53 protein-coding genes and 1 tRNA gene (2 of these 54 cut by a window edge) are annotated in these 56395 nt (G+C 56.2%); 41 read left to right on the top strand and 13 right to left on the bottom strand.

Annotated features, from left to right (window positions below; translation table 11 throughout):
* Both SCARR_RS10815 and SCARR_RS10810 read right to left on the bottom strand, forming a co-directional pair.
* Nucleotides 1-85: the 5' portion of an acylphosphatase gene (locus tag SCARR_RS10815; protein ID WP_222846262.1), read on the bottom strand. 179 nt of this gene lie to the left of the window's left edge; only the first 85 of its 264 coding nucleotides appear in the window; its start codon is at nt 83-85; its stop codon lies off the left edge, out of view.
* 83 nt (nt 86-168) lie between these two features.
* Nucleotides 169-954, bottom strand: a complete 786-nt coding sequence (locus SCARR_RS10810) for a TrmH family RNA methyltransferase (protein ID WP_136061595.1) — start codon at nt 952-954, stop codon at nt 169-171.
* A 90-nt stretch (nt 955-1044) separates the two neighbouring features.
* Here SCARR_RS10810 and murB point away from each other — a divergent pair, with 90 nt between their 5' ends.
* From murB to recD2, 5 genes are all read left to right on the top strand, one after another.
* Complete coding sequence (murB, locus tag SCARR_RS10805) at nt 1045-1974, top strand: UDP-N-acetylmuramate dehydrogenase (protein WP_136061594.1); 930 nt, start codon at nt 1045-1047, stop codon at nt 1972-1974.
* Nucleotides 1974-2921, top strand: coding sequence for a YbgA family protein (locus SCARR_RS10800; RefSeq protein WP_136061593.1), 948 nt, complete (start codon nt 1974-1976; stop codon nt 2919-2921). Before murB ends, SCARR_RS10800 begins: the two co-directional genes overlap by 1 nt.
* Before the next feature lie 52 nt (nt 2922-2973).
* A complete protein-coding gene (locus SCARR_RS10795; RefSeq protein ID WP_136061592.1) occupies nt 2974-4074 on the top strand; it encodes a DUF998 domain-containing protein in 1101 nt (366 codons plus the stop codon).
* 62 nt (nt 4075-4136) lie between these two features.
* Nucleotides 4137-4388: an FmdB family zinc ribbon protein gene (locus SCARR_RS10790; protein ID WP_136061591.1), complete on the top strand. Its 252-nt coding sequence runs from the start codon at nt 4137-4139 to the stop codon at nt 4386-4388.
* A complete protein-coding gene (recD2, locus tag SCARR_RS10785; RefSeq protein WP_136061590.1) occupies nt 4389-6545 on the top strand; it encodes an SF1B family DNA helicase RecD2 in 2157 nt (718 codons plus the stop codon).
* Here recD2 and SCARR_RS10780 read toward each other — a convergent pair.
* The gene (locus tag SCARR_RS10780; RefSeq protein ID WP_136061589.1) at nt 6542-7045 is read right to left on the bottom strand and encodes an arsenate reductase/protein-tyrosine-phosphatase family protein; all 504 of its coding nucleotides are present in this window, start codon (nt 7043-7045) and stop codon (nt 6542-6544) included. The two genes, recD2 and SCARR_RS10780, sit on opposite strands and share 4 nt — an antisense overlap.
* Before the next feature lie 82 nt (nt 7046-7127).
* Here SCARR_RS10780 and SCARR_RS10775 point away from each other — a divergent pair, with 82 nt between their 5' ends.
* The 17 genes from SCARR_RS10775 (at nt 7128) to SCARR_RS10695 (ending at nt 22625) form a co-directional block, all read left to right on the top strand.
* Nucleotides 7128-7877: a 16S rRNA (uracil(1498)-N(3))-methyltransferase gene (locus SCARR_RS10775; protein WP_136061588.1), complete on the top strand. Its 750-nt coding sequence runs from the start codon at nt 7128-7130 to the stop codon at nt 7875-7877.
* Nucleotides 7878-7990: 113 nt separating this feature from the next.
* Complete coding sequence (locus SCARR_RS10770) at nt 7991-8482, top strand: helix-turn-helix domain-containing protein (protein WP_136061587.1); 492 nt, start codon at nt 7991-7993, stop codon at nt 8480-8482.
* A 17-nt stretch (nt 8483-8499) separates the two neighbouring features.
* The gene (locus SCARR_RS10765; RefSeq protein ID WP_136061586.1) at nt 8500-8949 is read left to right on the top strand and encodes a phosphatidylglycerophosphatase A family protein; all 450 of its coding nucleotides are present in this window, start codon (nt 8500-8502) and stop codon (nt 8947-8949) included.
* A gap of 9 nt (nt 8950-8958) precedes the next feature.
* Nucleotides 8959-10326, top strand: coding sequence for a tRNA uridine-5-carboxymethylaminomethyl(34) synthesis GTPase MnmE (mnmE, locus tag SCARR_RS10760; protein ID WP_136061585.1), 1368 nt, complete (start codon nt 8959-8961; stop codon nt 10324-10326).
* Nucleotides 10327-10388: 62 nt separating this feature from the next.
* Entirely contained in the window at nt 10389-11693 is a 1305-nt protein-coding gene (gene hisD, locus SCARR_RS10755) for a histidinol dehydrogenase (RefSeq protein WP_136061584.1), read from the top strand.
* Between the two features lie 78 nt (nt 11694-11771).
* Nucleotides 11772-12002: a hypothetical protein gene (locus SCARR_RS10750; protein ID WP_136061583.1), complete on the top strand. Its 231-nt coding sequence runs from the start codon at nt 11772-11774 to the stop codon at nt 12000-12002.
* Nucleotides 11992-12405 carry a PIN domain-containing protein gene (locus SCARR_RS10745; protein WP_168433232.1) on the top strand — a complete coding sequence of 138 codons (414 nt, stop codon included), beginning with the start codon at nt 11992-11994 and terminating at the stop codon, nt 12403-12405. Before SCARR_RS10750 ends, SCARR_RS10745 begins: the two co-directional genes overlap by 11 nt.
* Before the next feature lie 16 nt (nt 12406-12421).
* On the top strand, nt 12422-13474 hold the full coding sequence (gene hisC, locus SCARR_RS10740; protein ID WP_136061581.1) for a histidinol-phosphate transaminase: 1053 nt from the start codon (nt 12422-12424) through the stop codon (nt 13472-13474).
* A gap of 35 nt (nt 13475-13509) precedes the next feature.
* Nucleotides 13510-13893, top strand: a complete 384-nt coding sequence (locus SCARR_RS10735) for a four helix bundle protein (protein ID WP_136061580.1) — start codon at nt 13510-13512, stop codon at nt 13891-13893.
* 39 nt (nt 13894-13932) lie between these two features.
* Nucleotides 13933-14133, top strand: a complete 201-nt coding sequence (locus tag SCARR_RS10730; protein ID WP_136061579.1) for a DUF6485 family protein — start codon at nt 13933-13935, stop codon at nt 14131-14133.
* A gap of 92 nt (nt 14134-14225) precedes the next feature.
* Complete coding sequence (locus tag SCARR_RS10725) at nt 14226-15167, top strand: ABC transporter ATP-binding protein (RefSeq protein ID WP_136061578.1); 942 nt, start codon at nt 14226-14228, stop codon at nt 15165-15167.
* A complete protein-coding gene (locus SCARR_RS10720) occupies nt 15164-15916 on the top strand; it encodes an ABC transporter permease (RefSeq protein WP_136061577.1) in 753 nt (250 codons plus the stop codon). Before SCARR_RS10725 ends, SCARR_RS10720 begins: the two co-directional genes overlap by 4 nt.
* Nucleotides 15917-15956: 40 nt before the next feature.
* Nucleotides 15957-17390, top strand: coding sequence for a GldG family protein (locus SCARR_RS10715; RefSeq protein ID WP_136061576.1), 1434 nt, complete (start codon nt 15957-15959; stop codon nt 17388-17390).
* 12 nt (nt 17391-17402) lie between these two features.
* The gene (locus SCARR_RS10710) at nt 17403-19193 is read left to right on the top strand and encodes a DUF4340 domain-containing protein (RefSeq protein WP_136061575.1); all 1791 of its coding nucleotides are present in this window, start codon (nt 17403-17405) and stop codon (nt 19191-19193) included.
* Nucleotides 19194-21722 carry a hypothetical protein gene (locus tag SCARR_RS10705; RefSeq protein ID WP_136061574.1) on the top strand — a complete coding sequence of 843 codons (2529 nt, stop codon included), beginning with the start codon at nt 19194-19196 and terminating at the stop codon, nt 21720-21722.
* Between the two features lie 46 nt (nt 21723-21768).
* Nucleotides 21769-22215 (top strand): divergent PAP2 family protein, encoded by a 447-nt coding sequence (locus SCARR_RS10700; protein WP_136061573.1) that lies wholly within the window; start codon nt 21769-21771, stop codon nt 22213-22215.
* 95 nt (nt 22216-22310) lie between these two features.
* Nucleotides 22311-22625, top strand: coding sequence for a hypothetical protein (locus SCARR_RS10695; RefSeq protein WP_136061572.1), 315 nt, complete (start codon nt 22311-22313; stop codon nt 22623-22625).
* A 3-nt stretch (nt 22626-22628) separates the two neighbouring features.
* Here SCARR_RS10695 and rnr read toward each other — a convergent pair whose 3' ends face one another.
* Nucleotides 22629-24860, bottom strand: coding sequence for a ribonuclease R (gene rnr, locus SCARR_RS10690; RefSeq protein ID WP_136061571.1), 2232 nt, complete (start codon nt 24858-24860; stop codon nt 22629-22631).
* A 24-nt stretch (nt 24861-24884) separates the two neighbouring features.
* On the opposite strand from rnr, the gene glgA reads away from it, so the two are divergent.
* Both glgA and SCARR_RS10680 read left to right on the top strand, forming a co-directional pair.
* On the top strand, nt 24885-26339 hold the full coding sequence (gene glgA / locus SCARR_RS10685) for a glycogen synthase GlgA (protein WP_136061570.1): 1455 nt from the start codon (nt 24885-24887) through the stop codon (nt 26337-26339).
* Entirely contained in the window at nt 26323-26754 is a 432-nt protein-coding gene (locus SCARR_RS10680) for a YraN family protein (protein ID WP_168433231.1), read from the top strand. The genes glgA and SCARR_RS10680 overlap by 17 nt, the downstream gene beginning before the upstream one ends.
* Nucleotides 26755-26821: 67 nt before the next feature.
* Here SCARR_RS10680 and SCARR_RS10675 read toward each other — a convergent pair whose 3' ends face one another.
* From SCARR_RS10675 to SCARR_RS10645, 7 genes are all read right to left on the bottom strand, one after another.
* Nucleotides 26822-27262: a superoxide dismutase [Ni] gene (locus SCARR_RS10675; protein ID WP_136061568.1), complete on the bottom strand. Its 441-nt coding sequence runs from the start codon at nt 27260-27262 to the stop codon at nt 26822-26824.
* Nucleotides 27263-27292: 30 nt separating this feature from the next.
* Nucleotides 27293-27910, bottom strand: a complete 618-nt coding sequence (upp, locus tag SCARR_RS10670) for a uracil phosphoribosyltransferase (protein WP_136061567.1) — start codon at nt 27908-27910, stop codon at nt 27293-27295.
* 98 nt (nt 27911-28008) lie between these two features.
* On the bottom strand, nt 28009-29568 hold the full coding sequence (gene rny / locus SCARR_RS10665) for a ribonuclease Y (protein WP_136061566.1): 1560 nt from the start codon (nt 29566-29568) through the stop codon (nt 28009-28011).
* A gap of 129 nt (nt 29569-29697) precedes the next feature.
* The gene (locus SCARR_RS10660; RefSeq protein WP_136061565.1) at nt 29698-30270 is read right to left on the bottom strand and encodes a 5-formyltetrahydrofolate cyclo-ligase; all 573 of its coding nucleotides are present in this window, start codon (nt 30268-30270) and stop codon (nt 29698-29700) included.
* Between the two features lie 21 nt (nt 30271-30291).
* Nucleotides 30292-30675 (bottom strand): type II toxin-antitoxin system VapC family toxin, encoded by a 384-nt coding sequence (locus SCARR_RS10655; RefSeq protein ID WP_136061564.1) that lies wholly within the window; start codon nt 30673-30675, stop codon nt 30292-30294.
* A complete protein-coding gene (locus tag SCARR_RS10650) occupies nt 30672-30926 on the bottom strand; it encodes a hypothetical protein (RefSeq protein ID WP_136061563.1) in 255 nt (84 codons plus the stop codon). The genes SCARR_RS10655 and SCARR_RS10650 overlap by 4 nt, the downstream gene beginning before the upstream one ends.
* A 263-nt stretch (nt 30927-31189) precedes the next feature.
* Nucleotides 31190-32506 (bottom strand): replication-associated recombination protein A, encoded by a 1317-nt coding sequence (locus tag SCARR_RS10645; RefSeq protein ID WP_136061562.1) that lies wholly within the window; start codon nt 32504-32506, stop codon nt 31190-31192.
* Between the two features lie 415 nt (nt 32507-32921).
* Here SCARR_RS10645 and SCARR_RS10640 point away from each other — a divergent pair, with 415 nt between their 5' ends.
* Nucleotides 32922-33395: a GtrA family protein gene (locus SCARR_RS10640; RefSeq protein ID WP_168433229.1), complete on the top strand. Its 474-nt coding sequence runs from the start codon at nt 32922-32924 to the stop codon at nt 33393-33395.
* Nucleotides 33396-33492: 97 nt separating this feature from the next.
* Complete coding sequence (locus tag SCARR_RS10635; RefSeq protein WP_168433228.1) at nt 33493-34137, top strand: EF-hand domain-containing protein; 645 nt, start codon at nt 33493-33495, stop codon at nt 34135-34137.
* Nucleotides 34138-34273: 136 nt separating this feature from the next.
* Here SCARR_RS10635 and SCARR_RS10630 read toward each other — a convergent pair.
* A tRNA-Gly gene (locus SCARR_RS10630) sits at nt 34274-34348 on the bottom strand.
* 245 nt (nt 34349-34593) lie between these two features.
* On the opposite strand from SCARR_RS10630, the gene SCARR_RS10625 reads away from it, so the two are divergent.
* From SCARR_RS10625 to SCARR_RS10590, 8 genes are all read left to right on the top strand, one after another.
* Nucleotides 34594-35568, top strand: coding sequence for an exosortase/archaeosortase family protein (locus SCARR_RS10625; RefSeq protein WP_136061559.1), 975 nt, complete (start codon nt 34594-34596; stop codon nt 35566-35568).
* Nucleotides 35538-36332 carry an exosortase-associated EpsI family protein gene (locus tag SCARR_RS10620; RefSeq protein ID WP_136061558.1) on the top strand — a complete coding sequence of 265 codons (795 nt, stop codon included), beginning with the start codon at nt 35538-35540 and terminating at the stop codon, nt 36330-36332. The genes SCARR_RS10625 and SCARR_RS10620 overlap by 31 nt, the downstream gene beginning before the upstream one ends.
* Nucleotides 36333-36413: 81 nt before the next feature.
* Nucleotides 36414-36710, top strand: coding sequence for an Asp-tRNA(Asn)/Glu-tRNA(Gln) amidotransferase subunit GatC (gene gatC / locus SCARR_RS10615; protein ID WP_136061557.1), 297 nt, complete (start codon nt 36414-36416; stop codon nt 36708-36710).
* Between the two features lie 7 nt (nt 36711-36717).
* Nucleotides 36718-38181, top strand: a complete 1464-nt coding sequence (gene gatA, locus SCARR_RS10610; protein ID WP_136061556.1) for an Asp-tRNA(Asn)/Glu-tRNA(Gln) amidotransferase subunit GatA — start codon at nt 36718-36720, stop codon at nt 38179-38181.
* Between the two features lie 27 nt (nt 38182-38208).
* Nucleotides 38209-39633 carry an Asp-tRNA(Asn)/Glu-tRNA(Gln) amidotransferase subunit GatB gene (gene gatB / locus SCARR_RS10605; RefSeq protein ID WP_136061555.1) on the top strand — a complete coding sequence of 475 codons (1425 nt, stop codon included), beginning with the start codon at nt 38209-38211 and terminating at the stop codon, nt 39631-39633.
* Between the two features lie 158 nt (nt 39634-39791).
* Nucleotides 39792-40637: a PTS sugar transporter subunit IIA gene (locus SCARR_RS10600; RefSeq protein ID WP_136061554.1), complete on the top strand. Its 846-nt coding sequence runs from the start codon at nt 39792-39794 to the stop codon at nt 40635-40637.
* 67 nt (nt 40638-40704) lie between these two features.
* The gene (rlmN, locus tag SCARR_RS10595; RefSeq protein WP_136061553.1) at nt 40705-41745 is read left to right on the top strand and encodes a 23S rRNA (adenine(2503)-C(2))-methyltransferase RlmN; all 1041 of its coding nucleotides are present in this window, start codon (nt 40705-40707) and stop codon (nt 41743-41745) included.
* Entirely contained in the window at nt 41742-43574 is a 1833-nt protein-coding gene (locus SCARR_RS10590) for an amino acid permease (protein WP_136061552.1), read from the top strand. The genes rlmN and SCARR_RS10590 overlap by 4 nt, the downstream gene beginning before the upstream one ends.
* Nucleotides 43575-44090: 516 nt before the next feature.
* Here SCARR_RS10590 and SCARR_RS10580 read toward each other — a convergent pair.
* Complete coding sequence (locus SCARR_RS10580) at nt 44091-47609, bottom strand: autotransporter family protein (RefSeq protein WP_136061551.1); 3519 nt, start codon at nt 47607-47609, stop codon at nt 44091-44093.
* A 353-nt stretch (nt 47610-47962) separates the two neighbouring features.
* Here SCARR_RS10580 and ileS point away from each other — a divergent pair, with 353 nt between their 5' ends.
* The 7 genes from ileS to SCARR_RS10545 all read left to right on the top strand — a co-directional run.
* Complete coding sequence (ileS, locus tag SCARR_RS10575) at nt 47963-51094, top strand: isoleucine--tRNA ligase (protein ID WP_136061550.1); 3132 nt, start codon at nt 47963-47965, stop codon at nt 51092-51094.
* Nucleotides 51095-51192: 98 nt separating this feature from the next.
* Entirely contained in the window at nt 51193-51717 is a 525-nt protein-coding gene (locus SCARR_RS10570) for a TraR/DksA family transcriptional regulator (RefSeq protein ID WP_168433226.1), read from the top strand.
* Nucleotides 51718-51880: 163 nt separating this feature from the next.
* Nucleotides 51881-52360, top strand: a complete 480-nt coding sequence (gene lspA / locus SCARR_RS10565; protein WP_136061548.1) for a signal peptidase II — start codon at nt 51881-51883, stop codon at nt 52358-52360.
* On the top strand, nt 52353-53324 hold the full coding sequence (gene miaA / locus SCARR_RS10560) for a tRNA (adenosine(37)-N6)-dimethylallyltransferase MiaA (protein ID WP_136061547.1): 972 nt from the start codon (nt 52353-52355) through the stop codon (nt 53322-53324). The genes lspA and miaA overlap by 8 nt, the downstream gene beginning before the upstream one ends.
* A gap of 18 nt (nt 53325-53342) precedes the next feature.
* A complete protein-coding gene (hflX, locus tag SCARR_RS10555) occupies nt 53343-54620 on the top strand; it encodes a GTPase HflX (RefSeq protein WP_136061546.1) in 1278 nt (425 codons plus the stop codon).
* Nucleotides 54621-54716: 96 nt separating this feature from the next.
* Nucleotides 54717-55604: a 3-keto-disaccharide hydrolase gene (locus SCARR_RS10550; protein ID WP_187356365.1), complete on the top strand. Its 888-nt coding sequence runs from the start codon at nt 54717-54719 to the stop codon at nt 55602-55604.
* Nucleotides 55601-56395 carry the 5' portion of an alkaline phosphatase gene (locus SCARR_RS10545; RefSeq protein WP_136061545.1) on the top strand. The gene runs 582 nt beyond the window's last position, so 795 of the gene's 1377 nt are visible here — the first part of the coding sequence; its start codon is at nt 55601-55603; its stop codon lies off the right edge, out of view. The genes SCARR_RS10550 and SCARR_RS10545 overlap by 4 nt, the downstream gene beginning before the upstream one ends.

Below are 56395 nucleotides of genomic sequence, written 5' to 3'. Positions count from 1 at the left end.
CCGTCACCTGATACTTCCCGGCAATATGGCAAACCGTCCATCGAAAACCGACGCCCTGAACCCTTCCGGAAAACAAAACCAGCATTCGCTTTGTTGGATTAACCGGAACCATGCCGATGTTATAGACCAATTCAGACGGGCCGCAAAGTTCCAATGGAGGTAAAAAGACTACGCGGTGCGATGTGCACCGCATTTGATCTGGAACATGCAGATGCTGCCGGCAACGGCGGCGTTGAGCGACTCGCACTCGGTTTCCAGTGGAATCGTGATTTTCAGTGTCGCGCGCTGCATCAGTTTGTCCGACACGCCGTGGGCCTCAGAGCCGACAACAAGCACCGTCTTTTCGGGGAATGCAGTTTCGTACAAATTCTGGCCGCCAAGCCCGGTGGTCGCGCAAAGTGCGTAGCCGGTTTCGGCCATCCGGTCGAGACCGGCGTCGGAAACATTCCACAGCTGGGTAAAGGCCAGCGTGCCCATGGTGGAGCGGACCGTCTTGGGATTGAACGGTTCAACGCAGTCGCCGTAGAGCAGGATGCCGGCGAACCCCGCGCCGACGGCCGAACGGATCAGTGTGCCGAGGTTGCCGGGGTCGCGGATGTTGTCGAGCAACAGATAGTGCCCTGCATCGGGGTCAAATTTGAAGGGGGCGGGGAAGCGGCGGACAATGCCCAAGATTCCTTGGGCGTTGCGCACGTCGGAAACTTTTTCGAAAAGCGGCGCGGGCAGTGCAACGGTGTCGATGGCGTTGGGCAGGCGCGGATCGCTCTTCCATTCTTCGGAAACGACCAGCGTTTCCAACTGGTATTGCCGGGGTTCATGCTTCAGCAGCGTGTCGATGCCCCGCCAGCCTTCGATGATGAATTCGCCGCTTTCCTGGCGCGTCTTTTTGGACGTTCCGAGCGCGCGCAGGTGTTTGACGAATGGATTGGCGGCTGATGTGATTTCGCGGATCATGGCTTCCGATTTCCCAACTTCTTAATGACCGGTGCTTGGAAAGTAGCGGACGGATGATTAGCATAGCGAGAATTTTGCGGAAGAAACCCTATGGATATAAACGAACTCGTCAGCCTCCCTGCCCAAACCTCCATTGTACCCAACGCGTTGCTGCGCGACTACACCACCTTTCAACTCGGTGGCGCGTGCCCGGCGCTGATCGACTGTCCCGATGCGGATGCGCTGGCCTCCGCTGCTCAATGCTTAGTGGCGGAAGGGGTGGAGTTCATGGTGATCGGCCAAGGCTCCAATCTGCTGGTGTCGGACAAGGGATTGGATCTGGTCGTGCTGCGTTATTGCACGGAAGACCCTGCCGCTGAGTTCGACGGCCTGCGTGTGCGGGTTTCGGGAAGCACGCTGTTCGACGACTTGGCGAGGCTGGCCATCGAGCAGGGCGTGGGCGACCTTTCGTTTTGCAGTGGAATTCCCGGGACGGTCGGCGGTGCAATCGCCGGCAACGCCGGTGCATTTGGCCGGCAGATCGGCGATGTGGTTGAATCGGTCGATCTGCTCGCTCCCGACGGGTCACGCCATGAGGTTCAAGGGGCGGAACTGGGCTTTGAATACCGTTCTTCGGTTTTGAAGCAGACCGGGGCGGTCGTGCTTAATGCCGTATTGAAGCTGGAAACGTGTGATATCGAAACGATGACCGCCGAGCGCGAGCGCATCATGGAATTGCGCAGGACGAAGCACCCCAATTGGCGGGCTTCCCCCTGCGCGGGCAGCGTCTTCCGCAATGTGGAGCCGACCTCGGCCGCCGACCGCCGGCAGGCGGCGGGCTGGTTTCTGGAGGAGGCCGGTGCCAAGAATTTTCATGTTGGAGGCGCGAGGCTGTTCGAAAAGCACGCCAACATTATTGTGGCCGATCCCGAAGCGACGGCGCAGGATGTTTTTGCGCTGACCGAAAAGATGATTGCCGCCGTGCGTGAACGGTTTGGCTTTGAACTGGAGCGCGAAATCAAGCTGCTTGGAGAATTCTAATGGAAAAGATACGGATTGGCGTGAGCATGTGTTTGATGGGCGAGCCGGTGCGCTACGACGGACAGCACAAACATGACAGCTACATCACTGGAACGTTGTCGCAGTGGTTTGAGTTTGTGCCGGTCTGTCCGGAATACGAATTGGGGCTTGGCGTGCCGCGCGAATCGATGCGGCTGGAGGGCGCTCCCGAAAACCCGCGGCTGGTCACCAACAAAACCAAGCGCGACCTGACGGAGCCGATGCTGGCTTGGTGCTCGAAGCGCGTTGAGGAGCTGGTGTCGGAAAACCTGTGCGGCTTCATTTTCAAGAGCAAGTCGCCCAGCAGCGGTATGGAGCGGGTAAAGGTTTATCAAAAGAACGGCATGCCGGTGAACAAAGGGCGCGGCCTCTTTGCCAATGCGTTCATGGAGCGCTTTCCGCTGCTGCCGGTCGAGGAGGAGGGGCGCCTGCACGACCCCGGTCTGCGGATTAATTTTATCGAACGGGTTTTCACGCTGATGCGCTGGCGCGAAATGCTGGGTGGTGATTCCACGCGGGGCGGGTTGGTCAAGTTTCACGAACGGCATAAATATTTGATTATGGCGCACAGCATCCCGCACTACCGTGAACTGGGGCGCATTGCGGCTGAATTGAAAGGGCGCCGGCTGCCGCAGGTTCAGGCTGAATACTACGCCAAGCTAGTGGAGGCGCTGCGCCTGTCTGCGACGGTGAAGAAGCATGTGAATGTGCTGCAGCACATGGCCGGTTATTTCAAGAAGCAGCTTTCGGCGGATGAAAAGCAGGAGTTGCAGGAGCTCATCGGGCAGTACCACGACGGATTTGTGCCGCTGATTGTGCCGGTTACGCTCATTAATCATTTTGTCCGGAAATACGGCGAGGACTATCTGACCGGCCAATGTTATTTGCATCCGCATCCCGCCGAACTGCAGCTGCTCAATCATGTTTAGCAAGCGGTAGCGCTTGCAAGGCAAAGGCGACCAAGGTACTAGTCGATTCGTAATGACAGCCGATGTTCAGGAATCAGGAAAAAAGGAAGCGCCTTCCAAACCAAAATGGAAGGGCTCGGAAGTGCGTCCATTGACGACGGACGAGCGCGCGTCTTTCATTATTCTATCGCTATACATGGCCGTCTTCTGCATCTGCATGTTTGTCTATTGGGATTCGCTGGTGCTGAAAATCGCCGGCGTCACGGTGGGTTCGGCGGGGGTGTTTCTGTTCGTCGCCGCTTTTTTCAATACGGAGGCACCGGAAAAAAGCCATTCGATACATCCGGTGCGGTCGTATTTGTTCAGCTTTTTCTTTGTGCTCGCCAGCCTGTTCACCTTGCGTTTTCTGGGCGGGCTCATCACCAACTTCATTGCGTCGGTGGTGGTGCTCTATGCCGGGTTGCTGGCGTCGCTGATCCTTTTCCGCAAGGCGATGGTGCAGGTGGTCACGGCCATGCTGGCGATCGTCTTTCTGTTTGTCACGGTGCATAACTGGCATGACGTGCTCGGGGGGCGGTTTGGCTTCAAGGATGCGGTGCGCCAGTGCGGACAGGCCGTCTTCCGCATTGGACCCATCCAGGACGTCGCCAACATGCTTATTGCCGGAACCTACGTGACCTATCTCGGGCGGGTCGACTACCGCGACGAGCAGATCAATATTCTGGCGATACGGCAGGTGCTCAATTGCAGGGATGACGAGCTGCTCAAAACAAAGGCGCTGCTCGATTTCGTCAGCAACGAAATCCACTATGTTTCCGATCCGGACGACGGCTTTGAACACGCCAAGGACCCCATCAACACGCTCATCGCCGGCGGAGGCGACTGCGAAGACCAGACGCTCGTGCTCTGCTCGCTGCTCGAGTCTGTCGGCGTCAAAACCTACATCGCCTTTACCGACGAGCATGTGTTTGCCTTGGTCCGCTTTTCGGGGGATTATCCTAAATTGCCCGCCACGCCGCATGTGTTCATTGACGGACGGCCCTGCTACGCCCTCGATCCGGCGGATCCAGGCGCGGTAATTGGATTCAGCTCCGCGGCACCTGAACAAATCAAGCGCGTGTTTGACGTGCGGCGCAAGAGCATCGAGCGTTTTTCGTTGCAACCCAGCGAATAATCGCGTTTCCATGCCATGGAATTGATGCTAGAACGTCTCCAATCATTGGAAGGAACGAGATTATGCCCATACGTGAATACGCCGCAGTAGACCCCAAGAAATCCTGTCGCCATTGCAAAGAAGGCTTCGAAGAGGTTGAAAGCATGGAGGCGCCAGCGCGCGCAACCTGTCCGCGCTGTGGCGGCAAGGTGCAGCGCCAGCTCTCCGCGCCCAGCGTCGGGGGCTCCAAAAGCGGCCTGCACGACCGTGCAAAAAACGCGGGCTTCACCACCTATGAAAAACTCGGCAAAGGCGAGTACGAAAAAAAATATTAAATGGACAAGCTCGACGGTCAGATTGAACGGGTCGTTTTCCGCAACGAGGAAAACGGCTTTTGCGTTTTGCGCGTAAAGGTGCGTGGACACAAGGAGTTGATCACGGTCACCGGAACGGTGCCGACGGTCAATCCTGGCGAGTGGATGGCTGGCGACGGCGAGTGGTTCACCGACCCGCGCCACGGCCGGCAGTTCAAGGCCGAAAAAATGCGCATGTCCAAGCCCGATACACTCGAGGGCATCGAGAAATATCTCGCCTCCGATTTGGTGAAGGGCATCGGCAAGGAATACGCCAAGCGTCTCGTGCAAACCTTCGGACGCGACGTATTTGACGTCATCGAAAATTCTTCCGGCAAGCTGCTGAAGGTCGAGGGCATCGGCAAAGGGCGCAAGGACAACATTAAGAAGGCGTGGGATGAGCAGAAGAGCATTCGGCAGATTATGGCGTTCCTCTTCAGCCACGGCATCAGCACTGTACGCGCCTTCCGCATTCACAAGATCTATGGCGAGAAGGCCATCGAATTCGTCCAGCGCGATCCCTACTGCCTGGCGCGCGACATCCGCGGCATCGGCTTCTTGATTGCCGACCAGATTGCGATGAAGCTTGGCATCGCCAAAGATTCTGACCTGCGTGCCCGCGCCGGCCTCGAATTCTGCCTTGGCGAGATCACCTCCAACGGCCACTGCGCCTATGTCCGCAACGACCTGCTTTCGCGCACAGGTGAACTGCTGCAAATCGACCTCGAAATCATTGCGCGCGGGCTCGACTATTCCATCGAAGCCAAGCGCCTGATCCAACGCGCGGACTTCCAGGGGCGCGATCTGATTTATCTGCCCAAGCTCTACTTTGCAGAAATTGAGCTGGCCAAGCGGCTCCAGACTTTGGGCAAGGGCAAACACCCGTGCCCCGCGGTCGATTTTGAAAAAGCGCTCGCCTGGGTGCAGCAAAAGAGCGGCATCACGCTGGCCAACGCGCAGCGCAACGCGCTCAAAACGGCGGTGCAGTCAAAAGTGATGGTGATTACCGGCGGTCCCGGCGTGGGGAAGACCACGCTGGTCAACTCCGTGCTGATGGTGCTCAAGGCCAAAAAAATGCGCGTGGCGCTCTGCGCCCCGACCGGCCGTGCCGCCAAGCGCATGGCTGAAACCACCGGCATGGAAGCCAAAACCATCCACCGCCTGCTGCAGTTTAATCCTGGGACCGGCGGGTTCGTCCATTGCGCCGATAAGCCGTTGGAGTGCGACGTGCTCATCGTCGATGAATCGAGCATGATCGACGTGGTGCTGGCCTCGCAGTTGATGGACGCCGTTCCGCTGCACGCCGCCGTTGTGATCGTCGGCGACGCCGACCAGCTCCCATCGGTCGGCCCCGGTCGGGTGCTGCAGGACATCATCCGCTCCAAAACGATTCCAGTGGCACATCTTGACGAGGTTTTCCGTCAGGCAGCCACGAGCCGGATCATCACCAACGCCCACTTGATTAACCGCGGCAAAATGCCGGAGTTTCCGGAGGAGGGCGAAACGAGCGACTGCTATTTTGTCGAGGCCGACGACCCCGTCAAGGCGCTCGCGCTGGTGGGCAAAATGGTGAAGAAGTCCATTCCCCAAAAGTTTCATTTTAATCCGCTCGACGACATTCAGATTCTCACGCCGATGCAAAAGGGCGAGCTCGGCGCGCGCAACCTCAACGTTTCGCTCCAGCAGCTGCTGAATCCGCGGGGCGACGAAGTCGAACGCTTCGGCATCACCTACCGCACCGGCGACAAGGTGATGCAGACGGAAAACGACTACGACAAAGATGTCTACAACGGTGATATTGGCCGTATCGTTTCCATTAAAACCGAAGAGTCAGAACTCGTCGTTGATTTTGATGGGCGCAAGGTGGTCTACGATTTCCGCGAGCTTGACGAGCTGGTTTTATCCTATGCCATCACGATCCACAAAAGCCAGGGAAGCGAATATCCCTGCGTGTTGATTCCGATGCACACCCAGCACTATGTGCTCTTGCAGCGCAGCCTGATCTACACCGCGCTCACGCGCGCCAAAAAGCTCGTCATTGTGCTCGGAACCAAGAAGGCGCTCAATTTGGCCGTTACCCGCTCCGAATCGCGCGACCGCACCACTACGCTGTCCGAGCGCCTGAAGGAATACGCTTAAATAATTCCTTCTCGGCCCAGCTCGCGGAAGATGCGGTCGATTTCGGCGTGGGCAACTGCGATGAATTCTTCGTAGTCGGCCGTGTTCTGGCCGGTGGGGTCGGGAATGTCGCAAATGTCTTTAGTATCGCCGTGCCAGAGATATTCCGTCAGCAGGAAGGTTTTGTCTTTCGCCTTCGGGAAGTGTTCAAGCAAGGCGTCTTTCTGCCATTGCTCCATCAAAAGGATGACGTCCGCCTGTTTGACTAGTTTTTTGGAAAACGGATCGGAGTGGTGGCTTCGCAGGTTGAAGCCGTTGACCTTGGCCACGTGTTTGACCACTTGGCTAGCGGAACCTCCGCTGCGTGCCTTCACGCCGGCCGAAAGGATCCTGATTTTTTTGCGGGCGTAGGGGAGGTGCTCTTTAAGGTAGTGCTCCATATAGCCGTGCAGGTAGGCGCTCCGCGTAATATTCGCCTTGCACGCCACCACGATGGTAAACTTTTTATTGAATAATCCCATGCGAGCAATCTAAGAGCTTTGGTTCAGCATGGCAAAGCAAAGGTGCTCGCCATTTTATTCCAAACACGGGAAACTGCGTGTTATGAATTTAATCCTTTTGCAACCCAGCGATTTTGTTGACGACAGAATGGCTGAGCTTTTCGACGAGCGCGCGCAGCATATTCGCAAGGTGCTCAAGGCCGAGCCGGGGAAGCGGCTGCGGATCGGCCTGCTAAACGGTCCGCTGGGCGTCGGCACGGTTCTGGCGGTCGATAAGCACGGGGTGTGCATCAACTGCGCGATGGAGGAGAAAGATCCTCCGCAACCGCGCATCGATCTGTTGCTGGCGATGCCGAGGCCCAAGGTATTGAAGCGGCTGTGGGCTCAGCTGGCGGCGCTCGGGGTGGGGCGCATTGTGCTGGTGAATGCCGACAAGGTGGAGCGCTGCTATTTCGACAGCCACGTGATTGATCCAGACTTCTATAACAAGCTGCTGATCGAAGGCTTGCAACAGGCGCGCTGCACGCATCTGCCCGAGGTACTCATCCGTCCGCGATTCAAGCCGTTCATTGAAGACGAGTTCGACGGTCTGTTTACCGAACATGTGAAGTTGCTGGCCGACCCTTCCGGCGAAAAGAGGATGGACGGATTTGACTTTGACGCGCACCGTGTTCTTCTAGCGATCGGCCCAGAAGGCGGATGGACCGCCTATGAGCTGGAAAAACTGCAGGCGCATGGATTTCAACTCTTTGGGATGGGCAAGCGCATTCTGCGCACCGATACTGCATGCATAGCTTTGGTTGCGGAAGCCAATCAGTTGGCCGCTGATTCCGTCACACCTGCGCAGGTGTGACGGTTGGTTTGTCACACTTGCGCAGGTGTGACGGATCGGCTATAAACAACTTCATGAATACGCTCCCTCTATGGAAAAGGTGTCGCGTTTTATCCAGTTCTCTAAGGTTGGAAATGCTGGCATGCTTCAAAAAATATCCGCGCCAATGTGTTAAGGGCGTTGCGGACCGGTTGGTTGTGGCTGGCGATGTGTCGAGCAAGAACTTGCAGTTGCTTTATTCTGCTGGCTTCTTTGAACAGGAGCGTGTTGGTAAGTTCTTGTTTTATTCCTTGGCCGATGAGGATGATCTGTTGGACGAGGTGCTGCGCTTGGTGGCGTTGGATCAAGCAAACTATGACGGCATTATTTATGAATTAACGGCGATGACGCATGAGCGGCGTATTCGAATCGTTGCCGCGTTGGAGGGGCGTCCTCTGGAGTTTAATGAGCTGTGTTTTCGAACTTGTATCTCTAGGCTGGCCATGGGGAGGCAGCTCGATAAGCTGATTCGAAGGGGCTTTGTGCAGCAAGTTGAGCAGAAGTGCTCTTTAGTGATCCCCGATGATGCATTGGGGAAGAAGCTGGTCGAGTTGGCATTGAAATCTGTCACACCTGCGCAGGTGTGACGAGTGAAAGGGATAGCATGAAGAATTTTATTAAATGGGTTGCGGTTGGATTTGGCACCGGTTGGAGCCCGATTATGCCGGGAACGGTAGGTACGCTGGTCGGGTTGCCGTTGGCGTGGGGATTGATGTTCCTGTATGAGAAGCCTTTGTTGCAGTCGGTGATTTGCATTGTACTCACCTTGATTTCCATTCCGATCTGCGGGATCGCGGAGGAAATGATTGGCGGGAAGGATCCGGGCTGCATTGTGGCGGATGAATATTTGACGCTTCCGATCACCGTGATTGGCCTGACCTCGCCGTGGGCGTTGCTAAGTGGCTTTGTGTTGCACCGCATTTTCGACATCACCAAGCCACCGCCCATCAAACAGCTGCAGCACATCCACGGTGGATTCGGGATCACGATCGATGATTTTCTTGCTGCCCTGATCGCCCTCGGCCTGAACCACTTGTTGTTTTATTTCATCTAGAGTCCGGCTATGTCTTTGTACGAATCAGATACGATTGCTGCAATTGCGACGCCGCCCGGCGAGGGCGGGGTGGGCATTGTGCGCATTTCCGGCTCGAAGGCTTGGCAGATTGCTGACCAGCTTTTCCTTGCCTTGGACAAAACGCCGGTTTCAGCGCGGGGACACGGCACCTTTGCCTACGGCAAGGTGGTGGAGGCTGACGGGTCGGAGATCGACACCGGGCTGGCGCTGGTTATGCGCGCACCGAAAAGCTATACCCGCGAAGATGTGCTCGAAATTCAGGGGCACGGCGGGGCGGTTGGCATGCGCCGCATTTTGCGCCGGGCGCTCGAGGCCGGCGCCCGCATGGCCGAGCCGGGCGAGTTTACTAAGCGCGCTTTTCTCAACGGCCGTATCGACTTGGTGCAGGCCGAGGGCATTTTCGATTTGATCCGCGCACGCTCCGACCGCGCTGCTTCTGTCGCCATGGAGCAGATGGAAGGCAAGCTGAGCCAGCAGTTTGACGGCATTTATGATGCGTTTTTGGAAGTGGCCGCCAATCTGGAAACCACGCTGGACTTTGTGGAGGACGAACTGCCCGACGATGTCTTTTCTGGAATCGCCGGTCTGCTTGACCGGACGTTCCTCTCCTTGGATGAACTGCTCGAGACGTGGGACGAAGGGCGCCTCCTGCGCGAAGGCGTGCGGGTGGTGATTCTCGGACGTCCGAACGTTGGGAAGTCGACGTTGCTGAATGCGCTGCTGGGTTTTGATCGGGCGATTGTTTCGAGCACAGCGGGAACGACGCGCGACACCATCGAAGAAGGTTTTGTGCTCGACGGCATTCCGTTGCGGATCACCGATACCGCCGGACTGCGCGAAACCGAGTGTGAAATCGAGGCCGAAGGCATACGGCGTGCTGAGGCGCACGGAGCTGAGGCGCACTTGTCGGTTTATCTTGTCGATGCCTCGCAACCGTTGCACGAAGAGGATCGGGTGCGGCTTGAAAAGCTGGATCCCGATAAAAGCGTGGTGTTGCTAAACAAGGTTGATCAGGGTCGGCAGCTTGAGGGCGTTGAAGGCGTTGAGGCTTGTTTGGTGAGCGGTGCCGGGGTTGAGGAGCTAAAACGCGCGATGGCGGATACGTTGGAAAAGGGGGCGGATTTGCACGCACCGCCGCATGCAGTGATTTCCGAACGGCACCGCCATCTGCTGATTCTGGCGCACCGCGAGGCGCGGCAGGCTCGTGCTTTTTTGAACGAAAACGTGGAGGAAAATGCGGTGCTCGCCTCGGAACACTTGCGTTCTGCTCTCGAGTTTCTCGGCCAGGTTACCGGCCGCGCCTATCACGAAGAGTTGCTGGATAGCATTTTCTCGCGCTTCTGCATCGGGAAATAAGGGTTGAATTAGGCCCATTTACAGGTAGATTTTCCACCCGTTGGAAAAATAAGGATTTTTATATGAGCAGGAATTACGCACCGATTGTTAAATGGGGCACCGACAAGAAGTATAAAAAGGTTGAGAATTTCCTCCTTCGCCCATCGGTTGAAGAGAAGGCGATGGAAGTTGCTACGCGGATATTGGCGCGGGTTAAGGAGAGCGGCGACAAAGCCGTGATTGACTGCGCGCGCCTTTACGACGGTTCCAATATTTCAACGCGCCGTATCCGGGTTTCGCCCGAGGAGATCGCCGAGGCCAATAAGCTGGTTGACAAAGCGTTCAAGAAAGCGGCCAAGGAAGCGCACAAGCGCATCACCGCTTTTTCCAAGAACGGTTTGCGCGACAATTGGAAGATGGCCACCCCCAAGGGCGGCATGCTGGGCGAAAAGTTTGTTCCGTTCGACCGTGTGGGCGCCTATATCCCCGGTGGCGCCGCGCCTCTGGCTTCGACTGCGCTGATGACGCTGACGCTGGCGAAGGTGGCGGGCGTTAAGGAATTGGTGGCTTGCTCGCCGGCCGGCAAGGACGGAAAGCTGAATCCCTACATTATTTATGCACTCGATTTGGCCGGTGCGACGGAAATCTACAAGATTGGCGGCGTGCACGCGATCGGCGCGATGGCCTACGGAACCAAGTCGATTGCCAAGGTTCGGAAAATTGTCGGCCCCGGCGGGCCGTACGTGACGGCGGCCAAGCGCCTGGTCTACGGCGACGTGGCGCTCGACATGGTGGCGGGCCCGAGCGAAATTGCGGTGCTTTGCGATACCTCGGCCAAGCCGGCGCATGTCGCCGCGGACTTGCTTTCGCAGGCCGAGCACGGAACCGGTTCCGAAAAGGCGATGCTGATTACCACAACCCTGAAGCAGGCCGAAGCGGTGCGCGCCGAGGTGCTGAAGCAGGCGAAGGAGCTGTCGCGTGCAGAGCCCGTTGCCCAAGTGTTGGGAAACGGAATGCTGCTAGTGGTGGTGAAAGATCTGGCCGACGGCATGAAGCTGAGCAACCTGTTTGCGCCGGAGCACATGGAGCTGATTGTTAAGAGCCCCGAAAAGTGGGCCGACAAGGTGGTCAACGCAGGAGCGTTGTTTATTGGCGAATGGACGCCTGAATCGGTGGGCGATTTTGCCGCCGGCCCGAGCCATGTGCTGCCGACCGGCGGCACCGCGGCCTATTTTTCCGGTCTGACGGTGGAAGACTTCCGTCGTCGTGTAAGCCTGATCCAATTCACGAAAGAAGATTTGCAGGACGTGCTTCCTGTGGTCGAGGCCTTCGGCCGCGTCGAAACCCTCGACGGCCACGCCCGTTCCGCCACCATTCGGTTTGAATGAACGCTTTTCATTCCTTTTAGTCTAAATCTTGAACGTGCACGCAAAATGTGCAATACAGGATGTGTGCAGGAGGTTTGTATGACAAAAAACATTACATTGCGGATGGATGAGAAGTTGCTTAAGGACGTTAAACATATTGCCGTTGAGGAAGATATGTCGGTTTCAGCTTGGATTATTCAAGCGGTTGAAGCGGCCACGAAGAAGGATGTTCGCTATGAGGAGGCCAAGGCTTTCATCATGAAGGCTATGGAGGAGGCGCCAGCCTACGGCGGCAAAAAGTTTACGAGGGATGAACTACATGAGCGTTGATGTTTTTATTGATACGAACATACTCGTGTATTCATTTGATCGAAATGATCCCGAAAAACATCAGCAGGCAAGGCTCAGACTGAACGATCTATGGGAAAACCAAGTGCCTGCTGCTCTCAGCATTCAAGTTCTTCAGGAGTTCTATGTGACCATGATCCGCAAGGGCGGCGACCCGGCATTCTATCGTGAAGTGGTTGAGCATTACATGTGTCGGGAGATTGTGGAAAACACATGTGAATTGATGCGACGAGCGATGGATGTTCACCAGAGATATGGATCTTCTTTTTATGATGCGAACATTATCGCGGCTGCGCAGGTTTCTGGGGCGAGGGAGCTTTGGACCGAGGATTTAAGCACAGGACAGGATTATGGCGGCGTGGTTGCCGTGAATCCGTTGATTTGATTTTTAAGGAAAAACTATGAGCGATTTGATTAGAAAGTCGGTGCAGGCGATGGCGGGCTATGTTCCCGGCGAGCAGCCAAAAGGTGAAGACATCGTTAAGCTAAACACTAACGAGAATCCCTATTTGCCGTCGGCGGATGTGCAGGATATTTTGTCGATGATCGACGTTGCGGTGCTTTCGCGCTATCCGGATCCGGTTTGCATCGAGTTGCGCAAGGCCATTGCCGAGCTGCATGGCTGCGAGGTGGAAAACGTGTTTGTGGGCAATGGTTCCGACGAGGTGCTGGCATTGTGCATCCGTGCGTTTGTGGAGCGTGATGGTTCGGTGGGCTTCTTTGATCCGTCATACTCGCTCTATTCGGTTCTGGCCGATATCGAGGACGTAGAAAAGAAGCCGGTTGTTTTGGGGCCTGCATTCCAGTGGCAGATGCCGGACGACTATGCGTCTTCGCTGTTTTTCCTGACCAATCCCAACGCGCCGACGAGCATGCAGTTTTCCAAGGCCAACGTCGGGGCTTTCGTGAAGGATTTTAAGGGAGTCGTGTTGGTGGACGAGGCCTATGCCGACTTTGCGGCCGAAAACTGCATGGACCTGGCGTTGCAGCACGACAATGTGCTGGTGGCGCGGACGCTCTCGAAAGCCTATTCGCTGGCCGGCATCCGGCTGGGCTATTGCGTCGGGAACGCGGACTTGATCGGGGCGATGTACAAGATTAAGGATTCCTACAACGTGAACTATCTGACGCAGGAGGTCGCCCGCGTGGCGATTCTGGACCAGGATACGATGAAGGCCAACGTGCAGGCGATTGTGGAAACCCGGAAAATAACGGCGGAAAAGCTTTCGGAGCTGGGGTTCGAGGTGGCTGAATCGCAGTCCAACTTCCTGTGGGTGAAGCCGCTGGACTTTTCGGCGAAAGGCTTGTTTGAGGAGTTGCGCAAGAAAAACATCGTTGTGCGATATTTCGGCAACGATGAGCTCACCAAGGACTATCTGCGCATCACCATCGGCACCGCGCCCGAAATGTTTAAGTTTCTCGATGTTGTCGAAGAACTGATGCGGGATGCATGATGTGAGATTCGGGATACTCAGGACGGAGACGGCGCATGAACTACAGGCATCTGGACATTTGGAAGCTTGCCTGCCAACTCACTGTGGAAATTCACAAAATGACAATGAACGATCTGCCCAGATTTGAGCTTTATGAAGAGGGTTCCCAGATCCGCCGTTCAGCAAAATCCATCAGAAGCAATATTGTGGAAGGATACGGCCGTAGGCGCTACAAACAGGACTTCATTCAGTTTTTCACCTATTCCCACTCCTTCTGCGATGAAACAATCGATCATCTCGAAATACTTTTCGAAACTGGCTCTCTCGCAGACCAGTCGTTATACACATCAATGCTGGAGCGGCTGAATGAATTAGGCAGAAAGCTCAACCGATTCATCCAAAGCGTGGAAAAACAACACAATAACTTCGAGGAATCATGATCGCGAATCCCGTATCTCGTATCCCCAAGGAGGCGAATAATGGCTGCAACATGCCCGAACAAGGCTGAAAATTTAAAGTTCTGCACGTGCACCTACGACTGCGATAAGCGGGGCGTTTGCTGCGAATGCGTGGCCTACCACCGGGCCAAGGGCCAGATTCCCGGCTGTTTCTTCTCTGTGGCAGGCGAGGCCACGTGGGACCGGTCTGTGGAGAATCTTTGCAAGGACTGTCGCGCCTAGTGCTTTCTTCCGGCTCGAACCCTTCCGACTGCTTGACTCCATTAGGGGTTTGGGCATACTGCACCGAATAAACAAGACGGACTGCACTGACTATGATTAAGGTTTCTGAGGTAACAAAGAAATATCCAGCCCGCTTGGCGGTCGATAATATTTCGTTCGAGGTCAACCGGGGCGAGATCGTCGGTTTTCTAGGGCCGAACGGAGCGGGGAAAACCACGACCATGCGTATGCTGGCCGGCTATTTCCCTATGAATTCCGGTTCGATTGAAGTGGCGGGCTTTGATGTAAGAAAAGATGCCCGCGAGGTGCGCAAGCGCATCGGCTATCTGCCGGAGAGCTGCCCGCTCTATCCCGAAATGCGGGTTGATGAATATTTGCGCTTCCGCGCTGAACTCAAAGGGGTGAAGTCTTCGGCGCGCAAAGCGAAGATTGCGGAAGTGAAAGAACAGTGCGGGCTGACCGATGTCGGCAAGCGTATCATTGGCCAGCTTTCCAAGGGATACCGCCAGCGCGTGGGCTTGGCCGACAGCCTGGTGCACGATCCCGACCTGCTGATTTTGGACGAACCGACCGTGGGGCTCGATCCGATCCAGATCCGGCAGGTGCGTGAACTGATCAAGCAACTGGCCGAGCGGCACACCATTCTGCTTTCCACCCACATTCTTCAAGAGGTCGAGGCGATCTGCGAACGCATCCTCATCATCAACGAGGGCAAAATCGTAGCGTCCGACACGGAAGAAAACCTGCACCGCAAGCTGCACGCCTGTGCGGTTATCGAAATGGAGGTTGCGGCTGAAAAGGCGCACGCCATTGGGAGGGTGAACGCGCTGCCGGGACTGGATGTGCGCAATTCCAACGCATTGCCCGACGGTTGGCTTAGGATGGAGATCGAGGCCGACTCGCCGGAGATGCGCGTTGATTTGTTTAATTTGGCTGTAACGGAAGGGTGGGTGCTGCGCGAGCTCAGCGAACAAGAGCATTCGTTGGAAGATACGTTCGTGCAGATTACCCGCAATTTGGGAGTAACGCCATGAATGTGTTTTTCAGCTTGTTCAAAAAGGAACTGCGAACCTGTTTTCTGTCGCCCATTGCCTATGTGGTAATGTTTTTCTTTTGGGCGCTCACCGGCGGCAACTTTGTTTGGCTTCTGAGCCAGCTTGCGCATGGCGAGTCGCTCACGGTGGCCGCGCAGCTGATGTTCAGCGGGCCGCTGCTGACGTTTGCGCTTCCGGTGGTGATCCCGCTGATCACGATGCGTCTTTTTGCCGAAGAGCGTAAGCTGGGCACGTTGGAGTCGCTGTTGACGACGTCGGTCCGGGTGCCAGAGCTGGTGTTGTCGAAGTTTGCCGGAGCGCTGGTGTTCTACATGGTGCTGTGGCTTCCTATTTTGGTGTATGCCTACATTCAAAGCCGGCTGTGCCCGGCTGAAGGCATTGCTTTTCCCGATGCCGGTGCTTTGCGCGCCGGCGGGTTGGGCGTGGTTTTGGTTGGTGGCCTCTACGTATCCGTAGGCTTGTTTATGTCGAGCCTGACGTCGAACCAGATCGTGGCGGCCATCAGCGGCTTTGCCCTGCTGTTTGGTTCTACGCTTGGGATGGCGATTATGGCGTATTCCTCGACGACCTCCTCGATCCGGATTGTGGGCCAGTATTTATCCTCCTTCGCCCATATGATGGATTTTTCCAGAGGCATTGTAGACAGCCGGACCATTGTGCTGTATTTGAGTTATACGGCCCTGTTCCTGTTCACCTCAGTTAAGGCCGTGGAGGCCCGCCGTCCGTAGACCGGACGGCCGGGAACGGCCCAGCAAGGACCCCCATCAAATGAAACGAATTTTTTCCAACCTGAACATTCTCGCTGCCGTGCTGCTGGCCTTCGTGCTCGTGCAGCTGGTCAACTTCATTGCTTTGACCAATCCGCTGCGCGGCAACTGGAGCGGGCATAGCTATTACGAACTTTCCGATAAAACCCTCCAGATGCTCGACGAGCTGGAATACGATGTCGATATAACTGTGTTTTTTCAGGAAGAGCACGCGCTCTACCACGACATTGAAAACCTGCTGGAAGAATACCAATATAACAACCGGAACATCCACGTGGAGTGGGTCGATCCGGCCCGCGACCGCGCCCGGACGGAAAAACTGGCCAACAAATACGGCCTGACCGAGGCGCAGGTGGTGGTGTTTGATATCGACGGGACGAGCAAAGTGGTGCGCCAGGCCGATATCGCTGACAGCCAGATCGTGAACGGCCGGAAGGAACCGGTGCTCACGGCGTTCAAGGGAGAGCAGGCCTTTTCAAGCGCCATCCTTTCGCTTATGCAAGGCGAGCCGCCTTTGGTGTATTTTTTAGTGGGCCATGGCGAAAAGCGCGTAACCGATTTTGACCAGCTGGCCGGATTTTCAAAGATTGGAACGCAAATTCTGCGCGACAACCTAGAAGTGAAAGAGCTGATGCTGAGCGCCGAAAACCGCGTTCCGGAAGACGCTTCGGCGCTGGTGATTGCCGGGCCGGCGCAGATGATGAGCTCGGTGGAGGTCGAACTTGTGGAAGAATACCTCAACCGCAGCGGCCGCGTGATGGTTATGCTCGATGCGCTGAAGGAAACCGGGCTGGAGCCGATGCTCCAGCGCTGGGGGGTCGGGCTTCGCAACGATATTGTGGTGGATCTCGAAAACACGCTGCGTGGCAGCGATGTGCACATCCGCCGCTACAATCCGCATCCCATCACCATGCGGATGCAGTCGATTGTCCAGTTCATTCTGCCTCGTTCGGTGCAGCCGCTGGCCCGGGAGATGGAGGGCGCCGTGGCGGAGGACCGTCCTTCCGTTGCGCCGCTGGCGATGACGTCGGATAAAAGCTGGTCGGAAACGCAGGTCGACGACTCCAATGCAAAGTTTGATGAAGAGACCGGCGACCTGCGCGGGCCCATAACGCTGGCGGTGGCCATCGAGCGCGGCGCCGCGCAGGAGCTTCTAGATGTGCAGATCAAGCCGTCGCGCGTGGTTGTGATCGGCGATTCGGACTTTGTGAGCAACGGCAGCATGGTGGGCGGCAACTTGGACTTTTTCATGAGTGCGTTGAATTGGCTTCTCGACCGCGAAGAGTTGATTGCCATTTCGCCGAAGCCGATCGAAGAGATTAAGCTTAGCCTCTCCCGTGGGCAGTTGAAGCAATTGTTCTGGATTAATGTTGTTGCCATTCCGCTGGTCGCGGTGGGCATGGGTTTAATTATTTGGTATCGAAGAAGGAAATAGGGTGCTGCAAGGATGAAAGGTCGTACTACATTGGTTTTACTGGCCAGCATCGTTGTGCTGGGCGCGTTCATTTGGATGCAGCAAACGTGGCGTTTGCGCACTCCGGCTAAAGAGCTTCAGCGGATTCGGATGTTCAACCTGGATGCCGGGACGCTGGTTTCGCTTCAGTTCAAACGCACCAATACGGTGGTGGAGTGCGTCAAGGAGGACGGCGTTTGGATGACGGGTGGAGCCGCCCTCGGCATGGGGCGGGCCGACCTCGCGCTGATTCACCGTTTGGTGGCCGGTCTCAATGCCATGGGCAAGGGCACCACCATCACCCCAGAGCATTTGGCTATGCGCGGTTTTGACGAGTCTGAATATGGTTTTGACCATCCTGCGTTGGAGATTGACGCCATCGACAACCAAGGTCGCCATGTCTGGCTGATTGGCCGGAAGATGCCGCTGGGCAAAATGGTTTATGCAAAGGAAAAGGGAAAAGAAGCCCTCTACACGATACCGGATGTGCTGTTTTCCATTGTGCCGGCCTCGGCCGGAGAGCTGCGCGACCGCACGTTGTTTGCGGGCGATGCCCCCAGCGTCCGGCGGGTTGAAATCCGTGGGGCCGGAGGCTTCATCCAAATGGTCAAGGAGCCACAGGTGGACTGGCAGGTCCAGCAGCCGGTGTCGGCGCCGGCCGAACCCAAAGAAGTGGATGCCTATCTGGCGCGCTTGTACCGTCTGCGCATCGAAGATTCCGAGGACTTTATAGCCGACAACGTTTCCGATTTTTCGGTGTACGGGCTGCAGGGCGAGAATCGCCAGATCTCTTTGGGCGGCGTGGATGGAAGCTCCCGAATGCTGGTGCTGGGCGATGAAATTCCGGATCGTCCGGGTTTTGTTTACGCTCGCCGGGCGGACGACACGTCTGTGTTTGCGCTTAAGTCTGCCGTGCTCGATCTGCTGAATGTTCCGGTTGACCGCTTCCGCGATGCCAGCGTGCTGGCCATTCCTGCCAAGGAGGTTGACCATGTTTCGCTGCGCTTTGGCGACGAGGTGCTGGAGCTGCGGATGGAGGACGGACGGTGGATGGTGGTGCGTCCGGTGGCCTGGCCGGCCGATGCCGACGCCGTGGCCGGGTTGATCAAGACTTGGGACGAGGCGGTCATTATAGACTACAATGCGGCCGGCGATGCCGCGGTCGCGTCTTGGACGTTCGAGTTTGGGTCGTCTAAGCTGGGCCTGACCAATCAGGTTCAGGTGCTGCCTAACTTCGGGAAAAGGGACGGGCTGCGCATCCTGCGCTTTGGCGAACCGGCCGTATATGAAATCAATCTGCGTTCAATCTCTGGAACCGCTTCAGATCCGCTGACGTATAAGAACCGTTCCATTTGGCAGCTGAACCGCGAGTTGATCCAGAAGGTTTCGGTCGGTTCGGAAACGCAGGGCATGCAGGCTATAGAGCGCCGGGAGGATGGCTTGTTTAATCCGGTCGGTACGAACGGAAATGTTTCGGTTGACACCGTGGCCGTCGAGAAGCTTTTAAGCCGCTTGTCGGCACTGAAGACCTCCGAATATGTAACCTACAATCCTCGATCGCTGGACATTTATGGCTTGGCCGATCCGCAGCTGGAGCTGCATGTTTGGTTGTCTGGCACCAATGAGCTTGGCCGCGTGTTGCTTATTGGCCGCGAAACCCCGAGGGGGTTCTACTCCATGGTGAAGGGGCGGGATGTGGTCTTCTATCTCGACAAGTCGCTTGTCGGCTCCCTGTCGAATGACTTGCTCTTGAAGGAAGAGGCTCTTTTGCCGGAAATGAAATAAATGAAACGCCCTCATCTAGGCCGTCGTTTGACCAAAGGAACCTATACGGGCGTTCGTGTCTTTATGCGTATTCTGGTGGCTGGCGTGCTGCTCCTGCTGGCGGCGTTTGTTGTGCTTAATACGGCCGGCGTGCCGGAACCCATCCTGCGCGAAGCATTGCGCAGGGTCAATGCGTCCGGCGTTCCGGTGGATGTGGAAAAGGTTACGCTTACCTTCAAAGGCTGGCGTGCTGACAACGTTCGCTATTTCAGCCATAACCCGGATGACCTCGCGCCGGTCTTTCAGGCCGAGCGCCTTTTTTTTTATGAACAGAAGGCCTTGTGGGATACGGGGAGCCACGGCTGGAAAGTTCATTTGCGTGCGGAGTCGATCAAAACTACACCGGCGCTGGAGTGGGGGGTTGAAATTCCTGCGGGCAGTCCGGCGCTGGCTTTCGCCGGGGTTGAGGCCAGTGTGGATTTTATGCCCGACCGCATACGGGTGACGGAAGGCCACGTGTCTTGGCTGGGCTCCCGTTTCACCGTGAACGGCTCCATTCTCCGAAAAGAAAAAGAGACGTCCGCAAAGGATAAGCTTGCGAAAAAAGAGGCTAAGCCCGCCGTGGAGCCGCGCAGCGTACGGTTGAGTTCCGCTCAGTTCCAACGGCTGGAAGACCGCCTCAAAAGCCTTTCGCTTCCGCAGGGGGCGGATGTCGAAATCGGCTTCATGCTGGATGCGGATTTTTTGCAGGCCAGTCATTTGAGCATTGTGGCCCGGGCGACAGCGCTTGAAATCCGGAAGGTCGGATTTTCCAACGCAGAGCTGGCTGTCCGTTTTGCGTATCCCGATTTGCGGGTGCAACGGGTGGCGTTGACTAAAAACCTTCAGACGTTTGAGCTGCAGGGCGACTACGACGTTGACTCGAACCTGGTGCAAGGCTCCCTCCAGAATACGATCACCTCCACCCAGCCGCTGCTTGCGCTCCCCGAAAAGTTCCATGAGCTTCTGGTCAAGCTGCAGCTGCACATCAGCAGCCTGCCCCGTGTCGAACTTGATTTCGGGCCTGCGGTGCCGAAGGAGCTTTTGGAACATGTCTCCGGAACGTTTTCCGTCAACGATTTCGGCTATGAGGATTTGCAGATTGAGTCGCTGAACGGGAAGCTGGCGACCTCTGAAAAGCGCGTTGATTTAACCGGCCTGACGGGACGGCTGCGCGGTCAGGAACATCGTTCTTATGAATTGAATAGCAGCCTGCACGGCGGCGGAGCGGCGGGCGAGGTGTTCTGGGATGCCGGAACGCATGAGTTTGGTGTGGATGCCGATATTGCTTTTGATCCCAACTTGCTCATGGGCTCGCTGAGCCGCGTGCGGATTGCCACCAACGTCATCGACCGCTTCAAGTTCAAGGACGCGTCCCCGAAGCTGCATTTGAAGCTGGGCGCGGACATAACGGATTGGAGCAGCTTTTTCATTGATGTTAGCGGAACGGCCAAGGACGCCGTCATTCAAGGGGTGGAATGCTCCTCCGCCAATGTTGCAACGTTCTACAAGCACGGCGTGCTGCGCATCGATCCGGGAACGTTGATGAGGAGCCACCGCTATCTAAAAGGCACGGCCTCGGTGGATTTCAAGAAGCGCATTGCCCGGTTCGATGTGGACACCACGATGAATCCTGCTTCGCTTGAAAACCTGATTGTGCACCGGACGGACCTTTTCAAACGCCATTTGCAGACCGGTGACGGTGCTGTGTCGATCCAGGCCCAGGGCGCCTATGACTGGGGAACCATGAAGGAAACCGACTTTACCGCTGCGATGGAGGCGGATAATGTTCGGTTTGTCTTTGCGCGAACAGATCGTTTCAAAGCGATGTTTTCGGGGAAAGGCCCTAAAATGATTGTGAGCGATATGGATTACGGCCTTTGCGGCGGAACGGGGCAGGGCTATTTTGTTCTGATCAATGACCCTTCCAACAACGCCATCCCCTATACCTTGGATTTGAATTTCACTGGAGTCGATTTCAAGGAATACATTCAATCATTCAATCCCGACAGCAAAGATGTCACGGTGGCGGGAAGCATGGCCGGTTCGTTGCATTTCGATGCCGATTTTTCAACCAACTTCTTTGCCTCCGCCCGAGGAAAGGGGGTTCTGAACATTACGGAAGGACAGCTGGCGGATCTTCCTTTGTTCAAGGGTTTTTCCTGGCTGGTGCGCAAGATGTTTCCGTCCTTTTCTGTTTTTTCAATTACCGATCTGCGTTCGAGCTTTCTCATTGAGGACGGGAATATATCATCTGACGATACGCATTTCGGCGGGGACATCATCAGCGCGGACGGCCGGGGGCTCTACAACCCGGAAACCGGGTTCGATGCCTATCTCCGGGTGCGGGTCCTGAGCGGAACAAAGGCGGGAACGATTATGAAAATCCTGACCTATCCGGTAACCAGGCTGCTTGAAGTCAAACTGGACGGCCCCTTTACCAAGCCTTCGTGGCGCTTGAAGGCCTTCCCAAAAACCATCTCGAAACTGTTTTCCCGGAGCAAGGAATAGAGCCGGCTGGTGCGGCGCAACAAACCGGCAAAGGAAAATTTAAACTATGAATCATGGTCTGCATCCAAGTTTTTGGGCCGCCCTGTCCGGTTGGTTTGTTGCTCAAACCATCAAGATGGTCTGCTGCCTCGTTGAAAGCAAACGGCTCGATTTCAGCTACATGGTGAGTACGGGGGGCATGCCGAGCGCGCACTCCGCCATGGCCTCGGCGCTGGCGACGTCCCTCGGCCTGTGCCAAGGCTTCGATTCGGCGATCTTTGCGCTGGGCGTTGCATTTGCCGTTGTCGTTATGTTCGACGCCCAAAGCGTGCGCAAGGCCGCCGGCGAGCAGGCCAAGCTGCTTAATCAAATTGTCGATGAACTGCTGCACACGCACCGGTTTTCGGAGACCAAGCTCAAGGAATTGCTCGGCCATACCCGCTTCGAGGTGTTCATGGGGATGCTCACCGGAATTGCCGCGGCCTTTGCTGCGTTCCGCTATATCCATCCTTAGTGCGCTTTCCTTCATCCGCCGTCTATGAGTTAATGTTCAAAGGCTGGCACACCTGATGCTTTTCTAGATGTTCTAATGAGTGCATGAGATGAATTATGATCAATGAACAGACTATAAAACCTGAAGCGCAGCACGCGCATTGTACTGGAGTGCATGAACTGATTGATTGGGAGATCGTGCAGCACCGCCGTGCGGTGGACATGCACCGGCTTGAGCTCTCGAAAAAACAGGGGCGCTGCATTAGCTGGGACGACGCGGAAGAGGACTATTCCCGCTACGACAGCGTTTCGCGCGGCGAACAGTGGCGTGTTGAATTTTGCGGGATGATCTGCAAGCACCGCAGCTCCTGCCTGCTGGCGCTTCATTTTCTACAGTCCAAGCATACCGTGGCCCTTCACAAAGCGGGGTAGTGCTTATTTCCGGCGGCGATGCTTGCCGCGGGATCTCGATCGGCCTGTTTTCATATCGGGCTGGACGCGTGGCTTCTTCTCGCGCCGCGCCGGCTGGGCCACTTGGTCGGCGAGGATGAAATCGACAAAGCCCCGGGCGGTGTCGACCTTGGCCAGCGCCACTTCCACCTCTTCTCCAATGGTGTACTTCACCTTTCCGCCCCGTGTGCAGACCTGCGTCAGCTCTTCGTTGGCCACCAGCCAGTCGGAGGTGATGGAGGCGAAGGTGACCATCCCGCGCTGCAGCGAGTCGGGCAGTTCGACGATCATTCCCTTGCCTTTAATGGAAACAATGTAGCCCTTGAACTTTGCCGCTTCCGGCGAGTTTAGTATTTCGTTGTAGTACTCCATCCGCTTCTTTTCGGTGCTCTTTCTTTCAAGCTCGTCGGCTTTTCTCTCGGTTTCGTTGCAGTGGTTGGCGATCATCTCGATCTTATCCATCGAAAGCGGCAGCTGCTGGTTGAGTTCTACGGCCTTGAGCAGGCGGTGCACGAGCAGGTCGGGATAGCGGCGGATCGGCGAAGTGAAATGGGTGTAGTCGTCGAAGGCCAGGCCAAAGTGGCCGATCTGCGTGGCCGAATATTCCGCGCGTTTAAAGTTGCGCAGGATGGCGAGGTTGGCGGTGTATTCCACGGCAGTGCCTTGGGCGAGCTTAATGGCTTGGTTGATGTCCTGCCGGTCTTGCGGAAGCGCGGCGATGCCGAGCGCCTGCAGTTCCATGCCCATCGCGGCCCATTGCTCTTCATCGGGCTCTTCGTGGATGCGGTAGATCGCGGGTTTTCCCGCCGCCATCAGGGTTTCTGCGACCGCGCGGTTGGCGAGCAGCATGCAGTCTTCGATTAGCTGGTAGGCTTCCTTCGACTCGGAACGCGGCATCATTTTTTCAACCTTGCCTTGGTCGTTCAGCTTGATATCAATTTCGGGTGTATTGATTTCCACTGAGCCGTTGGCTACACGTAACGCGCGGATTTTCTGGACCAGCGGCCAGAGGTTTTCCAGCCGGCGCAGCACGTGCTCCGGAATGCCGTGGTCGTGCTTGCCGTCGATAAACTCTTGCACCTGCGTGTAGGTGAGCCGCGCCTTGGAGTGGATCACCGAGGGGAAGCTTTCGTAGCTGAGGATGTCGCCTTCGGGGCTGAGGTGCAGCTCGACGGAATGGGTGAGGTGGTCGTTTTTCGGGTTCAGGCTGCACACCTTGGTGGTGAGCTCCTTGGGCAGCATCATGACGGCGCGATCGACCAGATAGATGCTGTTGCCGCGTTTGAAGGCCTCTTTATCGATCAACGAGCCGGGGATGACATAGGTGGAGACGTCGGCGATATGGACGCCTAGCAGCCAGCCCCCGGCGGAGTGCGGTTCGAGCGAAACGGCATCGTCGTAATCCTGCGCGGTTTCGGGATCGATGGTGAACGTGTAGGCATCGCGCAGGTCGTGCCGGCCTTCCATGCGTTCGGGGGTGACTTCGCCGGATAGCCGGTTGGCTTCTGCAACAACGTCATCGGGGAACTCTTCGCGGATGCCGGCATCGGCCAGCAGGCTGTCGACATCGATGCCGGGGGTGGACATCTCGCCAAGGTCTTCGATGATGTTTCCGGTGAGCGGCTTGAATGGATCGACCCAGGCGTTGAGCTTGACGAGCACTTTGTGGTTTTCTGCAATGTTTTGCGCGTTGTCGATTCGTACGTCGTGTTTGAAGCCGGGTGCATCCGGAATGACGTAGCAGTAGTAGGGGGTCTTTTTAAGCAGCCCGACGGTTTGGTCGCTCGCTCGTTCCAGCACCTGGAGTACGCGCCCTTCGGCGCGCAGATCCTTCTGTCCGCGCCGCTCGCGCTGCCGTTCGGCATATTCGGAGTGGAACACCTCGATGGAAACTTTGTCGTTGGGCAGGGCAACGCCGGTATTGCGCTCGGAAATGTAGATTTCGGATTCACCTTCCTGCTCCGGGATGAAGATGGCTCCGCCTTTGGGCATGATCTTAATCGTCCCGGCCACTTGATTCGCCGTGTCGGGAAGCCCCCAGCGGTTTTTGCGAAGGCGGCTGACCTTTCCGGCGTCTTCGAGCGCGTAGAGGTCGTGCCGAAAATCGGTGCGCTGGCCTTTCGAGGAAATATTCAAGGCGTTGGCCAGCTCGTGCTGCTTCATCGGACGGTAGCCAGTTGCGGACATAAATTGGAGGATTTGCGTATCGAAGCTCATTCGTGTTTCCTTTACATTACTAACATGAAAATCATTTTTGTAAGCAGCGAGATCGTACCATTCGCATCGTCGGGCGGTCTAGGAGATGTTTGCGCGGCTTTACCCAAAGCGCTGGCCAAGCAGGGCGTGGAGGCCATCCGCATGATGCCGCTCTACCATGACATCGACCGTGAAAAATACGGCCTTAAAAAGTGCGATGTCGAACTGCACATCCCGTTGGGGCACGCTTGGTTTTTCGGCACGGTCTGGATGCAGGAGTTTAAGGGCGTAACCACCTATTTCATCCACAGCGCGGAGTTCTTCGACCGCCCGGGAATTTACGGTGCTCTCGATCACGGCTATGCCGACAATTTTGAACGCTTCCTGTTTTTCCAGAAGGCGGTGGTGAAACTCATTGACGAGTGGAATATGAAACCCGATGTGGTGCATTGCAACGACTGGCAGGCCGGCCTGGTGCCAATGCTGCTGCGCCACGGCCTTGGCGATTATTACCGCAATGGGAATGAAAAAACGCTGATGACCATCCACAACCTGGCTCACCAGGGCTGGGCGCCCGCTGAAAAGTTTTACATGACGCAGCTTCCGGACAGCTGCTACACGATGAACACGTTGGAGTTCTACGGAGAGATCAACTGCTTGAAAGGCGGCATCGTCGGCGCCACTGCGGTTAATGCCGTCAGTCCGACCTATGCCAAGGAGATCAAGACGGCCAAGTTCGGCTGCAAGCTCAACGGCGTGCTGTATCACCGGCAGTCCGTGCTTCACGGGATTCTCAACGGCATCGACACAGATCGCTGGAACCCGGAAACCGATTCCTATCTGCCGGCCAACTATTCCGTCAACAACCTAGGTGGAAAAGCGGTGTGCAAAGCGGCGCTTCAAAAAGCCGCGGGCTTAAAGGCCGATCCGAAAGCTCCGTTGCTGGGTGTCATTACCCGGTTGGTTTCGCAAAAAGGCATCGATCTGCTGGTGGCTTCGATCGAAAAAATCGTTGGCACCGGCGCACAACTCGTGCTGCTGGGCTCCGGCGATAACTACTATGAGGACATCTGTCGCCAATGGGCGGAGCGCTGGCCTGACCAGGTTTGCGTCTGGATTGAGTTTTCCAGCGAAAAGGCGCACCAGATCGAAGCCGGGGCGGATATTTTTTTGATGCCGTCCGAGTTCGAGCCGTGCGGCCAGAACCAGCTCTACAGCATGCGCTACGGAACCATTCCGCTGGTGCACGGCGTGGGCGGACTGGAAGATTCTGTTGTCGATTATGCCCAGAAGAGCGGCACTGGATTCAAGTTTTACGGCTATACGTCCGAAGCATTTTTCCAATGTTTGACGCGCGCGCTGAAGGCCTTCCAAAATGCCGCGCGATGGAAGACCCTGATGAGGCGAGCCATGAAACAGGATTTTTCGGTCGTGCACATGGCCCGCGACTACATCGCCCTCTATGAAAAACTTCTCTCAGGCAATGAAACGGTGGATTGAGCGACTTCTCAAACGGAAGAGCGAGCCCGCGCATTTAGCCTCCGGAAAATGGGGCGAGCAGCAGGCCGTTCGGCTGTTGAAATCCAAAGGCTGGAAGATGGCCGGACAGCGCGTCCGCGTTGGAAAACACGACGAGCTCGACATCGTTGCCGAGCACGAAGGCGTGCTGGTGTTTGTTGAGGTGAAGACCCGCAAGAACGAAAACTACGGGCGACCGTTTTCTGCCGTGAACAAGGAAAAGCGCAAACGCCTTTCCCGCGCTGCCGTGACCTACCTTAAAAAGAAAAACATCAAACCGGATTATATCCGGTTTGATGTGATCGAAGTTATAGGCGAACCGGCTGGCGATCCGCCGGAAATCCGGCACATCGAAAACGCCTTCCAGCTCGGCTCTGCCTACAAGCTTTGGTGGTAGCACGGTCCTTCGGGCCCGTGTATCACGCGCGACCGTAGCAAACGGCGCGGAGCACCATTCTATTTTGCTAGTGCTGGTGCTTTTCGCCGAAGTAGGTGTGCTCCAAGCTATGAATGAGTTCTGTCAGCTTTTCCACGTTCTTTAGGTCGGTGGTCTGCTTGGCCTTCATGGAATAGACGATGATCTGGTGCAGGGTCTTTAGGTTTTCTTCGTAATGCTCCATGTCGGGTTTGATGCGCTGCGCGAGGAAATAGTACGTCACGATTTCAGTGAGCTCATCGGCGTGCTTTTCCTTGTTCATCACCCAGCGCACGGTCTGGTTCTGGTTTTGGCCGGATTCAATCTGCTTCATCGCTTTTTCGATGGTGGTCACGTGCTCTTCCATCATGTGGATGCGCATTTGGTCGTCGTAGATGCCGCACGGGACCTGACAGTGGGCGCGAACCGTGGCGACAGCCGCAACGGCAAACAAGACCATAATGGTCGAATATTTAATTGCTTTCTTCATGGGTCTATTCCTTTTGTTTGGGGTTATCCGTTAAAGCGTATTGAAAATACGGTCGCCGGCGTCGCCGAGGCCTGGAACGATGTATGCATTTTCATTAAGGTGTTCGTCAACTGCGCAGGTAAAAATATCGACGTCCGGATGGGTGGCCTGGACCTTCGCCATGCCCTCCGGCGCGGCGATGATGCAGAGCAGGGAAATGGTTTGCACGCCCCACTCCTTGACCATGGCAACGCCTTCGCAGGCCGAACCGCCGGTGGCGAGCATGGGGTCGAGCACGAAGGCGATCGGTGGGGGCGAGCTGGAAAACTTTTGGTAGTATTCAACCGGCTGATGCGTTGCTTCGTCGCGGTAGAAGCCCAGATGCCAGACTTCGGCTTGAGGGATCAGGTCGTGTACGGCGCCCGACATGCCGAGGCCGGCGCGCAGGATCGGTACGAGGCCGAGTCGGCAGGCGAGCTGCATGCATTCCATCTTTTCCATCGGCGTTTCAATGTCCACGGGGCGGAGCGGCAGCTTTGCCGTGGCTTCATAGGCGAGCAGCAGGGACAGGCGCCGGACCTGCTCGCGAAAGATATGGGGCGGGGTGGCCTTGTCGCGCAGGGCGGCAAGGTGGTGGCTGACGAGCGGATGCTTTAGTTCGACGATCATGGCTCTCTCCGTTCGCTATAGGTCAAAGGTCTTAAAGTCCAAAGTCGAAACGTTTCGGAACCAAGTGACCTTCGACTTTTAACCATTTGACTTGCGACCTATTTTGCATATTCGACGCACCGTGTTTCACGGATAACCGTTACGCGCACGACGCCGGGGATTTTGACTTCCTTGGTGATCTCCGAGGCAATGTTTTTGGCCAGCAGCGATGCGCCGTGGTCGTTGAACTTCAACGGTTCGACCATGATGCGCACCTCGCGACCGGCCTGCACGGCGTAGCTGCTCTTGACGCCGGCGTACTGGTTGCAGATCTTTTCGATTTGGTCCAGACGGTGGAGGTAAAGGTCGGTGGCTTCCGCGCGGGCGCCGGGGCGCGCGGCGGTCAGGGCGTCGCATGCGTCGCATATGACGGCGTAGACGCTTTCGCGCTCCATGTCTTCGTGGTGTGCGCCGACGGCGTTGTAGACAATGCGGTCTTCTCCGTATTTGCGCATTAGGTTGGCGCCGATCACCGCGTGTCCGCCCTCCACCTCGTGGTCGACGGCCTTGCCGATGTCGTGGAAGATTCCAATACGTTTGGCGATTTTCGGGTCGAGCCCCATTTCAGCGGCCATGGTGCCCATGATGTGGGCAGTTTCGATGGAGTGGTCGAGTACGTTTTGCTTGTAACTGGTGCGGAATTTAAGTTTGCCGAGCGTATGCATCAGTTCCGGTGCAACTCCGGTGATGCCCAGTCCGAACAGAGCGTCTTCGCCGGCGCTGCGGATGGTGTCGTCGATCTCCTGCTTGACTTTGGCAACGGTCTCCTCGATGCGCGCCGGATGGATGCGCCCGTCTTCAATCAGCCGTTCAAGGGAAACGCGTGCAATTTCGCGGCGGATTGGGTCGTAGCAGGAGAGGACGACCACCTCCGGCGTTTCGTCGATCAAGACGTTGACCCCGGTTTCGGCTTCAAACGACTTAATGTTGCGCCCTTCCTTGCCGATGATGCGACCTTTGATGTCGTCGCTGGCGAGGGAGACCGAGCTGGTGGTGATGTCGCAGACGGTTTCGGCGGCATAGCGCTGGATGGACGTGGCTATGATTTCACGCGCCTTTTTCTTGGCGGTTTCCTTGGCGGCTTTCTGGGTATGGCGGATCAGGCTGTTGACTTCGCCTTGGAGCTCGTCCTCCATGCGCTTCATAATGGTTTTCCGGGCGTCTTCTTTGGAAAGGTCGGCGACCTCTTCAACGCGACGCACTTCTTCGGCCACGAGGTTGTCGAGTTTCTTCTGCTTGTCGATTAGTGATTCTTTGTGGTCGGCAACCTCGGTCAGGCGTCCGGCCAGCTGCATTTCCTTGCTGCTCAGCATGTCCAGCTTGCCGGTAAGGTTTTTTTCCCGCTCAACGACGCGCTTTTCCAGATCGAGAATATCTTTGCGCTGTGCGGTGAATTCGCGTCCCGAGTTGTCGCGTGCACGCAACACGGCGTCCTTGGCCTGCACTTTGGCCTCGCGACGCATTACGTCGGCTTCTTTTTGGGCTTCAGCGAGAATCGCCTTGGCCTGCTTGCTTGCTGCAATAGCGTTGGTTTTAGTGATGTAGGCGTGGAAAAAAAAGCCTAGGATCAAAAAACCAAGACTCAGCAACACGCCTTGTCCTGCGAATAATTCTTCCACGGTAAACCTCCAGTTTCAGGTTGAGCCACTCCCCGTAGAAAACCCGAAATGCCGTTCTGCATTCCATAAGTGGGTGGAGCGACCCCTTAATTTTTGAACGTACAGTGTATACTGGACAGTGGTTCTTGTCTAACGTTCGTTTCTAACTTTGATATTTTTTGTCTCAGTTGCAATAATTTGAACCGGCCTGTCGTAGGAGTCGCAGGGGATTTGGGGTAGAATCTGGAAATCGAAAGCCACGGCCACGATGTCGCCGGAAAAGCCATCCAGCAGGCGGTCGTAGTAGCCTCCGCCCCGTCCCAGCCGGTTTCCGGATGCATCGAAGGCCACGCCCGGCACGACCATCAGGTTGATTTCCTGAATGGCAACGGGGTTCGGGGCGACAGGCTCGGGAATGCCGTAGTTTCCGGTCTCGAAGCGGGTGTTTTCCGTGATTTCCGCCATTTCATAAAGTCTTGTTGATGAGTTGAAGACCGGTATGCAGGTGGTTTTTCCAAGCCGCCAACACTCGGCGAAAAGCGGTTCAAGGCGAACCTCCCCGCCGATGGCCATATAGAGCGCGACCGTCTTGGCGGATTGGAAGGCCGGGAGGGATTGAAGGTTTTCGATCGCTTTCGCACTCGCATCTTCAATCCAATCGGCATCCAGCATCTTGCGCTTGGCGGCGATGGTGGAGCGGAGCTGTTGTTTTGTTTGGGGCATAAGAATGGTTGGAGTGCAGATTTAAATTATTGCAACCTGTGGGAGGTTTACGAAGTGCTGATCCCTTGAGTACAAAATAAGATCGTGCTGAACGGCTAGCGCGGCGATCCAGATGTCGTTCGTTGGAATGGGTGTTCCCTGAAGGCGCAGCTGGGCAAAGAGTTTCGCGAAGTGATGGGTTGTGTTTTCATCCGCAAAGAGAGGCGTAACTCGGGGGCTGTTGAGAAAGAGGGTGAGATATTGTTCGTTTTTCCGTGCCATCGTTCCGCAAAGAAAGCCACTTCTCAGCTCCGCCAGCACAATGAAGGGAATATGGATTCCGTCGGCATTCTGGATCATATCCATGGCATCGGGTTTTGCGTCGCAGAGATCCCGATAACGGTTCGTATCAATCAGGAGCCTCATTTCCAGAGATCCTCGTCGATCCGGTTGAATTCCTCCAGGGCGGCTTCGCAGGAAGGGTCGGACACCCAGCTTCCGGCCATGAAATCGAGATCGTGGTGCTTTTGATCCGATGTGCCGGAACCTTTTTTCAGCGTTTCAATGACCGCTTGGTTCAGGGAGCATCCCTCACGAACGGCATATTCACGGACCGCTTCGTTAACCTCAGACGGAATCGAACGAATCGTATACTGGATGGATTCTTTTTTATTCATGCATGCATTGTATGCATGCGTGCATGCATGTCAAGAATCGGATGGATTGATGGATTGATGGATTGATGGATGTGTGGACGAATTGCGCATCGAACGAAAAAAACAGTCCACGCGCTGATATCCAGCCGAAAAAAAACCAACCTGAGAATCAATCCCCGCAGATCGGCATCCCGTTCTGCGGGGAGTCAGTGGACAGGTTTGAAAGCGGCATCACGCATAACGAGTCTGAGCTTGCGAAAGACCACCCGGCGCAATCCAAAGGTCTATTTTTTCTTTCTCAACGAATTCCAATATTCAATGCGTTTGCGGATGGTGTCTTCGTAGCCTTGGCTGGTCGGTTCATAGTAGACCTTGTCGGTCGGAACATATTGCTGGTCGACAAAGTGCTCGTCGCCGTTGTGGGCATATTGGTATTTCACATCGCCTTTGTCGGGCTTCGGGCCACTCTGAAGATGTTTCGGAACGGGGAGGGTACGGCCGTTCTCAATATCGCTGAGGGCTTGGTTGACGGCCATGTAGGCGGCATTGCTCTTGGGTGCGCAGGCGAGATAGGTCGTTACCTGCGAGAGGGTAATGCGTGCCTCGGGCATGCCGATAAAATCCACCGCCTGCATCGCCGATACGGCCAGCGTTAGTCCGCGCGGGTCGGCGTTTCCGATGTCTTCAGAGGCCAAGATGATCAGCCGGCGCGCGATGAAGCGCGGGTCTTCACCGGCGTAAAGCATTTTGGCCAGCCAGTAGACCGCCGCGTTCGGGTCGGAGCCACGCACGCTTTTAATGAAGGCGGAAATGGTGTCGTAGTGCTCGTCTTCGTCGTGGTCATAGACCACCGCCTTTTTCTGTACCGACTCTTCGATTTCGTGGCGGGTCAGATGGACGGTGCCGTCGTCTTGCGGCGACGTGGTTAGCGCCGCGATTTCCAGCGCGTTCAGCGATCTGCGGGCATCGCCTTCGCACACCGCCGCCAAGTGGGCGAGGGCGTCGTCGCTGGCCGTGACCAACCCGTTCAGCCCAGTCGAGGCGGTCAGCGCGCGTTTAAGCACGTTGATGATGGCGTCTTCGTTCAGGGCTTGGAGCTGGAAGATTTGCGAGCGGGAGTTGAGCGGGGTGTTGATGAAAAAGAAAGGGTTGTGCGTGGTGGCGCCGATCAGGATGATGTCGCCGCTTTCTACGTAAGGGAGCAACACGTCCTGCTGCGATTTGTTGAAGCGGTGGATCTCGTCGATGAACAGGATGGTGTCCTGCCCGTTCATCTTTTTCCAATGGCTGGCTCCTTCCAGAATCTTCCGCAGGATGGCGACGTTGGCCAGCACGCCGCTGGTGCGCTCGAACCGGCGGTCGGTCGTTTTGGCAATCACCTCGGCCAGCGTGGTTTTTCCGCACCCCGGCGGACCGTAGAGGATGATGCTGCTGAAGCGGTCGGCCTCGATGGCGCGGCGCAACAGCTTGCCTTCGCTGAGAATGTGCTCTTGGCCAAGGATGTTGTCCAGCACTTGCGGGCGCATGCGCGCCGCCAGCGGCGCGGTGCCTGCACCAGCCTTGGCTTTCGATGCTTTAGGTTGGCCGGAAAATAAATCCATGCAGGGAAGATAGCGGATTTTGGGGGAAAGAGAACCGCGAATTCGCGGCTGCAAATGAAAAATGAAGTTAAGGAAAAGGAACCCCGCGTTGGCCGTCTTTTAGGCGGACCTCTATCACCGTGGTGACAGATGTGGGTGCGAATCCGACCGGTCTCCGGAACCCTCCCTTTTTCAAGGGCATGCAGGCGCCAGTCCGAAGCATAAGCTCCCTTTTAATAATCATTGGGTAAGAGGAAGTGCCTATTTTTGCGAACCACGTAGGGCAGTTTCCTTTTCCTTAACTTCGGTTTAGAAGGTAGCATTTTGGGTGGTGTTAGACCATGAAAAAAAGCGGTGCGGCTGGTCTTTTGTTGTGTTGGAAATTGCTAATTAGCGTTGGGCCAGATACCTTACGCTCATGGATTTTTTTAAAAAAATGCTGCATGAAAAGGATCATCCCGGGATTCAGTTCCTAAAGTATGTATTTTGTGGCGGATGTGCGTTTGCCGCTGACGTCGTGACCTTCTTTATTGTGGCTTGGCTTTTTTTTCCCGCGCTGACTGAAGATGATGTTTTCGTGCGTATTTTCGGTCTGCAGGTGGCGCCGGTTGATGAGCATCTCCGCGTGGTGAACTTCCGTATTTGTACCGGCATTGCGTTTCTAGTCTCGAATATGACCGCGTATGTGCTGAACGTGCGTTTTGTGTTCAAGGCCGGCAAGCACAGCCGCTGGAAAGAGCTTGGCCTGTTCTATCTGGTTTCCGGCATCAGCATCGTGATCGGCATGGAGGCCGGGGCGATGATGATCGGCGTCTTTGGCCTCTCGACGAGTTTCTCCTACATGGCCAAAGCCGTATCGGCCACCCTGATCAACTACGCTGCCCGCAAGTTTTTCATCTTCCACGGCTGAATGATCCGCTTTAAAAAAGTGCGCAATAAAATCTGCATCCCTCCGTTTTACACTCATCAAGCGAAATGCATCTATCAAACCCAAGGAGGTAATGCATATGAATACGCAAGCATGGAAGATCGCAGGGATGGCCGTGGCCGTCATGGGTACGTTGACGCTGGCTGAAGCAAAGCTGGAGAGTGACGAAAGCGGGCAGGGTAACCGGCGGCAGAAAGGCCAGCAGTTCAATAAAGGTGAACGACCAAGCAAAGAGGAAATGCTGAAAAAATTTGATGCCGACGGCGATGGAGTTCTTTCCGATGCCGAAAAAGAGCAGATGAGGAAGTCCCGTCCGCAATCCCGCCCCGAAGCTGCGGAGGGCCGTCCTTCTCGCGAAGAAATCACCAAAAAGTTTGATGCCGACGGCGATGGCGAGCTTAACCAGGAAGAACGCGCCGCCATGCAGGCTGAAATGAAGAAGCGCGGTGGACGAGGAGGCTCTGGCGGCCCCGAAGGAAATCGTGAAGAGATGATGAAAAAGTTTGATGCCGATGGCGATGGCCAGATCAGTACAGAAGAGCGCTCTGCCATGCAGGCTGAGATGAAGAAGCGCGGTGGACGCGGAGGCCCGCAAAGCCAGGGCGGAAGCCGTGGGGCAATGATGAAGAAATTCGATGCTGACGGCGATGGGCAGCTTAGCGATGCCGAGAGGGACGCGATGCGCAAAGAGATGTCGGCGCGCCATAAGAAAGATTCCAAATAAAACATTCATACCGGATTTGGATTATAATCCGGGGCGGCACACGGGCACCTTCCCCTCCCGTGTGCCGTTTTTTTGTTTTCTATGAAATAGGAGGAAATAAAAAACCCCGGTTTGCACTGCAAACCGGGGTTTAAATTGGAGCGAGCGAAGAGATTCGAACTCTCGACAACCACCTTGGCAAGGTGGAGCTCTACCACTGAGCTACGCTCGCCTTTTCCTTAAAAAAGGAAGCGCCATTATTAGAATCCGCGTTTTGTTTGCAAGCACAAATATTTCAAAAATTAAACGGTTTCCTGCATTTATGGTCGAACACCGTGGATTGCATCGGTTTGTGCGGATCGTCTATTCTTGTGGAGGATGGTTTTTTTTCGCCTGCATGCGGTGGGTGTCGGTTCTTGATCTGAAAGGCGATAGGGTGGTATAAACTGGGCAATTAATGGAAGAGGCAGATTGAGCATGCAAAGTTTAAAAACCAAGAACGCATTAATATGGAGCGACCGGTGGCGCCTGGGCGCGCTGTCTAAGAGCGAGATGATGAATATTGGATTCGTTTCCGTGATCATCGGGTTTTTGTTTGTCTTGTTCCATTTGATGGGAAACCGGGTGGAAAATGTTCAAAGCAGCTCGGCGTTCACTTGGATGATTGCTCGTTGGGGCGACAAGCAGTCGTTCGGCGCCGACTATTCGCACGGCTACTTGATTCCATTCGTGAGCCTCGGGGTAGTTTGGTTTAAGCGCGATGATTTTTTTGCCGCGCCGAAGCAGATATGCCAGATGGGCTTGCTGGTGATTGTCACTGCGTTGGCCATGCATTGGCTGGGTGCGAAAATGCAGCAAACCCGTATTTCGCTGTTGAGCCTGATTCTTTTGATGTGGGGAATTCCGCTCTATTTCTTTGGATGGAAAGTGGCCAAACTGCTGGTTTTCCCCTGCGCTTATCTCATTTTTTGCGTGCCTCTGAACTTTTTGGATTCGTTGTCGGGACCCTTGCAACATATTGCTACAGGGATGGCCCATTCGATGCTCAACGGGCTTGGCATTGAATGCGAGCGGGTGGGGACGCAATTGATGTCGCCCTACTTCCAGCTCAACGTGGAAGCGCCGTGTTCTGGCCTGCGCTCATTGCTGGCGATGACCGCTCTAACGGCTGTCTACGCCTATTTTACGCAGCAAACCTTCACGAAAAAATGGTTGCTGTTCCTTTTTTCGATTCCTATCGCCGTGGCCGGAAACATTGGCCGCATCATATCCATTGCCCTTGTTTCGATCACGGCCGGACAGCAGTTCGGCACGGGCTTGCACCATGACTGGTCAGGGTATGTTCTCTTCACCGTATCGATCAGCCTGATGGTCGGTTTCGGAAAATTGCTAAACGTAAACTACAGGGAGCTTTTCTCGACATGGAAAAAAGCCTACTTAAGCCATTCCTGAGCATTGTTGTTCTGATGACGCTTTCCATCTTTGCACTGGCCTTCACGGTTGGCGTAGAGCTTGACTTTGTTCCCGGCATTAAGATGTCGCTCCCCAGCAAGGTTGAGGGGTGGGACGGCAACGAGCTGCGCTTCTGCCATAACCCGGAGCTGTGCGCCAAGGACTACCGCGATGCGTCTTTTTATGTCAGCGATCTGGAAATTCCGGATATTTGCCCCAACTGTGGATCGAAGCTGTTTACTATGGCGCGTGCCGAAAAGGAACAGCTTCCCGATGACACTGAATTCGTAAAGTCTGCCTACACCAACGCCGCCGGCGCCCGTCTGTTTGCTTCGATCGTCTTGAGTGGAACGGCTCGCGACAGTATTCACCGCCCGCAACGCTGCCTGAAAGGGCAGGGCAACAACCTCGACGGCGAACATACGATAGAGGTGTCGTTGGAAGGGCGAGATCCGCTCAAAATACGGATCATTAAAACTTCGCGAACCTATCGCACCGCTGAGGGAAACGTGCCGTACTACGGCTACTATGCCTATTGGTTTGTTGGGCAGGACCGGGAAACCCCGTACCACCTCGGCCGCATGTTTTGGCTGGCGTGGGACCGTGTCGTGCGCAGCAAGGCAAACCGCTGGGCCTACATCGCCGTGTCCGGTACGCGTGAGAAAGAGGGGAAGGAGTACGAAAAGGAAATCATCGACTTTGTTCAGCATGTCTATCCTTATTTGCTCACCGATACCATGCGCGAGAAGGTCTATCACCACTAATCTTCCAGCTCTTGGAAGTTGCGAACGCCCGCAGTTTATTTATACTGCGGGCTTTATTTTTGAGAACAAGAGGTCCGAAAAATGTCCGAAGCAAACGAAGGAATGGATGTCGGTTATGTGGCGCATTTGGCGCGCATCGATCTGACCAGCGAGGAAACCGCGCTCTTCCAAGGCCAGCTCAACCAGGTGCTGCAATATGTTGAGCAGCTCAACGAGCTGGATGTCGAAGGCGTTGAGCCAATGGCCCACGCGATTCCCGTCTACAACGTACTCCGCAAGGATGAGCTCGGCTTGAGCCTTGACCATGCGGACGTAGTTGCCAATGCGCCTTCGTCTTCCGACGGCCACATCCGCGTCCCCAAAATCATCGACCAGTAGGAAAACCATGGCTGATCTACATAAACTTACAATTTCGGAGCTGACTGAACAGCTCGCTTCCGGCACATGCACTTCGGTGGACATCGTCAACGACGTGCTGGCCTCTATTGACGCCACCGACGGGAAAGTCGGCGCTTATTTAACCATCGACCGCGAGGATGCGCTGGCGCAGGCCAAGGCGGCCGACGAGGCGCGCGCCGCTGGAAGCCAGCTTCCAATGCTTGGAATTCCCGTGGCGATTAAGGATTTGCTAAACGTGAAGGGCCAGCCCTGTACCTGCTCGTCGAAGATTCTCGAAGGCTATATTGCTCCGTACGACGCCACTGTCATCGCCAAGCTCCGCGAGGCTGGGGCGGTGCTGCTTGGCCGCGTCAACATGGATGAATTTGCCATGGGCTCCAGCACGGAAAACGCCGCGCTGGGGAAAACATCCAATCCTTGGAACCTCGACCATGTGCCCGGCGGCTCTTCCGGCGGTTCGGCCGCCTGCGTGGCGGCCGACGAAGCGATCGCCTCGCTCGGCTCCGATACCGGCGGTTCAATCCGTCAGCCGGCCGCCTTTTGCGGCTGCGTCGGCGTCAAGCCCACCTACGGCCGCGTTTCGCGCTACGGCCTGACGGCCTTCGCCTCGTCGCTCGACCAGATCGGCCCCCTCACCAAAACGGTGAAGGATTCGGCGATCTTGCTCGAAGTCCTCTGCGGGCACGACAAGATGGACTCCTCGTCCATCGAGATGGACGTTCCGGCCTTTGCGAAGAACCTCTCGAACGGTACGTCGCTGGCCGGCATGAAGCTTGGCCTGCCGAAGGAATATTTTGTGGTAGGCATGGATCCGGAAGTTGAGCAGTCCGTGCGCGACGCGGTCGAGCACTGCAAAAGCCTCGGCGCAGAAATTATCGACGTCAGCCTGCCGAATGCCAAGTATGCCATTGCGGTCTACTACATTATCGCGACGGCCGAAGCTTCGGCCAATCTGGCGCGCTTCGACGGCATCCGCTACGGGATGCGGATCGACGGCAAGGATCCGATTGAGCTCTACGGTAAAACCCGCGCGGCCGGATTCGGCTCCGAGGTTAAGCGCCGCATCATTCTTGGAACCTATGTGCTCAGCAGCGGCTACTACGACGCCTACTATCTGCGGGCGCAGAAGGTCCGAACGCTCATCCGCGACGACTTTACCGAAGCCTTCAAGCAGTGCGACGCGATTCTTTCGCCGGTTACGCCGACGCCCGCCTACAAGCTGGGGGAAAAAAGCGACGACCCGTTGAAGATGTATCTCGACGACATTCTCACCACGCCGATCAATCTGGCCGGCAACTGCGCGCTGTCGCTGCCTTGCGGCTTTGCCTCCAACGGGATGCCCATCGGCCTGCAGATCATCGGCGACGCCTTCCAGGAAGAAACCATTCTCAAAGTCGGCCACGCCTTCGAGCAAACCACCGAATGGCATAAAAAACGCCCGTCCCTGTAGAGCATTACGAATTACGGATTAAGCATTATGAAATACGAAGCAACCATCGGTCTCGAAACGCATGTCATGCAGAAGACGAATACGAAAATGTTTTGCTCCTGCAAATGCGAGTATGGCGCGGAGCCTAATATCCACGTCTGCCCAGTCTGCCTAGGCTATCCCGGCGCGCTGCCGGTCATGAACGAGAAGGCGATTGAGCTTTGCTGCAAGGCCGGCATGCTGCTCGGTTGCGAAATCAATCCCTACAGCAAGTGGGACCGCAAAAACTATTTCTACCCCGATATGGCGAAAAACTACCAGATCACGCAGGCCGACGAACCGTTGTGCCTGGGCGGTCAGGTGACGGTGGAGGTCGAAGGCGAAATGAAGACCTTCACGCTCGAGCGGATCCACCAGGAAGAAAATGCCGCCAAAAACACGCATATCGCGGGCGCAAGCCTGGTGGACTACAACCGCGCCGGCACCGCGCTGATGGAGATTGTTTCCAATCCATGCATGAGCTCCGCCGCGGATGCGCTGGCCTATATGGCTGCCGTTAAGCAGATCATGCAGTATGGCGGCATCTCGAACTGCGATCAGGAAAAGGGGCAGATGCGCTCCGACGTCAACGTATCCGTCCGCCCAGTGGGCCAGAAGGAACTGGGTTCGAAGGTTGAAATCAAAAACATGAACTCGTTCGCCTTCATCAAAGAAGCCATCGAATACGAGATCGACCGGCAGACCGCCTTGATTGAAAGCGGAGGATCGGTGGTGCAGGAAACCCGGGGCTACGATCCCGACCGCGGCGAAACCTTCACGCAGCGCACCAAGGAAAACGCACACGACTACCGCTATTTCCCAGAACCCGACCTCATGCCGGTGAAGGTTGCCGCCGAACAGCTGGAGCAGTGGCGCTCCGAGCTTCCGGAAATGCCCGCGCCGCGCCGCGACCGCTATGTGGCCGAGCTTGGGCTGCCCGAATACGACGCCGGCGTGCTGACCGCGGACAAGGCCACTGCCGACTGGTTTGAGCGCGCCATGCTGCACACGAAGAACGCCAAGGCGGTTTCCAACTTTATCATGGGCGAAATGATGCGCCTGCTTTCCGAGCAGGACATGATCATTTCCGAGTCCAAAGTGACGCCTGAGAAGCTCGCCGAAATTATTGCGCTGATTGATGCCAAAACCATCAGCACCGGCGCCGGGAAGCAGGTCTTCGAGGCCATCTTCAACGAAGGCGGCGAACCGAAGGCCATTATCGAAGCCAAGGGGTTGGCGCAGGTTTCCGACGACTCGGCCCTCGACGGCTGGGCCGACGAAGCGATTGCCAACAATCCTAAGCCGGTTGAGGAATACAAAGCGGGCAACGCGGCATCGATCAACTTTCTCATGGGACAGGTCATGAAGGCGAGCCGGGGCAAGGCCAATCCTGGCGCCGTCATGCAAATGCTTAAGCAAAAACTGGATGCATAGCCTCCGGTTTTAGCACGCTGCTATTTAATGAGCCGGGATCGAACGGAATCCCGGTGATGCTGTCTATAGTTAAGGATTTGTGAGTGTTAAGCTTCCCTTATTAAAAATCGCTGGTATTTTTTACTACCGATGACAGCGGATAACCACAGGAATTATTTATGACCACTACGCATAGTCTTATTAACCAGCTGATTCAGTTGCAGGAACTGGTGGTTGCCAACATGCAGAAAAAAGTTTCGATGCCGAACGCCCGTCTGGAAGAACTGGGCAAGTCGATCGAGTTGCTGAGCGCGGATTTGCCGCAGCAGGTGAGGTCGCATTTCAACCGCTTAGTGCAGAAGCATCCCGAAGCCATTGTTCCCGTCGCCAACGAGCTGTGCACCGGGTGCGGCATGGGGCTGACCAAGAGCATGGTGCAGAGCGTCCACAAAGCCGAAGACCTGAACCGTTGCCCGAACTGCGCGCGGTTTCTCTATTATCCCGAGCAGCTGATTTCCCGCGAGCGCGTAAGCCGTTCCTACGGCGCAGTGCGCAAGAAAGGGGTTTCCCGTTTCACGTCGCCGGAACTCATGATGGTATCGCTGAAAGGAACCACCCCGGAAGAGGTGCTGGGCGAAATTTGCTCCCGCATGGCCGAAGAAAATTTTGTAGACGACGGAGCCCACCTGCTCGACCTCGCGCTGCAGCGCGAGGCCATTATCAGCACGGCGGTCGATAACAGTCTGGCCTTTCCGCACGTGCGCGGGGTTGAAGGCGGCGGGCTTTCCATGGCCGTCGGCATCCATAAGAAAGGCGTCAAGTTCGGCGGCCCCGGCCGTACCCTGACCCGGATCTTTTTCTTTGTGGTGATCCCAACGGCCACCAGTGCGTTCTATCTGAAGCTTATCTCTGGCCTGTCGCGCACCTTCCGCGAAAAGGGCGCCAGCGAAGCATTGCTGGCCGCCGCCACCGAGGAAGAGCTCTGGAAGGCGCTGATCAAAGCCACCAAGAAAACCTTCAAATAGGCATGGTCTTCTTGGAGGTTAAAAAAGGTCGGCCTAGCCGGCCTTTTTTTGTTAAACAGGATCTACAATGCTGACGATTTACGACACTGATGCCATCGATGAAATCCGCATCCGCAATGCGGTGCAGCCGCATCGCATGAAGCTGTTCCGCAATGCGCTGTTCAAGAAGTCAAAGGACTGGAGCGAGGCGCTGGCGCAACTGCCGGAAGAGGCTCGGTCCGACTTTACGGAAAACATTCGCTTCCAGTGCTTGGAACTTGCCGAACGGCACGATTCCGAGATCGACGGCGCCAGCAAGCTGATTTTCCAAACGCCCGACCACCATTTGATCGAAAGCGTGGTGCTGCGCCCCAAAAGCGGCCGAACGTCGATCTGCATTTCTTCGCAGGTCGGCTGCGCCTGCTGCTGCAGCTTCTGCGCCACGGGCATGATGGGCTTTACGCGCAACCTGACCGTCGGCGAGATCCTTGACCAGGTTGCCCAGGCCAACCGCATGCTCCGGCCGGAAGGGCGCACGGTCCGCAACGTGGTCTTTATGGGCATGGGCGAACCGCTGCTCAACCTCGCTGCGGTTTTTGAAGCGGTGACGTTCCTCAAAGCGCCGGCAATGTTCAACTTGGCCGGCGCGCGCATCACAGTGTCGACCGTCGGCATTCCGCCCGGCATGGATGCATTTACGCAACAATTCCCCGACGTGCAGCTGGCGTTGAGCCTGCACAGCGCCCGGCAGGAGGTGCGCGAACGGCTGATGCCGCAGGCGCGCAAATATCTGCTCGACCGGCTGCGGGAAGCCCTGCTTGCTGCAACCTGCAACGGCAAGGTGATGATTGAATACCTGATGCTCGACGGCGTGAACGACGGCGAGGAGGATCTGCTGGCCTTGGAAGACTACTTGCGCGGCATTCCCGTACACATTAACATTATTCCGTTTAATGAATATGCCGGCAACGGCCTGCGAGGCACACCGCAAGCGGAGCGGAAGGCCTTTGCAGACCGCCTGAAGAAGGCTGGCTTTGATGTAACGCTGCGCTATTCGCTTGGGGCGGACATTGCCGCCGCCTGCGGGCAGCTCGTGCAGCACAAACGAAAAGGTTCGGTGGACGCATGAAGAAAGGACTTGGGTTTCTCGACGTGTTTTGCATTGCGTCCGGAGCAATGATCAGCTCCGGAATCTTTGTGCTGCCGGGGCTGGCGTTTTCGCAGATTGGCCCGGCGATGATTCTCTCCTATTTCATTGCGGGCATGCTGGCGCTCATCGGCGTGTTTAGCGTAATCGAGCTGGCGACCGCGATGCCGAAGGCGGGGGGCGACTACTATTTCCTGACCCGCAGCCTTGGCCCGCTGGTGGGCACGGTGGCGGGGCTTTTGAGCTGGTTCGCGTTGTCGCTCAAGACCGCGTTTGCGGTGTTCGGCCTTGCCGAGGTGGTGTTCTTGCTCAGCGGCGAGCGGGTGCCGCTGTTTGCCACTGCGGTTCCGGTCACGGCGTTTTTTGTGGTGCTCAACATTAAGGGCACCGAGGCGGCGGCCAAGTTCGAGGTTGTGCTTGTGATGGCGCTGCTCGTGCTGATGGGAATCTATTTTGCGATCGGTGCGCCCAACATTCAGGCTTCGCATTTCCGCCCGTTTATCGTCGAAGGCGGCGGATTCAAAGCTATTCTTACAACGGCCGGATTCGTGTTTGTATCGTTCGGCGGCCTGTTGAAGACGGCGACCATTGCCGAAGAGGTGCATAATCCGCGGCGCAACATTCCAGCCGGATTCATTGCCGCCACGATCGCGATCACGCTGCTCTATGCCCTGCTGCTGGTGGTCACCGTCGGCGTTCTTCCCGCCGCCGAACTGCGTGGCTCGTTTACGCCGATTGCCGATACCGCGCGCATCCTGGCCGGCACCGTTGGCTATGTGGCCATCACCATCGCCGCCGTGCTCGCATTTGTCACTACGGCCAACGCCGGGATCATGTCGGCTTCGCGCTATCCGCTCGCACTCGGTCGCGACAGGCTGCTGCCGCCCATAGCCGCGAAGGTGAACAAGCAGGGCTCTCCAACGGTGGCGATCGTGCTGACCGGGGGCATCATCCTGGCGGCGCTGCTGCTCGACATTGAAAAGCTGGTAAAGGCGGCCTCGGCCGTAGTCATCAGCTCCTATATTCTTTCGGCGGTCGCCGTGCTGGTGATGCGCCGCAGCAAGCTGACGAACTACCGCCCAACCTTCCGCGTCCCGTTCTGTCCGTGGCTGCCGCTCTTTGGAATCGTCTGCTTTTCGCTGCTCGTGATCGACATGGGTCTGGCAGCCGTAGAAATCAGCTTGGGGCTCGTGGTGGTTGGCCTGCTGACCTATTTCTTCTATGGGCGCAAGCGCACCGACATGGGCTATGCCCTCCTGCACATTGCCCAAGAGGTCATGAACAAGGAGCTGACGTCTGATTCGTTGGAAAAGGAGTTGTACGAAACCATCCACCAACGCGACGAACTGGTGCACGACTCTTTCGACGAAATCCTCAAAACAGCCGATGCGCTCGATCTCGAACCGGGTGCCACGCAACAGAGCCTGCTCGATGCCATTTCCCAAACCCTCGAAAGGGAACTTTCCCTTTCCGAAGAGGAGATCCATGCCAAATTCGAAGAGCGCGAAGCGCAGGGCAGCTGCGTGTTGACGCCCTTTGTTGCCATTCCGCACATTATTGTCGACGGCGAAAAGCTCTTCAAGATCCTGCTGGTGCGCAGCCGCGAAGGGATCGAGTTCGAGATCGATACTTCCGTAAAGGCGTTCTTTGTGATCGTCGGCAGCCGCGACATGCGCAATATGCACCTCAAGGCGTTGGCGGCCATTGCGCACATTGTCCAGCATCCCGAGTTCGAGAAGCGCTGGGCAACCGCCAAGAACGAGGCGCAGCTGAAGGATATCCTGTTGCTCAGCGAGCGCGTGCGTATGTAAGAAAAAAAACTAGAGATGGTTTTGAACAGAAGGGCGCAAAGATGGCATTAGGGAGTTCTTGGCGGTCTTTGCGTCCTTCTGTTAAACAAAACATTTGTTGACTCCGGCCCATGCCGCTGTGCAGACAGCGCTTCGTAGAGCATCTTCCATTCCTCGCTGAGGTTGGTTGTGCATTCCGGCTTTTCGGCGCGGCGGTACCAGTAGGCGGCGTTGCCGAGGTCGCCTTCCACCCGGTGAAGATAGGCGTGGATTCATGCCGCTTCGGGGGAGGGTATGTTCTGCACAATGCGGTGCGCGTCGTCCCAGTCGCCGCCCCGTTCGGCCTCAAGAGCTTGAATATATTGATCGCTGTAGTTCATGCATGGAGGTATGCGGCGTATCGGTTTTTTTTTAAAGGCGCAGCGCGGGATTCCGTTCCGCGTTATTCGGCGGTGCGGTGAAGCGCGGAACGGATTTCCGCGCCACAAAAAAAGGCGGTCCACATGTGGACCGCCTGGCGTTTCCAAGGAATGGAAACTAGAACTGTATGCCGATCTTTCCGCTGAACATGTGCTGCGTGTAGTTGTCGGAGAACATGCCGTCGTAGTCGAACTCGAACTTGGTGTTCTGGTATCTCCAATGCCACAGGTCCAAGCCGAGGCCGAAGCGGAAGGAGTTTTCGTCGCGCGAGCGGACGAAGAGCGGGAAATCCTGCCCCTGCAGCGTAAAGCTGCCGTCGTCGAGGTCGTCGTTGAACTCGTGCAGCCAGTGCATGCGCAGTTCGGGCGAGAAGGCAAAGCCTTTGCTGAAGATGTCGATATGGTGAACCGATGCAATATTCACGCCCAGCGAGCTTAAGTATGAGTCTTCATCATAACTGTCGACCTTCATCTGTCCGAGCAGGTCGTTTTTGCGGGTGTAGGAGTCCTGATCGTAGTGGGAGGCCAGGAACGACGCTGCCGGAGTAATGGCGAAGCGATCTTTGAACTTGAAGACCATGCCGCCACCGATGTAGCCGCTCATGCTGGTTGCATCAATGCTGCCGCGGGTGGTGGAGTTTTCCTCGTCGGTGTCCAGCCATGCATAGTTGGCCGACGCGTCGAAATAGAGGCGCTCAAAACCGATGGAGGAGTAGACCGATCCATGCTTGGTGTCGGTATCCGTCTTGTAGGTTTGCGAGGCGTCGATGTGGGTTCTCGCATAGCCGCCGGCCACGCCGACGAGCAGGTTGCCGAAGCTCTTGTCGAGTCCGACAATCGTTCCCCATGTGTCGGAGTCGTAGTCGGAAAAAGCCCCGTCTTTGTCGCGGTCGCCGAGACTGCCGTATCCGCGGATCCAGCCCTGCAGGTCTTTTTCGGGAGCACCATCCTGTTTGGATGCTGCATCCGGTCCTGCCACGCCGGAGGGGGTGAATGGCTTTCTGGAGGATGCAAATCCGTTCATGATCCGGAAGTCGGTGCTGCGGCTGGCGAGCTGGTCGGCAATGCCCTGCTGCACCTGGAAGGCCGAATCCGCAATGTCCGGCAACTGTCCGGCGGCGTAGTTGATGTTTTCCGTGCCGGAAGCTTCGCCGAGGCTGTTTAGATCATAAAATTTTTCCGACGTCGAATTGGTGATGGAGTTGTCAATAAGCGACAGTAGGCGCGGATCGAGATCCATCAGTTTTTCTGAATCGGATATCGATTTGTATTTCCAGTTCACGGTGATGCCGCCATTGGTGTCGGCGCTGTCGAGCTGCGTCAGCCAGCCAAAGTCGGCCTTGACCACATCCCTCAGTGTGTTGGTGAAGGATTCGCTGGCAAGGATGACGTTTGCGCTGGATGCCACTTGGTACGATCCTTCGGTGGTGTCGGCGATGCCGCCGGCCACGATTTTGGAACCTCTATTGGTGAGAATCAGGTCGCCGCCAACGGTTAAAGAGCCCGCATTTTTAGTTAGGAAGTTGGTGGAGAAGGAGATGGTGCTGTTGTCCATCATCTCAAGGTTGCCTCCCACGGTTGTGATCTGGCCGTAGCCGGCGTCGATTTCGGAGTTTTCCGAAAGCTCCAGACTTAGCTGATTGAAGGTCAAGGTGCTGTTGGTGCCGTAGAGGACGAAGGAAGAGCCTTCCTTTGTTACGACCTTCTCTTCGCCTTGAAATCCTGTCGCTTTATCGAAACTCATGGCGCTGTTAACAATCGCAACGTCGGAGAAAAACTTAGCCTCTTCGGAATTGCTTAGCTCAACAGAAACTGCGCCTTCTGTTTGGACGAAGGAGCCGCTGTAGTTTGCATTGGTGCTCACTCTAACAGTGGCTTTTCCTGCGCCCCACTTGAGGATGTCGCCGGTGATGGTGCCGCCGGTGATGGCCAGAGTCTCAGCCGCGGTGTTTCCGAAGGCGATGTCTCCTTCGATGAGCGTGTCGGTGACCGCTTCGCTGATGTTCAGCGAGCCGTCGAGAACCATGATGCCGATGTTTCCGTCATCGGCTGTGCCGTTGATGGTGCCGCCTGCGCCTGCGTAAAACTCGCCGCCTTTGATGGTCAGGTCGCCGCCGGAGCTGTAGACGCCGCTGCCGCCGATGGCAATAACGTTTCCTTCGCCTGTGGCGTTCCCGCCGTCGGCGCCGGTAAAGGTGCCGCTTTCGATGGTCAGGGCGGTGTCGATGGCCGTGATGCCGGAGCCGCCGTAGGCTTGGGCATCGGATGAGGATCTAGCCGACGCGCCGCTGGAGGCTGTTGCCGTGACGTTGCTGATCGTGGTGGCTCCGTTGCCGTTGAGTAAAATGCCGCTTGCGCCGTACGCCGTCGCTTGGCCGTTTTCGTCGGAAGGGGACGCTTCGGTCACGGTGCCGTCCTCGTCAAAGAGGTAGTAGCCGCCCGCAACGATGGTGGCCGAGCCGCTTCGGCCGGCTTCATAGGTGCCTCCCGATATTTTTGTGGTTCCGCTGGAATGGATGTACAGGCCGGCGCCTCCGACGGAGGCGGCGGTTGCATTGGGGCCGCCGACGGTTACGATTCCTGCGTCTCCGCCTATGAAATCGCCGTCATGGATGGTAACGGTGCCCGCGGATTCCAATTGGGCCCCGGCGCCGCCGAAGGCGGAAACGTAGGCATCGATGGTGTCGAAATCGGTGTATTCAAGGGTTCGGAGGTTGTTGCCGATCTCTTGGCTGCCGATGAAGGTGCCGCCGTGGATGGTGGTGCCGCCCGCGATGGTGGTCGCATAGAGTCCAGCACCCCCGTTCAGCGGGCTGCCTTGGCTGTAGGTGCCTCCGCCTGTGGCGGTTCCGTCGGATGTAAAGTCGCCCGCCTCGAAGTTGTCGTTTACGTTGTCCGTGTCGTTGCTGATCATGAGTGCACCTTTGAGGTTTCCAACCCAAAGTCCCACAGGGGCCGTTCCACTAACGATGGTGCCCTCGTCCAGAGCCTCCGAGTCAAAGGCGCCGCCTTTGAAGGATGCCCCTTTGATCTCGACGTTATTGGCATACTGGATCACACCGGCAAAACGGCCGCTTCCGCCGTAATAGTTGCCTTCTTCGAAGGTGTAGGAACCCATGTTCTTTTCTGGATCCGTGTCGCTCGTAGATGCGCGGATAAAGATGGAAACGGCGTTGTCGTCGACGCGCTGTCTGACGTTCGAGCGGTCAACGGATTTGCCGGTAACGCTTGAAAGCAACGGATCGTCCTGCCCGATGATCCAGGTATTATTGTTTGCGAAGTTTTCACCGTCGTCATACCAATCGTCGCCGCCGTTTCCGACCGAGAAGATGCGACCCGTCATCTGGGCATTAATGTAAATCACCAAGTCATCTTCGGAGCCTCCGCGCATAAAGGCGGAATCGCCGGATGTGACGAATTTATTGGTGATCTGCGACTCGTCGCGCAGCCACAAATCCTCTCCTTCGCCGATCGTAGTGAGGTTTCCACCACTGGCTGAGTTGAAATAGGGCAGGTACCAGGCCGTGGTGAGCGTCGAGCGCGACGTGGTGGACGGCGTCAAGGTGGTTAAGGTGCGTTGAGCCCATGCCATCCCGGACCATGCGACTGTTAAAAGTGCAATTACCAATCTTTTCATTTTCTTTATCCCCTCAGTGTTGTGTCGAAATACTCCATACAAAAGACGCCATAAGGTACGCGCAGGGGCGAGGTTTTATCAATTCATTTCGAGTATAAAATGAAATCCCGCTTTTTAAGTTTCAATTGCCATCGTGGTCCGAATCGTTCCATGCGCGTTTTCTGCACCTGAAGTTGGTGTTGAATCGCGCATTTCGCATGCCTGCCTGCTTGTCTTCATGCAAGCCAGTCGCTACATTCTGCGCTTTCCAATTAACGTGAAACGTGACGGTTGAGGCGTGAGGGAAAAAGCCTGCAAGAGTTTGCCGGTGCCATGGATCACGTCTTACTCGTCACGCATCAGAAGAGGTAATCATGTTTTCAGATGTATCAAGCAAAGTCAGCTTCCCCGGCATGGAGGAAGAGGTTCTCAAGCTCTGGGCGGAGCAGGATATCTTCAAAAAATCGGTGGAATCCCGTAAGGAAGGCAAGGAGTTTGTCTTTTATGACGGCCCTCCGTTCGCTACCGGCCTGCCGCACTACGGCCATTTGCTTGCCGGAACGATCAAGGACATCATCCCGCGCTACCAGGCGATGCGGGGCCATTATGTCTCGCGCCGCTTTGGCTGGGACTGCCACGGCCTGCCGATCGAGGCGCTGGCGCAGGAGGCGCTCGGGCTCGCGGGCGCGCCCGCCATTCAAGAGGCAGGGGTGGACGTGTTCAACGAGCAGTGCCGCTCGATGGTGACCACATATGTGGAGGAATGGGAAAAGACCGTCACCCGCATGGGGCGCTGGGTCGACTTTAAAAACGACTACAAAACCATGGACAAAAACTTCATGGAGACGATTTGGTGGGTCTTCTCGCAGTTGTGGGAGCAGGACCGCATCTATAAAGCGCACCGCATCATGCCCTACAGCTGGAAGCTCAATACGCCGCTTTCCAACTTTGAGGCGGGCCGGAACTATCAGGATGTGCAGGATCCGGCCATCACGGTTCGCGTCCGGCTGCTCGATTTTGAGTTCGAGCATGCCAGTGCGCTGATCTGGACGACCACCCCGTGGACGCTGCCGGGCAACCTGGCCATCTGCGCCGGTCCGGATATTGATTATGTGGCCCTTAAGGATAAAGAAACCCACGAGGTCTTTGTTTTGGCGGCGGCGCGTGTTTCGGCCTACTACAAGAAGGAAGAGGAGTATGAAATCCTTAAAACCTTTAAGGGCTCGGAGCTCGAAGGGCTGAAATATGAGCCGATCTTCGACTTTTTCGGGGGCAATCCCCATTCGTTCCAGATTCTTAACGACGACTTTGTTTCGACCGAGGACGGCACGGGCATCGTACACATGGCGCCGGCCTACGGCGAAGACGACTACCGCGTCTGCCGGGGCTATGATATTCCGCTGGTCGATCCACTCGATGAGGACTGCAAATTTACCGGCCTGGTGCCGGACTACGAAGGCGAGTTCTGCAAAGATGCCGACAAGGCGATCATCCAGGCGCTCAAGCATGGCGGCAAGCTGATCTACCAGTCGACCATCCAGCATAGCTATCCCTTCTGCGAACGCACCGACACGCCGCTGATCTACCGCGCCATCGACGCGTGGTATGTGCGGGTGGAGGATCTGCGCGAGCGCATGCTCAAAAACAATGCAGGTGTGCACTGGACGCCGGATTATGTGGGCGAAAAGCGCTTTGCCAACTGGCTGGCCGACGCCAAGGATTGGAACATCAGCCGCAACCGCTTTTGGGGTTCGTGCATTCCGTTGTGGGTGAACGTCGATGACAAAGACGACATCATCTGTGTTTCTTCCTGCGAGCAGCTCGAAGAGCTTTCCGGCGTCAAAGTGGATGATTTGCATAAGCACCATGTCGACAAGATCCTCATTGAAAAGGACGGCAAAACCTACAAGCGCACGCCGGAAGTGCTCGACTGCTGGTTCGAATCCGGATCGATGCCGTATGCGCAAAACCACTATCCCTTTGAAAACAAGGAGCATTTCGAGGCCAACTTCCCGGCCGACTTCATTGCTGAAGGGCTCGACCAGACCCGCGGCTGGTTCTACACGCTGATGGTGCTCTCCACGGCGTTGTTCGACAAGCCGGCCTTTAAGAACGTGGTCGTCAACGGCATGGTGCTGGCCGAGGACGGGCTCAAGATGAGCAAGCGCCTCAAGAACTATCCCGACCCGATGAATGTGATCAACGAATACGGAGCGGATGCGCTGCGCCTTTACATGATCTATTCGCCGGTGGTGCGTGCGGAGTCGCTCCGCATGTCCGAAGAGGGCGTGAAGCATTCGCTCCGCCATCTGCTCCTGCCGTGGTGGAATGCCTACAGCTTTTTCGTTACCTACGCCAACATCGACGAATGGACGCCGGCGCAGTCGGTGCCGGAGCGCGACAACCTGATGGACCGCTGGATCCAAAGCTCGCTGGCCCGCTTAGAGCAGCAGGTGAGCGATGCGATGGACCGCTACGACCTGCAGGCCTCCGTCCGGCCGTTCGTGCAGTTTATCGAAGACCTGACGAATTGGTACATCCGCCGTTCGCGCCGCCGCTTCTGGAAGAGCGAGGACGATACCGACAAGATGCAGGCCTATTCCACGCTTTACGAAGTGCTGATCGGCCTTTCTAAAATTGCCGCGCCGTTTACGCCGTTCATCTCGGAAACGATCTATCAAAACCTCAAGACGGACGACATGCCGGAATCCGTGCACCTCTGCGACTTCCCGACCGCCGCCGACGCCAAGCGCGACGAGGTGCTCGAGGGCCAGATGGCCGTGGTGATGAGCGCCGTCGAGCAGGGCCGTACGCTGCGCGGCGAGTATAAGCTGAAAAACCGCCAGCCTCTCGCCAAGATGCATGTGGTGTGCGACGACGAAAAACTGCTCGCCAATATCCAGGCATTGGAAAGTTTGATTTCCGACGAGCTGAACGTCCGCACCGTCGAGTTTTCAACCGACTCCTCGGAGTTGGCCACGATCCAGGCCAAGCCCAATTTTAAGCAGCTCGGCCCCAAACTCGGCCCGCTGATGAAGAAGGCCGTTCCGTTGATCAATAGCCTGACCGACGAGCAAATCGCCTCGATTTCCGCCGGCGAAACCGTGGCCGTCGAATTGGAAGGCAAGACCATCGAGCTGACGAGCAGCGACATCGAAGTGGTTCGCAACCCGAAAGAGGGCATGGCCGTGAGCGCCGAAGGTTCGCTGGTGGTCGGACTCGATACGCAGCTGACCGAAGGCTTGCTAACCGAAGGACTGGCACGTGAATTTGTGAATAAGATCCAGAGCATGCGCAAGGAAATGGATTTGGAAGTAATTCAGCGCATCCATATCGGATTCAAGGGCGATGAGGCCATTGGCACGGCAGTTGCTAAGTATGGAAATTATATTGAGGCGGAAACGCTTGCCCTTTCTTGCAAAGCGCAATCGGAAGAAGATGAAACCGGCATGCAATGGGATTTGAACGGGCACGCCTGTTTCCTGTCTATAAGGACTGCCTCTTAATTGCTTGATATGTTGGTTGACAGGGGTAGGGGCAGATGATAAATACCCAACCCTTCAATTCGGGAGGAACCGGATTTTGCACTGGAGAATACGCTAAAATGGCTACGAAAAAGACAGCAAAAAAAGCGCCCGCAAAAAAGAAGGCGGCAAAGAAAGCAACTTCCAAGACTTCCGCTCCGCCCGTCGCCACGAGCAAAGGCGGCCCGCTCACCGGAAAGATTGCTCGGAATAAGCATTTTACCGCCAAGCAGCTGAAAGAACAGCTTTTCCGCCTGCTCGTACTTCGTGAACGGGTAAGTGGGGAAATTATCTCGATCAACCGCGACTCGCTCGGCCAGAGCGACCGCGATCCGTCGCTTTCCGATCAGGGAACCGACACCTTCGACCGCGAGTTTGCACTTAACCAGCTCAGCAACGAGCAGGACGTGCTGTTCGAAATCGACGAAGCGATCCGCCGCCTCGAAAACGGCTCCTACGGCGTTTGCGAAATGACGGACGTCGCCATCAATATCGAGCGTCTCGAGGCGCTGCCCTACGTGCGCTACTCCATCAAGGCGCAATCTGAAATTGAAAAGGGCCACTCCACCTACCGCCCGTTCGGCGCCAGTATGCGCGGGATATAGCCGAAACGGCCGAGTCGTTTCGGAAATCCTAATCCCCAACCGCTAAGTTTTAAATAAGGCTCAAATAGGGAAGCTCAAATGGCGGGAAAGATCTGTTTTGGATTTTCCCGTTTATCGTTTGGAATTTGTTTAGGATTTAGAAATTAGGATTTAGGGTTTGTGCATGACAGTGCTTCTGATTGGCTTAGCTATTCTGTTTTTGGATCAGTTCACCAAACAGGCCGTTCGTGCACATTTTATCTACGGCGAATCCCGCCCAGTCATCGATGGGTTTTTCAATCTGGTCTACGTCCGCAACGATGGCGCGGCCTGGAACATGCTCAGCGGCCACGGAATCATTCTTATTTTGATTTCAGCGGCCGTTCTCGTTTTGCTGGTTGTTTACCGTCGCTCCTTCCTGCAGGAGCAGTTTTTGCATAAAATCCTGTTCGGTCTTATGATTGGAGGCATTGCCGGAAACCTGATCGACCGCATCCGCTTCGGCTGGGTGACCGACTTTCTGGATTTCCAGTTCGGATCATACCATTATCCTTCGTTCAATGTGGCTGACTCCGCCATCTGCATCGCCGTCGGCCTCTACATCCTCACCAACCTCCTCCAGAAGAAGGAGGGCGAGGGCGACGAGGAACTGAAGGATGCCTAGCAATACGCAATACGCAGTACGCAATACGCCGGTTGCATATTTTCTAGTTGGGACAACCGCTTCGGGCAAAAGCTCCGTTGCGCAATACATCGCCGAGCGGGAAGGGCGGCTGATTGTCTCCGCCGACTCGATGAATCTCTACCGCGGCATGGACATCGGCACCGCAAAGCCCTCTTGCAGTGAGCGGGAAAAGGCAGACTATGCCGGCTTCGATCTCGCCGAGCCGACCGAAAAGTTCAGCGTCGCCGCCTATCTCGACGCGGTGAAGCCCGCCTTTGAATCCGGGCGCGAAATCATCGTCGCTGGAGGCACTGGGCTCTATGTCAAATGCCTGACCGAAGGCTTCGACGACGTGCCTCCCGAAAACACGGCTCTTCGCTCCGAGCTCGAAGCGCTCGACTTCCAATCCTTGGAAAACCGTGCAAAAAAAGAAGCCACCGAACTTTTTAATACATTGACGATCGACGACCAGCAAAACCCGCGCCGTCTGATCCGCATCCTCGAACGTACCGCAGGTGATTGCGAGCAAGCGCAGCAATCTTCGCCTGCCCGGCAGAACAGGGCCTGGAATTCCCGCCCCAAGCCGGTCATCGTTGGTCTGCATGTCGAGCGCGAAGTGCTCCTGCAGCGCATCGAACAGCGCGTGGAAGCAATGTATGCATCCGGCCTGCTCGACGAGGCCAAGGGGCTGTCCGAACTTGACCTTTCCCCGACCGCCCTGCAGGCCATTGGCTATGCCGAAGCTTTTGCAGTTTTGAAAAACGAAATGACGCTCGAAGCCGCCAAAGAAAAAACCGTCATCCGCACCCGCCAGCTCGCCAAGCGTCAAATGACCTGGTTCCGCAATCAGCTTAATGTTGAGTGGATCGAAACGGCGGCGTACCAAACCGTGGGAAAACTCGCCGAAGCCGTTTCCAATGCCTGGAAAAGAAACGGAGCAACAGCGGTTCAATTTTGTGGTTAACAAGGATTGTGATCAAGAATGTCAGAATTATTAGAAACTCAGAATACCGATGTCGAAACCGTGCTCCTTGTTGGGGTGGTGCTCCGAGGCGATGAGGAGTGGAAGGTGAAGGACACGATGGACGAACTCGCCCAGTTGGCGGAAAGTGCGGGCGCGGAGGTGGTGGGCCGCTTTGTTTGCCGCCAGCCAAAGATTAAGGCCGGACACTACATCGGCACCGGCAAGGCCGAAGAAATTGCCGACTGGATCAAGGAAAATCCTGTTTCGATGGTGGTGTTCGACGACGACTTGACGCCGGCCCAGGGCCGCAACCTCGAAAAGGTGCTCGAAACGCGCGTGCTCGACCGCACCCAGCTGATTCTCGATATCTTTGCGCAACGCGCCCACACGAGGGAGGGCAGTCTGCAGGTTGAACTCGCGCAGCACCTGTACCTGTTGCCGCGTCTGCGCAACATGTGGACGCATCTGGAGCGCCAGCAGGGCGGTATCGGCCTGCGCGGGCCGGGCGAAACGCAGCTCGAAATGGACCGCCGCCGTATTGAGGATTTGATCAAGACCATTAAACGCGATCTGAAACTGGTGCGTACCCGCCGCACCGAGCAACGCCGCGGTCGCCGTCGCCACGGCTGGGCGCTGGTCTCCATTGTCGGCTACACCAATGCAGGAAAATCCACGCTGCTCAACCGACTGTCCGGCGCCGACATCTATGCCGAAGACCAGCTTTTTGCCACGCTCGATCCGACCACCCGCCAGGTGGAACTGCCGAACCATGAACCGATGTTGATGACCGACACGGTGGGCTTTATTCAAAAGCTTCCGCACCATTTGGTTGATTCGTTCAAGGCCACGCTCGAAGAGGTGGCGGAGGCCGACTTGATTGTGCATGTGATCGATGCCTTGCATCCGCAGGTTGAGATGCAGATTGAAGCGGTGCACAAGGTGCTCGACGAAATCGGCGGGCTCGACAAGCCCATGCTTTATGTCTTCAACAAGATCGACGAGGAGCGGGGACGCAACGCCGCCAAGCGTTTGAAGGCCCAGTTTTCGAAGTCGGCGGCGGTTTCGGCGCTGACGGGAGAGGGGATCGATCTCTTGTTTGACGAGCTGGCCGACTGCCTCAAGGGGCGCAAGGTTGAACTCAAGCTTTCCGTACCGCTCAGCGAGGGAAAGCTGCTGGCCACGCTGCAGAAAAACGCCTCGATCCTGGAGCAGGAATATGAAGGCGCCAATGCCGAGCTGCTGGTGCGCGTCTCTGCCCAGATCGCCGCGCAATGCCGGCCGTTCGCGGTGGAATAGGCGCGCTTTGCGCCCATGGGTTCCTTGGTTTTGTAAATTGCTCCTTTCTTTCCGTTGGTGTAGTTTCGTTGCTTATTTGTTTATGAAGGAAATTCTATGGCAAAATCATTAATGCTGCATTTGGCTGCGGGGGCCGTTTGGGCCGTCTCGTTGAACGCGGGCGCTGCAGCGTGGACGCCGTTGCTGGATCAAAACCTTTCGCAATTCGAAGTCTGGATGGGGATTCCGCATACGAGCGTACAGGGCCTGTCCGCTGGGACGGAAACGTCTGAAGACTGCCACAAAGGCGTTCCGATGGGCCTCAATGCCGATGTGAAGCGCGTGTTCTCGATGACTGAAGACGGGGGCGAGCCGATGCTCCATGTTTCCGGCGAAATCTATGGCGGGCTCACCACGCTGGCGGAATATGAAAACTATCATCTGAGCTTCAAAATAAAGTGGGGCGAAAAGAAGTGGGCGCCCCGTCTGGATCAATTGCGCGACAGCGGCGTGCTCTATCACTGCCACGGAGAGCACGGCACTTTTTGGGGCGTCTGGAAATCGAGCCTCGAATGCCAGGTGCAGGAAACCGATCTCGGCGATTTTATTCAGATCGCCGGCCCCCGCGCAGAAATCCGCACCTCGAAAGTTGAAGGCACAAAACGCCCGCGTTTTGATCCGGCCAGCGCCGCCTATTCCAGCGGCTACATCAGCGCTTTTCCCGAACCTGACGCGCCGCATGGCGAGTGGAACCATATGGAGATTTATGCGGTGGGCGACACGTCCGTTCATGTGGTGAACGGCTTGATTGTGATGGTGGTGGAAAACGCGCGCAAAAAAGATGGGTCTCCATTGATCCGCGGGCAGATCCAGATTCAGTCCGAAGCGGCGGAATGTTTCTATAAAGACCTCCAGATCCGTTCAATCACTGGTTTTCCAGATCCCATTAAGTCGCAGCTTCGGTTGAAGCCGGAAGCGTATTTTCACAGAAAAGGAGTTTTATGAAGCGTAGATGTTTTTTAGGTGTGCTGGGTGCGTCGTCGGTGGCGCTGGGAGTGGGGCGCGGCAAACCGCAGAAGCCCAAATATATTTTCTATATGATCGGCGACGGCATGGGCGTGGCCCAGCGCGAAGCCGCTGACCGTTATGCCCGGATGAAATATCCGGCGCGCAAGGGCGGGCTGGCGATGAACCAGCTTCCGGCCAAGGCGCTGACCTCTACGACGGAAATCTCGGGGAAGGTGACGGATTCCGCGGCGGCCGGAACGGCGTTGGCCACCGGCTCGAAAACCGTCAACGGCGCCATTTGCCTGGGAGCGGATTTGCAGACGCCGCTGCGGTCGATGGCCTATGATGCGATGGATGCCGGCATGAAGGTCGGCATCGTGACTTCCGTTCCGATCGACCACGCCACGCCGGCCTCGTTCTATGCCACCGTTCCGAAACGCAGCATGTATTACGAAATCGATGAAGACCTTGCGCAGTCGAACATCGACTATTTTGCCGGCGAGCCCATGCTGGGGCGCGGCAAGTCCAAAGGAAAGGTGCCGCCGGAACAGTTGGCGAAGGATGCCGGCTACCAGCCGGTGAGTGATCGTTCGGCCTTCGATGCGCTCAAGCCGGGATGTGGCAAGGTGCTCGTGGAGCATAGTCTCGGCTATGCGATTGAGGGGAAGCAGGAGATTTCGCTGAACGACTATGTCCGCAAGGGAATCGAACTGCTCGATGGCCCGAAAGGTTTCTTCATGATGGTCGAAGGCGGCAAGATTGACTGGAGCGGCCATGCCAACGATTTG

Origin of the sequence: Pontiella sulfatireligans (assembly GCF_900890705.1) — a bacterium.
Taxonomy (GTDB): Bacteria; Verrucomicrobiota; Kiritimatiellia; order Kiritimatiellales; family Pontiellaceae; genus Pontiella; species Pontiella sulfatireligans.
The sequence above is the reverse complement of the archived record's forward strand: the minus strand, read 5'-3'. Positions and strand labels throughout refer to the sequence as shown.

What these genes read in the sequence shown, in the direction of transcription:
- SCARR_RS10810 (WP_136061595.1), bottom strand. Translation starts at nt 954, where the DNA reads ATGATCCGCGAAATCACATCAGCCGCCAATCCATTCGTCAAACACCTG.
- murB (WP_136061594.1), top strand. Translation starts at nt 1,045, where the DNA reads ATGGATATAAACGAACTCGTCAGCCTCCCTGCCCAAACCTCCATTGTA.
- SCARR_RS10800 (WP_136061593.1), top strand. Translation starts at nt 1,974, where the DNA reads ATGGAAAAGATACGGATTGGCGTGAGCATGTGTTTGATGGGCGAGCCG.
- SCARR_RS10795 (WP_136061592.1), top strand. Translation starts at nt 2,974, where the DNA reads ATGACAGCCGATGTTCAGGAATCAGGAAAAAAGGAAGCGCCTTCCAAA.
- SCARR_RS10790 (WP_136061591.1), top strand. Translation starts at nt 4,137, where the DNA reads ATGCCCATACGTGAATACGCCGCAGTAGACCCCAAGAAATCCTGTCGC.
- recD2 (WP_136061590.1), top strand. Translation starts at nt 4,389, where the DNA reads ATGGACAAGCTCGACGGTCAGATTGAACGGGTCGTTTTCCGCAACGAG.
- SCARR_RS10780 (WP_136061589.1), bottom strand. Translation starts at nt 7,045, where the DNA reads ATGGGATTATTCAATAAAAAGTTTACCATCGTGGTGGCGTGCAAGGCG.
- SCARR_RS10775 (WP_136061588.1), top strand. Translation starts at nt 7,128, where the DNA reads ATGAATTTAATCCTTTTGCAACCCAGCGATTTTGTTGACGACAGAATG.
- SCARR_RS10770 (WP_136061587.1), top strand. Translation starts at nt 7,991, where the DNA reads ATGCTGGCATGCTTCAAAAAATATCCGCGCCAATGTGTTAAGGGCGTT.
- SCARR_RS10765 (WP_136061586.1), top strand. Translation starts at nt 8,500, where the DNA reads ATGAAGAATTTTATTAAATGGGTTGCGGTTGGATTTGGCACCGGTTGG.
- mnmE (WP_136061585.1), top strand. Translation starts at nt 8,959, where the DNA reads ATGTCTTTGTACGAATCAGATACGATTGCTGCAATTGCGACGCCGCCC.
- hisD (WP_136061584.1), top strand. Translation starts at nt 10,389, where the DNA reads ATGAGCAGGAATTACGCACCGATTGTTAAATGGGGCACCGACAAGAAG.
- SCARR_RS10750 (WP_136061583.1), top strand. Translation starts at nt 11,772, where the DNA reads ATGACAAAAAACATTACATTGCGGATGGATGAGAAGTTGCTTAAGGAC.
- SCARR_RS10745 (WP_168433232.1), top strand. Translation starts at nt 11,992, where the DNA reads ATGAGCGTTGATGTTTTTATTGATACGAACATACTCGTGTATTCATTT.
- hisC (WP_136061581.1), top strand. Translation starts at nt 12,422, where the DNA reads ATGAGCGATTTGATTAGAAAGTCGGTGCAGGCGATGGCGGGCTATGTT.
- SCARR_RS10735 (WP_136061580.1), top strand. Translation starts at nt 13,510, where the DNA reads ATGAACTACAGGCATCTGGACATTTGGAAGCTTGCCTGCCAACTCACT.
- SCARR_RS10730 (WP_136061579.1), top strand. Translation starts at nt 13,933, where the DNA reads ATGGCTGCAACATGCCCGAACAAGGCTGAAAATTTAAAGTTCTGCACG.
- SCARR_RS10725 (WP_136061578.1), top strand. Translation starts at nt 14,226, where the DNA reads ATGATTAAGGTTTCTGAGGTAACAAAGAAATATCCAGCCCGCTTGGCG.
- SCARR_RS10720 (WP_136061577.1), top strand. Translation starts at nt 15,164, where the DNA reads ATGAATGTGTTTTTCAGCTTGTTCAAAAAGGAACTGCGAACCTGTTTT.
- SCARR_RS10715 (WP_136061576.1), top strand. Translation starts at nt 15,957, where the DNA reads ATGAAACGAATTTTTTCCAACCTGAACATTCTCGCTGCCGTGCTGCTG.
- SCARR_RS10710 (WP_136061575.1), top strand. Translation starts at nt 17,403, where the DNA reads ATGAAAGGTCGTACTACATTGGTTTTACTGGCCAGCATCGTTGTGCTG.
- SCARR_RS10705 (WP_136061574.1), top strand. Translation starts at nt 19,194, where the DNA reads ATGAAACGCCCTCATCTAGGCCGTCGTTTGACCAAAGGAACCTATACG.
- SCARR_RS10700 (WP_136061573.1), top strand. Translation starts at nt 21,769, where the DNA reads ATGAATCATGGTCTGCATCCAAGTTTTTGGGCCGCCCTGTCCGGTTGG.
- SCARR_RS10695 (WP_136061572.1), top strand. Translation starts at nt 22,311, where the DNA reads ATGATCAATGAACAGACTATAAAACCTGAAGCGCAGCACGCGCATTGT.
- rnr (WP_136061571.1), bottom strand. Translation starts at nt 24,860, where the DNA reads ATGAGCTTCGATACGCAAATCCTCCAATTTATGTCCGCAACTGGCTAC.
- glgA (WP_136061570.1), top strand. Translation starts at nt 24,885, where the DNA reads ATGAAAATCATTTTTGTAAGCAGCGAGATCGTACCATTCGCATCGTCG.
- SCARR_RS10680 (WP_168433231.1), top strand. Translation starts at nt 26,323, where the DNA reads ATGAAACGGTGGATTGAGCGACTTCTCAAACGGAAGAGCGAGCCCGCG.
- SCARR_RS10675 (WP_136061568.1), bottom strand. Translation starts at nt 27,262, where the DNA reads ATGAAGAAAGCAATTAAATATTCGACCATTATGGTCTTGTTTGCCGTT.
- upp (WP_136061567.1), bottom strand. Translation starts at nt 27,910, where the DNA reads ATGATCGTCGAACTAAAGCATCCGCTCGTCAGCCACCACCTTGCCGCC.
- SCARR_RS10660 (WP_136061565.1), bottom strand. Translation starts at nt 30,270, where the DNA reads ATGCCCCAAACAAAACAACAGCTCCGCTCCACCATCGCCGCCAAGCGC.
- SCARR_RS10655 (WP_136061564.1), bottom strand. Translation starts at nt 30,675, where the DNA reads ATGAGGCTCCTGATTGATACGAACCGTTATCGGGATCTCTGCGACGCA.
- SCARR_RS10650 (WP_136061563.1), bottom strand. Translation starts at nt 30,926, where the DNA reads ATGAATAAAAAAGAATCCATCCAGTATACGATTCGTTCGATTCCGTCT.
- SCARR_RS10645 (WP_136061562.1), bottom strand. Translation starts at nt 32,506, where the DNA reads ATGGATTTATTTTCCGGCCAACCTAAAGCATCGAAAGCCAAGGCTGGT.
- SCARR_RS10640 (WP_168433229.1), top strand. Translation starts at nt 32,922, where the DNA reads ATGCTGCATGAAAAGGATCATCCCGGGATTCAGTTCCTAAAGTATGTA.
- SCARR_RS10635 (WP_168433228.1), top strand. Translation starts at nt 33,493, where the DNA reads ATGAATACGCAAGCATGGAAGATCGCAGGGATGGCCGTGGCCGTCATG.
- SCARR_RS10625 (WP_136061559.1), top strand. Translation starts at nt 34,594, where the DNA reads ATGCAAAGTTTAAAAACCAAGAACGCATTAATATGGAGCGACCGGTGG.
- SCARR_RS10620 (WP_136061558.1), top strand. Translation starts at nt 35,538, where the DNA reads ATGGAAAAAAGCCTACTTAAGCCATTCCTGAGCATTGTTGTTCTGATG.
- gatC (WP_136061557.1), top strand. Translation starts at nt 36,414, where the DNA reads ATGTCCGAAGCAAACGAAGGAATGGATGTCGGTTATGTGGCGCATTTG.
- gatA (WP_136061556.1), top strand. Translation starts at nt 36,718, where the DNA reads ATGGCTGATCTACATAAACTTACAATTTCGGAGCTGACTGAACAGCTC.
- gatB (WP_136061555.1), top strand. Translation starts at nt 38,209, where the DNA reads ATGAAATACGAAGCAACCATCGGTCTCGAAACGCATGTCATGCAGAAG.
- SCARR_RS10600 (WP_136061554.1), top strand. Translation starts at nt 39,792, where the DNA reads ATGACCACTACGCATAGTCTTATTAACCAGCTGATTCAGTTGCAGGAA.
- rlmN (WP_136061553.1), top strand. Translation starts at nt 40,705, where the DNA reads ATGCTGACGATTTACGACACTGATGCCATCGATGAAATCCGCATCCGC.
- SCARR_RS10590 (WP_136061552.1), top strand. Translation starts at nt 41,742, where the DNA reads ATGAAGAAAGGACTTGGGTTTCTCGACGTGTTTTGCATTGCGTCCGGA.
- SCARR_RS10580 (WP_136061551.1), bottom strand. Translation starts at nt 47,609, where the DNA reads ATGAAAAGATTGGTAATTGCACTTTTAACAGTCGCATGGTCCGGGATG.
- ileS (WP_136061550.1), top strand. Translation starts at nt 47,963, where the DNA reads ATGTTTTCAGATGTATCAAGCAAAGTCAGCTTCCCCGGCATGGAGGAA.
- SCARR_RS10570 (WP_168433226.1), top strand. Translation starts at nt 51,193, where the DNA reads ATGGCTACGAAAAAGACAGCAAAAAAAGCGCCCGCAAAAAAGAAGGCG.
- lspA (WP_136061548.1), top strand. Translation starts at nt 51,881, where the DNA reads ATGACAGTGCTTCTGATTGGCTTAGCTATTCTGTTTTTGGATCAGTTC.
- miaA (WP_136061547.1), top strand. Translation starts at nt 52,353, where the DNA reads ATGCCTAGCAATACGCAATACGCAGTACGCAATACGCCGGTTGCATAT.
- hflX (WP_136061546.1), top strand. Translation starts at nt 53,343, where the DNA reads ATGTCAGAATTATTAGAAACTCAGAATACCGATGTCGAAACCGTGCTC.
- SCARR_RS10550 (WP_187356365.1), top strand. Translation starts at nt 54,717, where the DNA reads ATGGCAAAATCATTAATGCTGCATTTGGCTGCGGGGGCCGTTTGGGCC.